The sequence below is a fragment of the Pseudoalteromonas luteoviolacea genome (genome assembly GCF_018100925.1).
Taxonomy (GTDB): Bacteria; Pseudomonadota; Gammaproteobacteria; order Enterobacterales; family Alteromonadaceae; genus Pseudoalteromonas; species Pseudoalteromonas obscura.
In genome coordinates this window covers 692,059-749,729 of record NZ_JAGJEH010000001.1, presented here as the reverse complement: position 1 = coordinate 749,729, position 57,671 = coordinate 692,059, and the positions used below count along the sequence as shown (strand labels likewise).

Here is a 57,671-nt window from a genome sequence, read left to right as displayed (position 1 = left end):
TGCCCATCAGGATGTACTGGCCACATTAAACAAATTTACTGCGCTATGTATCGTAAAACACGTTGAAATACTCGGCATAGATTCTGAATTAGACATACTTGTAAGTGGTGGCGGGGCATATAACGCTTTTTTGATAACGAGCATTAGAAACTTGCTAGTATCGGACATAAATATCACTGTTGTGGATCAAAACGGTATTTGTGCAGAATCTAAAGAGGCTGTGTTATTTGCTATTTTAGCGAATGAAGCTGTTATGAATGGGGATCGGAATACAGACAGTTCCAGCTTAACAATGGGCAAAATATCACTACCTTTGTAGCGCCAACCCATTCAAAACGTCATTTTTTAGTTCAGATAGCTTAGTAGTTAAAGTCTTGAAAAACGGTTGATTACTTTTTGATGACTGCTCTACTGTGTCTTTTCCATGCAGTGGATGCGTAAGTTCTACTTGTGCGTCTACTATATTTTTAACGCCGCCGGTATCACCAATTAAACTAAGCTGTGTCATGTAGCTTCCAGCTTGCCCACTACCTTGCAAGATCAACTCGACAGATCCGCGCATAATATCCATATCATCCAGCTGTAACCTACCACTAAAGTTCACATATCTAGCATCTAAGTGTGTCGCAGTAATAATTAACTTGTTGCCGCTGACCGCGTCACTAGGTAACAAACAATCAAGAACAAGCTCTTCACCTTGCGTATCAAATACGATTTCATCTAGCGCAGACGCCTTACCAATTGGAAACAGGGGATCTGTGTGTGTATAAAGTTCAAATTGAATGGTTCTAGTATTAGGCATTAGTGAGTACTGAAAAATTAAAACAGTTATATTGTGACAATGCTTTATTGCAATAGTATGAACAAAGCCTCGGCGACTTTGTAAAAGTCTAGCCGAGGCAAAAGTGAGCTCGTGATAATTAACGAACAGCCAGCATAATTAGGCCTGGTACCACGAAGAAGGAACCAAGTACATAGCCAAATGCTGCAGTTTTATTCCTAGCACCAACTTCAGCAAGCTTTTCAGCACACTTAATTGGAATTTCACGAAGTAGTGGAAGACCGTAGATAAGGCCTACTGCAAACACATTAAACATGACGTGCACAAGCGCAACTGTTAGAGCAACTTCACCTGCAGGGCCAGTGATAGATGTCGCTGCGAGTAATGCAGTAATCGTTGTGCCGATGTTAGCACCTAGGGTGAAAGGGTAAATTTGGCGTGTAGTGAAAACACCGCTACCTGCTAGAGGGATCATTAAGCTTGTTGTTGTTGATGAAGACTGAACCATAACGGTAACTACTGCACCTGAGCTGATCCCTGCAACCGGACCACGGCCAATTGCACCATGTAACAAGTCTTTTGCTTTACCTACCAACGCTTGCTTAAGAAGCTTTCCTAGTGTTGTTACAGCAAATAAGATTAACGCAATACCAATAACAACCATTGCAATACCTGCGGCCTTGCCGTCAAGGAAACTTACACCATCTTTAACAATACCAACTGCTGGTTTCACTAAAGGCTTAATAAAGTTATAGCTCTTGATTGATAAGTCCGCGTCGCCAACAAAAAGGTGTGCCAAACTTGCAGAAAACTTTTCTAACAAGCCAAACATGATTTCCAATGGTAAGAAAATGGCAACCGCAAATAAGTTAAAGAAGTCATGTACTGTTGAGGCCGCAAATGCACGTTGAAACTCTTCTTTTGAGCGAATATGACCAATTGATACAAGTGTATTTGTGATCGTAGTACCAATGTTCGCACCCATAATCATCGGAATCGCGATTTGCAGTGGCAAACCACCAGCAACTAGACCGACTATTACAGACGTAACAGTAGAAGAAGATTGGACAAGGGCCGTAGCAAGTGCACCTAATAAAAGCGCAACAAATGGGTTAGTAGCAAAAGCGAAAATTTCTTTCGCACCTTCAGAACCGCCGGAAGCAAGTTTAAAACCACCACTGACTGTACCTACTGCAACTAGCACTAAATAAACAAGAAATGCTATCGCACCCCAGGTTAGTAACTTTGATGGTAATGACTTTTGGCTATATTCACTCATTGATTTATCTCATTTTGTCAATGCCATTTTTTATGGCATTTTGATGACGTTTTTGTTTCAGGACGCATTTAAACAAAGAAATATGACAGAAATATTTCAGTCACGGTAATTGTACCTAGAAACGATTACCAATTAATGTCCGTCGTCAAACAATTTGCTATAAATGGAACAGCTCAATTTGCTATATAGCTGTTTTGACGTATTTTTATCAGATTTTGTTGTGTTACAATCATTTACATTAGAAGTTTTGCTAAACAACAATCATTCTCAGCCTCCATATTTGCTACATGATTGAGGGTTAGCATTGTTGAAAAAGGTAAAGAGAATAAGTAATGCGCTGTTTTTTGCTGATAATGCTGTGTTTTTTTTGTACAACCATACAAGCTAGCCCTCTTTCAGATATGAAATCGAGCAGTGTTACTAAACGCACTCAAGTCTTACCGTTAAATCATGAGGCTATGTTTTTTTTCGATTATGAGGATAAATTTCGCAGCGCTTTTGATTTTGAACATCACACTAACAGCTTTCGACCACTCAACGAGATAAACAAAAAGCCCAAGATGGGAATATATTCTAAGTGGGCGTATATAAAACTAAACAATTCGAGTGACCAAAAAAATTGGATGATGTCGTTTGGCTTTCCTCGTCTGGCAAAACTATCCGTTTATAAAAAAACACCATACGGTTGGCAGGATTTATTAAACCTAGATGAATCAGACCCTTTCAGTAAAAGGCCGATCCAAGACCCTCAGATGTATATTCCGCTAGAGCTGGATTTTGGCGAAAACATTTACCTTATTGAATATCAGACTTTTGCCAATGCGCCAGCCAACATAAGAGTCCATACGCCTGAGAACTTTCTTAAAGAATCCCATAAAAGCCTAATCACCAACGCCAGTCTGACCGGTGTAATCGCCGCAATTTTGCTCATCGTATTAGTCAATTTGTTTTTCAATAGAAATAGCACAAACGTATATTACGCAGCTTGGACATTCTTATTCTTTCTAATTGTTGTGGATACAGCGGGCTTCAGCTTCCAATACTTTTGGCCCGAACACAATGCGTTTTCAGGTCAGTTTTCGATTTTCTTAATGGCCACTGTGCCACTCTTTCACCTTTTATTTGTAAGAGGCTTTTTACAACTCAAGCACTACCACCCAACGCTTAATAAAGTCTATTGTGTTTTTATATGCTTATACGCGATGTTAGTGCCAACAGCGCTGATTATTAATAGTGTGTATTTTAATCTCATTCTTAGTACCGTTGTAATACCTGTATTTGTATACACCTGCACCTGGAGTTCGAAACAAAAAGGCCCAGGTATGCGAACCTTCACCTTTAGTTTGATTAATCACTTATTGTTTCTGAACATTTTCACAATAGTTGGTGCCAGCTACGGAAACTTGATCGATGTTTTCGACATTACATCCTTTATCAAAATTGGTTACTTAATCGAAGTTTTATTGTTTACCATTGCCCTTGCGCTTCAGCATAAGTCTTTACAATCTAGACTTCTCAGTCAGTTACAGCATCAGGTTCATGCTTTAAACCAAACCGTTAATACAAAGCATCAAGAAGTGAACGACAAAGAAGTTCAACTTAAAGAAAAAGAAGAAAAGCTGTTCACTGATCTTTCTCACGAGCTTAGGACACCATTAACTGTAATGAAGATTCAAGTTGAGTCCCTGCAATACAATATCGTCGAGAACGTCCAAGATTCTTATAATAAGCTAATGACTAAAATCGATGAGCTAAACACTTTCATTGATCAGCTAATGCTCGTGACAGACGACAAAGATATTGCTTCTTTGTTAAATAAAGTGCCAACCAACGCCAGAGTTTATGTCAACGAAGTTTTTCAAACCTGTCTCAGTGAAGGAGACCCAAAAACTTCTAAGTTTTCAATTACCAATAAATTAAGTGATACAGTATCCATCACTTTGGACAAGCAAACGATACAAAATGCGGTATGTGAAGTCGTTAAAAATGCATTGCGATTTGGTGGTGAAGGGGTAGAAATATCTCTCAATACGCATGTACACAATGATAACTTAATAATTCGAATCGAAGACTCAGGTATGCCGTTGTCATATGAAGCGCATCAACAATTATTTCAACCTTTATTTAGAGAAGAGGTATCTAGAAGTACACTTATGGGTGGTAAAGGAATGGGATTAGCGGTGTGCAAAAAGATAGTCGAATCCCATAATGGAAAGATTGAATCTCATAACAGCCTACTCGGTGGCCTGTGTATTGAAATCTCATTACCGATGGACTCAAGAGCAACGACCGTGTTATCTCAATAGATTAGCCGTAGCGCATTTTACTCTTTGCGCTATAACTTACTATACAGTAGAATCCTTCGTTCAATTTTTTGGGCGTTAAATATGAGCAGTATACAGTTTTGGGAAGCTAAGTCTTTAGCTGATATGTCCCCTCAGGAGTGGGAGTCAATTTGCGACGGGTGTGGAAAGTGTTGTCTTCATTCATTTATTAACAGCGATGAAGAAGAAGAGCATTTTGAAAGCACAGACGTACTCAGAGAGGGAGAAGAGCTGTTATATACAAATGTCATTTGCCAATACAGCGATATTAAAACTGGTGGCTGCACACGCTATAGCGAGCGACAGACATTGGTGCCCACCTGCGTTCAATTAACCAAAGACAATCTTAAAGATATTTTCTTCATGCCCCAATCATGCAGCTATAGAAGGCTTTACGAGGGGAGGGGCCTTGCATCATGGCACCCACTCAGGAATAACGGCTCCAAAAAGCTAATGCATGACCTAGGCGTCAGTATTCAAAATAAAGTGGTAAAAGAGACAGAAGTAGATTTAGAAGAAGATTTCGAAGAGCATATCGTAGAATGGCCTGAGCACGATTGTGATTAAACCGTATAACCTTTTTATTGGTTAGTCGCTAGTTTGTTTATCTAGCACACTGAGCACGCAACCTCGCTGTGTTCAGTGAAAAATACGTATTTCAATCAACCTCTACGTCATTTCTTCCTCGGACCAAATCAATTTTTTCAATTTTATCTCCCTGTTTAACCACCTATTTTTCTCTAAAACATTGAACAAAAAAAGCCAAAAAAAGCAAAGATGCTTCAAACATATTTGTTACTAAATTAAAATAAAAATCAAACATTTATGCTTTTCACCTTTTGGATATAGTCAGTATTAAAAGTATCTTGCTGCAAACCTCATAAACCCATATTACATTGGCTTAGTGTGTTTTTTTCAACCACACCCTATAGGCGTTGTGCGCAATCTCAACAAATTCATGATAATGCAATATTGCCTAATATTATCACCATTAATATATCGGATTAAAAAATGCTCACACAAGTCAACATCCAACTCTGCGAAGTTTCTTACTATATCAGACAAAGTCAAGTTACAAACATCTCAGCCAAGAGAAAACCCCGAAAAAACCATCTACAATCAACACCTTAAAGTTATTTACAAGAATAAATGCTAAAAGCTTCCAACAGTGAACAGACAAGAATGAGTTTTAGCCCCTCCAGTATTAACAGCTTCACCTCTACCCGAGAATAGTCGATTTTAGCAAAGTACACCTAATAAAATTACCTATTAATTAAAGTTACAAGCATAGTATATAAAATAATTAATTTTCTATAGATTAACGCACACTTTATTAAATGTTTAATTATTTCACACTAAAACCAACCAAATTAACATTTGGCGTTGTTTTGGGATACTTTGATGTAATACCATTTCAAAGTTAATTGACCAATCTGGCTATAAACAACTGGGAATAAAGCTTTCTACAGTGCATAAAATCAAGTCAAAAACAATTTAACTTGTATGACTTGAATCGTATGAATTTTTGAAATTAGCTGCGTTACCTAATTTTATACCCATTTTTAATAAGACTTGAATTTGTATTCATGTAATAAAAAGCACATGCCAACTTTGAGTTTATTTATGAATATTGATCCATTAACAACTCCTTTTTATCGAGACACTGTTTTAACTTCTCAGTAGAAACAAATAAATAATAACTAATATAGTACGAGGTCAAATGAAACTACTAAAGTCCGTTTTATTGTTTTTGATTCTCAGTCAGTCGTGGAATTCATCCGCTTCTACGATAACACTGACAAATGCAAAAACTTCTCCCAACTATTTAAGTGGGGATGTCGATAAATTTATCGTGACAGAACCAAACAGTCACGGCATATCATACAATCGCCTTAAAAATTTCAACATCACGCGTCCTTTGTTAATGCTTGATCACAACTCATTACCGGGAATAACGCCAAAAAATCAGCTAAAAACAGTTGTGATACACGCAGACACAATTAGCTTGAACAGTGCGCTTTCTTTTGTGTCTGGCGATATTTCTGCAAATATCATATTCATCGTTAGCTCAGCAAATGGGTCCATTTCATGTACTAGCTGCTCGTTTAACGGATACCCACGGATCACACTTGCTGCGTCCACTAACTCCACCGGTCTATCTTCAAGTATGAGTAGTGTAGGCAATTTGACAAATACATCAGGCGGACAAGTTTCGTTAAATAACTTAAGTGCTCCTGATGCCGTATCCATTGAAACACACGCAAAAACAATTAGCACAGCAGGCAATATTCACTCTGTTTTTAGAGCACAAAAACAGGGTACCAATCACGTTGTCAGCGATTCAGGGTTAATTGGCGTTAATGGAGGTTTTAGCTTTTTTACAGGACCACTCACAGTCAATTACAATAACCATGAAGTTGTAGATGCCGATGAAACTGTCAGCTCAGTAAACTCTTTCAGTGGCAATATTCACGGTGCAGGTATTGCAATTGTCAGTGCTCGACCTGTCACAATTGCAAAAGGCACAAAATTATCAACACAATCTGATTTAATGGCATCGGGACATGTCGGTGATGATTTCTTCGTACCTACAGGCAACATAGATATTGTTACCACTAGTAAAAAGAGTAACCATGGCAAAGTCATTAATGCGGGCACATTATTATCTGATACTGGTGCAAATATTCTCAGTGGTGAGCACTTTGAGAACGCAGGAATGATTGCCAGTCATAATTCAGAAATATCAATTAAAGGCACGTTAAAAAATACTGGTTATATTGAAGTCGCAGGGAACCTAGAGGTAGGCTCAAAAATACTTGATAACCGCCGAGCACTCAATGCAACCAATTTAAAGGTATATGCTGAAGATGCTATTTTCAATCACTTAGGTGGTCGTATATTAGGTAATGTTGTCACTCTTGATACCAGCTATTTCATCAATGGTTCACGTCAAGAAGTCGCACCGAGTATTGCTAAAAAATCCGACCTAACTATTCAAAGTGACCTATCAGACGCCGCAGATTACGGTATTTACAACAGCAACGGATACAGCACGCCATCATCTGCTGTCAGTGAACTTTCAGCACATATCTCTGCTTCTGAATTGTCAATTAATGCGGCTCAAGTCGAGAACATCAACCCATACTATAGAGTTCGTCGCTCAGTCGAGATATGGGATGATAAAGTAGAACTGAACTATGCCAAATCACGACGTGTGAGCATCACAGCGCAAAACTCTATTAATATTTATGCGAGTAAGTATTTGCTAAACAGCAGCTCTATATTAGGTTTGGACAACCCAGGAACCTTTACAATAAATACCCCTGTAATGCAGAACGAGCGATATAGAGTAGACACCAAAGGTTATATTTTTGCTCGCAAAGAACAAAATAGTACTGAAGAAAAACACATTACACATGGGACCGAGTTAGAAACTCACATAGACGCGTTATCTCCTATGGCTATTTTATATAGCTTTGGCAGATTTGATTATTCGCCTTTAACTAGCACGTCATCAACTGTGTTCAATAACTTAATGAGCTTCATGCAGATTCATGGCCGCTCAAATTTCTATAACACCAATTTTGCTTCAATAGCGATTGTGGCTTCTTCAGAAACCAATGCTGGTACCTCTGTAAAATGTATTGTCACAGGTTGCGGCAATGAGAATTACCAAGACAACTACACACAAACTACATTCACCTCTTTCTTAGATGATGTTGACGGGTTGAGCTCAGAAATATTAGTTGAAACCCAAGTTAAAGTGGAAGATTTCTTACAAAAAAGTATCGACGATTATATTGCAGCATACACAAAGAAAGAGCAGGACGCTTTTGTTAACGCTGGAAACTTATTAACCACTAAATTCGGCAAAATGTTCTTCTACAACACTCGTGTAGACAAATATGATCACGGCGACATTTTGGTCATCACTATCTATAAATGCCGCTTGGTATTAGATGGAGAAGATTTCTATGATAAGCGCTGTTTTCCATCTGACCACTCAGCGGGGGTTACAAATATAGCAGCAGAGGCTGCGAAAGATGGTATCGTACCGGGAACAGAACAGACCGACGCACAAATTAAAGAAATGATCGCCATATACCAAGGTAATTTCAATGGTGCGGGTTCGGTACAACAGAGGTTTTATCACAACCCAAGTGAACCTGATTTAAGAACAGTTAATGGGTATTGGGGCAATTCATTTCCAAATAGCCGATACGATATAGCTCAAAATAGCAGCGGTAATATTGAAATTACATTCCGTTACTATAACCGTTTCTTTCACGACTTAGCGCGCACTCAATTTGTGACAGACGTTGTTAGCTATAACCCAAATCAACTCCACTCTAAAACAGTGCTTTACTCTACGTTTAAAAACGCTAAGCCAAAAACACCAGTTATTAGAGACATTGGCTACAACCAAAACACGGGTGCAGTTACTTTCAGCTGGTCGCCAGTATTGGTTCCAAATACTACTTATGAAATTGATTCGTCACTTGGCAGTGCAACCTCCACAGGCCTAAACCGAACTTTCTCAAAACGCAGTGACGGCACAATCCGATATAGAGTACGTGCTTGTACGCAATACAATGGCAATAAGTACTGCGGGAGTTACAGCGCGAACAAGACCAAAACTGTTGATTACGTCGGCGGCGGCAACGGTGGCGGAGGCGGCGGAGGTCCAATTGAGCCACCACCGTGTGAAGGCTGCTCTATTCACACACTACCAATCCAGTCAGCTGCTTCGTCAGGTAGTAATGAACAAGGAGGCAATTTAAAATGAATGCGCCTATGGATACAATGAAGCGTTCTTTATGGCACAGAGCCACTAGCTACGTTTTAACTTTATTTATGATGTTGCAGCTTACTATTCCTAGTGTTGCTGCGGCGATGACAAGTGCATCAAATGGACTCTTTCAGCAGGAATTATCTGCTGAGCAATTGTTTGCTCGCTCTGCGATACAAACATATTTGTATGAGCGCTCGAAGTATATTCCAAAACCACCAGGGAATTACGCAAACCAGACAATAGAAGAATTTCACTCTGTATTGCAGTCAAGCTACTTGCATCGTGTACCTAGTGAAATCGCTATTGATTGGATCCCGATAGCTGGCAATATCACTTTTTTTGTTCCTCAAGAAAGGACAATCTATCCACTAAACAAACTCGTTGGCGATAGCTTTGTTCAGCGCAAACTTATCGGTTCGCAAATCAAGCGCTTGATTGGTCGTACTTATTACAAAACTACGTTTACCAGCGAGCAGGCTCAAATCAGCCAGTTATATGCGAACGCAAAAACTGTTGCCAGTAAGAGTACTTTTAAATACCGGTTTGCCGATACGTTACCCGAGGGTATCGCCGATACGATGAAGGCGGACTTTATCTGGCCAGAACGTCGCTCAATAGGAGGTGAATACGTATTAGTGCCAGTTGTTCACCTACAAAAGGCTACCGTAGAAGACCGTGATACTGACGGTCAACATACTGTAGAGTTTAGAAAATCTAATGCAACTTTCAAATCAGCTCAGATCACCAATGCCGATATTAAATTGCAGCGCGATACTGTATTTACCACTATCAACGACTTGGTCATCGGTTCTAAATCAAGTATCAGCATCGACAATTCCGCGTCTCGTATTTATGCGGGTGTGAGCTTTTTACCTGACGCTTCAGGTAAAGTTCAAGGCGTAGCGACAGGAACCTTATACAACTATGGGCAGATAAACTCTGAACGGAACGTCGACATAGTCGCGGGCAATTATGTGCAAAAGACCTTTGTACATAGATTTAAAACAGTGCATGGTTACTCAGACTATTTAGGCTCTATCGCCTCTATAAATGCTGGTGGCAGTATTTCAATTAAAACATACGGCGACATGGAGTTTGCTGGCGCAACTGCGAATGCCAATGGTGGGAGTATTACACTTTCAGCTGACGGTAATATCATGATCGGTGCAGTCAAACTACAAAACGCAGCGAGCTTTAAAATTAGAGGTGGCCACAAGACAAAAAACGGCACTAACTATATTCAGTCTATGTTGACTGCAAAAGATAATATTAGTCTCTATGCGTCCGGTATTATCGAAATAATTGCTTCTGAGTTGCATGCAGACAAAGGCGTAATCGAAATTCTGTCTGACAACGGTATATACATTCTCAATGAATTTGATGAATACTCTGGCACCATGGACAGGAAGTGGGGTAAAACCACTGAGACTGAACAAGAATTTGAGACAATTGCAATCCGCTCTGTGTTAGACGCAGGCAAGGGCATCGTAATCAGTTCTGAATATGGTGACATCACATTAAAAGCTACCAAAATCACGTCAACTCAAGGCGCTGAAATAGATGCTTACAACGGAAAAGTGCATTTACTTCTGGCGAAACAGCAAGATCATTACTTCTACAACAAAGTGAAAAAAGGTTTCTGGAAAATAAAGACAGAAACTAAGCAAGATACAGTTGATACAGCCATATACAATGACATTATCGGCGGAGTTCGTGTTAATGCCACTGCTGGACTTACCTTAGAATTAGGTCAATACCAGGGCGAGTCGATTACCGATGTCGTAAATGGATTAAGCTCTACCAAGAGCCTCTCTTGGATGGCTGATATATACAACGATCCGAAATACGCTTGTCCTCCCCAGGCTTCGGCGACCACACCAGACGGTTTCTCTGATTATGCCTATGCAGCAATAGAGGCTGACCCTGACTTTAAACAGTGCAACAGCTTGCTTGATGTGGTTTATACGAAACTTGAGAAAGTCCACAAACACGAAAAAACAAGCAACTTAAGTCCGGCAGCAATGGCGATTATTGCAATCGCGGTATCGGTCGCAATGGGTCCTGCTGGCGCAAATTGGATTGGAGCGGAAGGTGCGATTGCACAAGCTGTTGGCCAAGGCACTTTTTCTGCCGCAGCACTTTCAGCGGGCGCAGCAACACTTGCGACTCAAGCTGCGACGAGTATTGCCAACGGTGAAGGGATAGATGGCGCTATCAAATCCATCACCGAAAGTGATAACCTTCGATCTTTGGCTATCTCTATGGTAACTGCGGGTCTTCTGCAAGAACTAGAGGGCATTAAATTCTTTGATAAAATTTTGCCAGACGCTGCTATAGCCAACGCCGATGAATTGATTTCTATAGGTAATCAAGCCGCTCAAGTTGTCGTGTCTTCAGCCGTTAGAGCTGGGGTAGAGACGCTTATAAGTGGAAAATCTCTTGATACGTTAGGCAATGCGTTCGTTAATTCACTCAAACTTCAAGCTATAAATGAAGTTGGTAAGGGGATTGCGCAGAATATTGAGAAAAGTAGTTTCAATGAAGCAATGAAGTATATTGCACATGCTGCTACGGGTTGCCTTTTAGCCTCAGTTCAATCAACTTCAGGTAGTAAATCGCAAGATTGTGCTGCTGGCGCTTCTGGTTCAGTTGCGGCTAAGTTTGTCGCCAGTCAATATGATCCTCAAGTAGATAAGCTCACTAAAGAAGGTGAAGATGTAGCTGCTTGGCTGCAAAAGCATGTCGGCGTAGATGCGGCCGGTATGTCTGAAGAAGAAATCAAGTACTACTATGAAAACAAAACAATCAGCCCATCAGAGCTCTATCATTGGACGCGACTTCGTGAGGCAATATCTGAACTCAATACACTACAAGCCCAGAGTGCAGATATAACTAGACTAATCGCTGGACTGTCTGCATTTGTTGCTAAAGGCACAGCCAATGCGATTAACTCTGCTGCTAACAACGGACAAGCTATTTCTCAAGGTTCTACTTTTAGAACAATGAGCCTTGAGTATAGAAGGGCGGTTGTACTCCTTGGCGCTCTAGAAGAATACGAACTACTGCAAGCTGCATTTTTAGAAACTTATACTGTTGGTGATTTGCTTAAGGATGGCGTTAAACTTCCTTCTGCATTTGATGATATTACGCTGGCCAATACTGAAATTTCAGGCGCTGAGGCTACACTCCTGCATGATATTGCTGTAATGGAAATCCTTTCTACAGGCACACCTGTACAAAAAGCCAAGCTTGTAGAAGAGTATGGCACGGTCGTAGCTACATCTTTTAACAACCTTGATAGTGAGATAATACATTTTAACTGGAAAGAGTTCGGACAGATGGCTGCCGCAGCTGGTGCAGTAAATGCGTTCATCGAAATGAAGTTAACGATTGACGCTTCAAATATGAACGAAGTAAAAGGTATCGATGCTGTTAGAGAGATATTCCAACATCGCTGGAATAGATATGTTGAGTACTTACCTCTCATTGAAGCTTTGGAAGAGTTTGGTGCTGCAGCTTTAATAGCCAAGCTTGGTACTAAAGTCGTAAAAGAAGCCTTAAAGCGCACAAGTAGAGAAGGAATTGTCCGAAGGTTTATACATAGAGAAGAGAAAAACTTTGTTCGAGAGTTAGTTGATGACGCAGAGTACTTGCTTAAGCATGGCGATGGCCAAACGCCGCTTGTCAAGAACAGAACCGCGATCGCTAAAGCTTTTATACCAGGTTCAACGGTCAACACTAAAACCGAAGCATTCTTCAATTTTACTGGTAAAGCTTCAGGGTTAAATAGAATAGTTTTACCAGATGGCAGTAATGGTATTAAGTGGGGCTCAGAGCCTCAAACACTGATTATTACAGATCATAATGCATATATGAAGCTCTTGAAAAAGAACTTCTACAAACAGGACGTCGAACCACTGCACCCTGTTTTAGAAACTGAAATAAGGCGTTATTTACAACACGCTCAAAAGCATGGAATTGCAATACCGTCAGGCAATGCAGCTGCCCCAGCATTGCACGCTGAGGTTAGGGCTGCAAACGCTATATTGCACAAATACCCACATATGGACCCCAAAAACTTTAGAATAGCCACCGTTAAACTAAAGGGTGACGATGCAGGAAAGCCATTTAAAGCCTGCCTAAACTGTACTGGTATTCTTGATAGGTTTAAAATACTTACAGGAGAAACAAAAGCAACAGGGGCACCATAATGTCATATTACGCGCCTATGGTTGTGTTGTCTGAGGCTCTATTGCTTAAAGACGACCGCGTTTATTATAGTGGAGTGCCCTTTTCGGGCATTGCATTATCTACGGAAAAGGGAGTTGTTACTCGCTTTCAATCGTATACCGAAGGGGAAACGAGTGAAGAACACCAATTTCCATATCAACAGTCGCCGTCCATGGGGATACTTGATGATTTATTGGATGAATATTGGGAGAGCTATCGAGTTTTAGAGTTTCAGGGCAAACCCTATACAGGTTATGTTTTTGTACCTGGACCTAATAGTCTAATCAGTGATATTGAGTGTTATGTTGATGGCAAAGCCGAGGAAGGTTGTTGTCAACACTTTAGCGACTCAAATGCATATTCTGATTTAGTTGTTAACAAAGGTAATATGCAACACACTTATTCTTGGAATTCCCCAGATAAGTTAAGTTCATACCGCATATCTACAATGGAGCGCCTAACTAGCATCGAAAAGGCAGGATCAATTAACGTGTATTTTTCTGGACCTGAGAATACCCTAAGTACCATAAATATTTGCGGTCGAGGCTACCAATTATTTGGTCTTAAGGAGCGTACTAGTGGCGAATTGTTTTACCTTGCAGATCTTCCTAGTTTAGAGCAACACATGGGGACTGGACCGCTGAGTATTGAGCTTTTCAATGTTCCTCCGGAAGGTTTAGGGCAAATTTGTAAACAGGTAAGTGAATGGTCAATTGATGAATTTAACATTTCTGATATGACTAGAGATTGCCTTAACACGCTATCACAGCACCAAATGCCAAAGGTAAAAGAGCTTGTAGCATACAATCTAATTGATATTACTGAGGCGGAACTTATCGAATTTAAAGAACAGTATTTTCCTTATGCTAACTTGAAGTGTTAACAACATGAAAAGTTAGGGAGCGTGAAAGTACACATGCTCTTTTCAATTCTTAGGCCTTACCAAATTGGTAGGGCCTATTATTTTGCATTGCTCAAGCTAGAACCTAGAGGCTGCAGGGCTATTTTACTCTTTTTTCGAACACTAATTAGTACCGGTGTTGTGATCATCCCAAGCCAAAATTGACACTTGTTGAATTAATCCATCAAAGAAAAAGCGCGCACCTTTTGCCGCAGAAGGTTCTGGATCTGCGCCAATCAGAATATCTTCATTATGTATCGTTACGGTACCGTTGTAGCTATCAACATGTCCAGATTGTCGATTATCTATCCACAAGTAAACACCGCCATTCCCGTCATAAGCGCCTATTAGAAAGTACGCGTCGGTTAAGTTAAGCTTTGAATTGGCACCCGAGATCCCTGTATTGTTTATATCGTAGCTCTTGTAGCGATAAGCGCCATTAACGTGAACACCGAACCTTATTTTCACTTGGCTCCCTTGTTTGACCAACTCTAGAGCGAAGCCTCCAGATTGTGATTTATTTACAATTGCCATTGTGCCCTCAGGCAGATTATTCAACTTATCAAAGTTGACATTCGCTGTGACTAAAAAACCTTCACCCTGGGCATTATTCCTGTTCCCAAGTGACAAAGCACGAGATGATAAGCCCTGGTTGCTTCTGAAGTCGAGCGAGCACGAAAATCTATCTTCTCCTGCTGAGTCAAACCATAGCGCAGGCGTACCATAACTGCTTGGCGTAGCCGGTATATTGACTAATTCATTTACTGTATTCTTGCCGCCAAGATAATTGTAAGAATAAGACACCTGACTATCCGATTGAGATTGGCAGCCTGCGGCATTCAAGTATGCGATTTGGTTTTTCTCTTCTATCACGTCTCGAGTAAGGTCAACTCGATATTCAGTGGTAATTTGGTCAACTTCGTTTCTAAGCGCAGCCGTCATAGCATCACCAAAGCGCGCCGGAATCGTAAAAATACCGACATCCAATCCTAGTGATTTTGAGTAACGAGTTGCACTCAATAGGTCTTTCATTTGAAAATTAAACTCTGCAATATGAAAATTATTGTCAGCGATTTGTTTTTTAATCTTTTGTTGCAGTGCTTTAATTGAACCTGCACCTCCCCAGTTTCTATCAATGTATAGAACTGAAAAACGCACATGGTTTCGAATAGACGCGTAGCGGTGGTTGTTGTTTAGTTCATTTTGAATTTTTGTCAAATAACCTAGCTTGTTTTGAAATGCTCGAAAGTAAATAGGGCGATGAGAAGCTGCATATTCAGGGTATTTAAGCAGAGTATCTAAAAATTCGGTCGTAAAGTTTTGCTCGTCTTCGGCTGTGATCCTAGTGATCTCAATAAATAAAGACGCCTTAGACCGTTTTAGTGTCGAATTGCTTAAAATTCCTTCCAAACTTGGCTGTGGGCTCTTGCATAAATTGGCTTCAACACCTTCGTGGCTAACGCATATGTTTGGAGAGTTATTTGTATTGTATGCAAGATCAAGCTCAATTAAATTGGCACCATTACTTAATGCTTTATTAATTTTTGAATTTGCCTGCCCCAAATTATAAACCTGGTTCCACGGCCCGTTATAACAGTTATGACAAGACACGGCGACCTTGTTTCCAAGTGGCGTAGTTGCTAGATCTGGTATTGCAGCAAAGCTGGACGCCACAGCTCGAAAGCCAAATACTAGAGAAAATACAAAAAGTAAAAAAAGCGGGATATTGATGAAGCGCAATTTAAAATCAGTTTGGTTTATTACCATTATTTTACATCTTATTTTTTGTTTAAAAAATGATTTTAATACATCACAAAATTTATACCAATAGACAACAACCAAAAACCCAAGATAATTTCATTATAAAAAAATTTACAATAGAGAATAACAGCTTGGTATATAACCAAACCGTAATTCATGTTTTTAGTAAATTCGTTGTTTAACGCATTCTTCGTGTAGAGATTAACCCTACAGACTTGGAGATCCATCTATTAAACCGAGCAGTTGCTACCTCACCGGTACACGTATCTTCTATGGTCACTCTATCAAGGTGCCAACCATGCTTGTCTCCAGAACCATCGCTTTTTATTGTCAGCGCAGTATTAGCCAATGAGCCATTGTTTCTGAGAAAGACATAAAAATCATTTACCGCGCCTTGTTCAAAATCATCTCTTCCAGAAACATCTAAACGAGCCCAATTAGAGCTTGCGCCTCCGCCCCAGTTTATTTGCATGTGTATTCTTGAGTCTGTACCAGCTCTATAAATATCTGAAGTATAGACATTTACGATATATTCAGCTTCTCTTCCCTGACAGAAAGACGCTCTTTCGTATGCTTTCCCGTCGTCACCATTACCGAATTTCAATACGTATTCTTGGATGTAAGCCTCTTCGTCTATAACTCCGTTTCTTAACATACTTTCTTCAAATGAAGATATGCTATCCGAGATTTTAGTGCCCTGGAAAAGCTCTTCCTGCTCTTTAGCAAAAGAACTAGTAGTTGAAAATAATCCAGCAAGTATAATTGATGTAACAATGTGTTTTACCATTTTAAATTTCCTTATTATTTAATAATCAAAACCAACCACCTAATAGTGATTAAAAATACATTAAAGAAATATGACAAGCAAAACAACCAGTGAAAACACATAAAAAATCAAAACAATTTCAATTTAGTTAATAAACAAACGATGAAAAATACAAAGAGACAGAGCAAGCCTATGATTTAGTGGTCCAATTTAATACAAAGATAAAAATTAAGTTAGATTTATTCCAATAGGCAGAAATATATATTTTTAAATAAAATATTTTTTTAGAAAAACCTTAATTTAAATCAATCAAAACCGTCTTCAATAGTACTCATGTGCAACTTCAACTTATACAAAAAAAGCCCATAATGGCCTAATGTAAAGGGCGCACATTATGCTCTAGAGCATATTAGCAGATGATGTCATTCGGGATGGAGAATCAACAACATTTCGTATTTTGAAACGAACGTTAAATGCCACTTAATTAAAATCTATAATTATTATCCAAAAAGGAGGAGATTACACGTTCAAAAGCTTAGTGAAGCATTAAAGAACGACCTTGTGATTATAATTAAGAAAGTAAAATCACCTTTAATTTTAAGTCTTTTATCAGACACGCTATTTTCTATTCAGCTATGGGTGAGTATTTTATGGAAAACTGGCGACAAATAATACCCGATGAACAACAATAGAAAGTGTATTCATATCAAACGCAATGCGGTTAATCAAAGTTCTTAAAAAAAGTGCTAACAAGTTAAACTTTTGCAGCATAAGATAAGCCGATACTGGGCTTCTAAAGATGAGATAGTCACTTATTACAATAGGGGTTAATTCACTGCTTGTTCTAATATGAAAACCTAGCATTTTCACTGACAGTGCCAGAAAGTAGTAAATACAAAAAGACCTGAATTCAATGAGCTAGAATTCAGGTCTTAAAACTCGCTTACAGAAGCTAGATTGCTTTAATCAGCGACTTTAGTTAGAAGGCTTAAGTTACTTGCTCTCATCTTCTGGTAATGTAACGTTCAATTCCAATACAGCTAGATCGTCTTCATTTTGCTCAAACTGAACGTTCACTGCATCTGAGTCTACTTTAACGTACTTACTGATCACCTCTAAAATATCCTGCTTTAGCTGTGGCAGGTAATCAGGGGTGCCACGCTTAGAGCGTTCGTGTGCAACAATTATTTGCAAACGCTCTTTGGCTAGCGAAGCGCTGTTCTTTTTTTCTGAACGGAAATAATCTAATAGAGACAAATTAACCTCCGAATATTCTTTTCAGTAAACCTTTCTTTTCGACATTAAGGAATCTAAAGTCGATAATTTCACCTAGCAGCCTTTCAATTGCATCGCTATATGCTTGGCCCGCATCAGATTCACTGTCTAAAATGACTGGTTGTCCTGAGTTAGAAGCATTTAACACTGATTTAGACTCAGGAATTACACCAAGCAAGTCAATCGCCAGTATTTCTTGCACATCTTCCACTGACAACATTTCACCAGTAGACACTCGCTCAGGATTATAACGAGTCAACAAAAGGTGTTCTTTTACTGGCTGTTCACCTTGCTCTGCGCGCTTTGACTTACTTTGCAATATGCCAAGTATCCTGTCTGAATCTCTCACAGATGACACTTCAGGGTTCGTTGTGACGATCGCTTCATCTGCGAAATATAAGGCCATCATTGCACCAGCTTCAATACCAGCAGGGGAGTCACAAATGATAAAGTCAAATTCTTCTTTTAGTTCTTCTAGGACTTTTTCAACCCCTTCACGAGTCAAAGCATCCTTATCGCGAGTCTGAGATGCAGGAAGAATGAAAAGCTTTTCTACTCGCTTATCTTTGATAAGCGCTTGGTTTAGGTTTGCTTCGCCGTTGATTACATTTACAAAATCATAAACAACGCGTCGCTCACAACCCATTATTAAATCGAGGTTACGTAGGCCAATATCAAAATCGATGATGGCTGTTTTATAGCCTTTCAGTGCTAGCCCCGTACCAATTGCTGCACTCGATGTAGTTTTACCTACGCCACCTTTACCGGAAGTTACGACAATAATTTTTGCCATTAGATTTATCCTTTGACCAATGCTGTTAATTCTAAAGATTCGTTTGTTTGGGTTATCTGACATGGATTACCCCAAAATTCTCCTTGCAGAGAATCGCTTATCCAGTAACTGCCATTTACAGATACTAGTTCAGCTTCTAATTTTTGACAGTAAATACTCGCCGAATCATTGCCTTGCGCTCCAGCAATAGCGCGTCCGCGCAATGTTCCATAGATATGAATATTTCCATCAGCAATAACTTCAGCGCCGTGACTCACTGCGCCGATGATGATTAAGTCTCGATCTTTTGCATATATTTGTTGACCAGACCTAACTGTTCCATTGACAACTTGCGCTGGCACATAGACATGCTTTTCAACGACTTCTGTTTTTGCGTTAGATGCAACAGTCGGCGCAACATCTTTGGTGTAGTTTAGAACTGACATACCAATAGACTTAGCCGTTTCGTTCTGTTCCTCGCTGCCGTTGCAAATTCCAACTGGATTAAGTGACAACTCACTTAAAATAGACTTTAAATCTGAGAGTACCAAAGGTTCACTTTGAACTTCTGCAAGATTAATGACAATAGGCGCACCTTTGAAAAACTTAGGCGCTTGAGAAATTTTTTCACTTAACTGTGCTTTAACAACACTTAAGTCAGCGTTTAAAAGTTGTAACACCGACAAAGTGAAAAGGTTCCCCTTAAGTTCAAAAGATTGTGTAGACATAAGCGCTCAAATATAACTGCGTACTCTTTATTAAATCTTATTTTGACCCCGTACTGTGTACGTTTGAGAGCAGCAAAACTTTCCAATTATTGTATATGTCATGGTATAGTGCTGCTCTAAGATAAGCAAGAATTTATAGGGTTATAATGCTAAGTGCAGTATACAAAAGTAGTAAAAAAGCCGACACCTACCTTTTTATTGAAAAAAGAGACGATTTCAGCAAAGTTCCAGAGCCTTTAATGAACACTTTTGGCACCCCATTATTTGTAATGTTAGTTGATCTTGCTAAAAGAGAAAAACTTGGTGTTGCAGATTTGAGCCTTGTTAAGGAACAATTAACTGAACAAGGGTTTTACTTACAAATTCCACCACCTGAAGAAAACCTTCTAGACGAATTTAAAAAACGAAATGGAGCAAAGAGTGACTAAGACATTCAAAGTAATACTTACATCTCTGTGTTTTTCGGCTTCTGTGAATGCAACTACAGAAGCTGATTTTGATAAATACGTACAAAAACTAAAATCGGAAGCCATCGCAAAAGGTTATGAACAATCTTTAGTAGAATCAGCGTTTGCAACAGCAAAATTCAAAAAGAAAGTAATCAAAGCAGACAAAACTCAACCAGAAATTGTCGAGACGCTTGAAACATATTTGCCAAAACGCGTTCCTGATTGGAAAATCAAACGTGCAAGAAAACTGTATAAAGAAAACAAAGAACTTCTAGATCAAATTGAAAGAGATTTTGGCGTACAAGGGCGTTTTATTATCGCTCTTTGGGGCCTTGAAAGTAGTTTCGGACGAGTTCAAGGCGGTTATCCAGTTATAAGTTCACTTGTTACCCTCGCATTTGACGGCAGACGAGAAGCATTATACAAACGCCAACTTTGGGCCGCACTGGACATTTTGCGCGATGGTCACATTGGCTTAGATAAGTTTAAAGGTTCATGGGCAGGTGCAATGGGTCAAACCCAATTTATGCCGACCTCGTTCAACTCTTACGCTGTTGACTACAACAAAGATGGCCGCAAGGACATTTGGACAACTAAAGAAGATGCCTTTGCCTCTATTGCAAATTACCTAAAAAGTGTTGGATGGAATAATAATTTGACTTGGGGCCGTCAAGTCAAGTTACCTGAAGGGTTTTCTGAAAACTATGTGCTACAACGTGGCACCCGAAATCACAGCCAATGGCTTGAGTTTTTCAAGAACTCTGAACGCTCTTTATCCGATTGGCAATCACTCGGCATCAGACGCACAGATGGTACCGACTTACCCAACGTAAATATTAGCGCTGCGCTTGTAATGCCTGATGATATAAATGGCAGAATGTACTTAGCTTATGATAATTACAAGGCATTGATGAATTGGAACAGAAGCTACTACTTCGTAACAAGCGTTGGATACCTCTCCGATAGAATTGGCTATCCAAAGATTTAAATTTATTCGAAAAAAAGCAGCTTTAAAGGCTGCTTTTTAGTTGGGCTGATATAGCGACATTAATAATAAGAAAGCGCCTCTGTTTTTCCCCAAAACACCCTGTATGAAAAAATTGTGTAGCCGATAATTGCTGGAACCACAAGCACCACACCATACAACATGAATGTCAAAGCAGAAGCATCCGCTAACGATTCATAAATTGTCAATTGATTTGGAACCACGTAGGGGTAAAAACTATATAACAGGCCAAAAAAGCACAGCAGAAATATGAAAGTTGTGATCGCGAATGGCTTCCAACTGCCACCTATCCATTGTTGCATTTTGTAGTTTGCCAGCAACCTATCTTGATAGATAAATAGCGCAATACAAGCAAAAGGCACTGGCAATTGTAACGTCGATAGCTCATCGCCAAACCATTTATCTGCAACAAAGTCATTGATAAGGGGATTTATAATTGAAACAGCTACCACCCCTAATAATGCAACCAAATTGAATTTTCTACACCATCCAACCGCTTTTGCTTGCAAACTATCTGTAGTTTTCATTACGAGCCATGCGGAGCCAATTAAACCATATGCCGAGACAACCCCAATGCCACTAAGTATTGCAAACGCATAGCTTTCGAGGCTTGAATCAAAAGACATCACGTATAACCCAAGCATAAACCCTTGCGAAAATGCTGTTATGACACTCCCTAGCTTAAAACTAATGTCCCATGCATCCTGATACTTTGTTTTTGCTTTTGCCCTAAAGTCAAAAGCAACGCCTCTCAAGATCAAACCTAGCAACATAAGCGCAACCGGTAGATACAGCGCTTGCAAAATAACTGAGTGAGCCAACGGGAAGGCAATTAATACCAAGCCTACAGCTAAAACTAACCATGTTTCATTTGCATCCCAAAAAGGGCCGATTGATGCAATCATGGTGTCTGCTTGTTCTTTGTTATCAGGCGGTAGCAAAATACCAACTCCGAGGTCGTAACCGTCGAGTATTGCATACACCAAAATCGCCAATGCCATTAAGGCACCATAAAACTGCGCCAAAAACTCCGTACTAAGCATGTTGTTCTCCTCGCATTGGTGGATTAAGCTCGTATTCCTCGACCTCAACGGCTTTATCGGCGGTATAAAATAAGGTCTTGATGTAGGCTGCGAGTAACAGTGCATAAATACAAATGTAACCAATCAGGGTGTATAACACATGCTCTGAGGGAACTTGTGTCACCAATTCATCTATTTTTACTAAACCTTGAACCATGTAGGGCTGTCGACCGATCTCGGTAACATACCACCCAGCGAGTGTGGCAACCCAACCAGAAAACGTCATTACAACCAATGCTTTTAGTTGCCAGCGAGGCAGATCTCCTGTTTTAAACAAGGTAAATCTTGCGACAACCGAAATCAGGATCATAAGCAAACCCAACCCAACCATAACTCTAAAACCATAAAAAACGGGTTTAACAGGCGGGTGCGCGCCTTTAAACTCATTCAAGCCTTTAATTTCACCATCTAGTTCATGAGTGAGTATCAAACTTGCTAGATTCGGAATTGCAAGCTCAAAGTGATTTGAACGGGTCTCTTCATCGGGAATAGCAAATAATAGGAGTGGTGCTCCTTTTTCGGTCTCCCAAACACCTTCCATCGCGGCAACTTTTTGTGGTTGGTGCTCAAATGTGTTTAATCCGTGAAGATCCCCTACAAATGCCTGCAACGGAGTTAAAATGACAGCGACCGTAAGCGCAACTTTTAAGGTTAACTTTGGCGCATGTTTGTGGTCGTCCTTCAGTAGACGATAAGCGCTTATTCCAGCCACCAAAAACGACGCTGTGATCCCGGATGCAAGTAACATATGGGACAAACGGTAACCAAAAGACGGATTAAAAATGATGGCAAACCAATCTTTTGGATAAAAAACACCATCAATAATTTCGTAACCAACTGGTGTTTGCATCCAGCTGTTTAAAGAGAGAATCCAAAATGCAGATATTGAAGTGCCAATAGCAACTACAATGGTGGAAAACGTGTGAACAGCAGGGCTGACACGCTTCATACCAAATAACATAACTCCCAGAAATGTCGCTTCCATAAAGAAAGCAGTCAGAACTTCATATCCCAACAAGGGGCCAGCAATATTGCCTATTCGTTCCATAAAACCTGGCCAGTTAGTGCCAAATTGGAACGACATGGTGATACCACTTACCACACCAAGTGCAAAGGTTAGCGCGAATATTTTCACCCAAAACCGATAAGCCCGGAGCCAAACGGGCTGGTTTGTTTGAACATATCTGACTTTAAAAAAAACCAAAAACCAAGCAAGCGCTATGGATATGGTCGGGAAAAGTATATGGAAGCTTATATTTGTCGCGAACTGAATTCGCGACAGCAATAAGGTATCAAGCATGACACACCTCTGTTATTTACGACTTTTTCAATAACTTGTCCTTGAGGTCGATCACCTTACTTACCGATGAACCAAGTTTCATCAATGATTGCAATTGTTCAGGTGTCAACCTCTGCAATTCCGCCGACCATTTCGTTACTGTTTCTAACAGGTCATGGATGGATTGCATTTGCTCCTGAGCGTACTTTTCCTCTGGCGTATTAGCGGTATCAAGTATTTGGTCGCGTAATAACGTCAGAGTAGGGTCTATTTCTCGCTTACGTCGTTCTTCGAACACTTTGTTAGCAAGGTCCCATATTGTACCGTTCGGCGCATAATATTCTTTTCTATCGCCGGGGATATGTTGAACTTTTACTAGCTGCCATGATTGCAACTCTTTGATCCCCATACTGACATTGCCTCGGGAAATCTTTAAGGCTTCTGCGATTTGATTCGCAGTTAGCGGGTGCTCATTGATAACGAGTAACCCCACCATTTGCCCAATGGTTCTGTTAAATCCCCAACGACTGCCCATTTCACCGCAATGGAGCACGAAGTTTTCGATTTTTGGTGATAAATTCATAATTCTAAACGTTCAGTAATTATTGAAAGTTAAATATACAGAGGTAATTGACTCAGATCAACTGAAGTTTCACTTTTTTCTGAAACTTCACAAATAGTTTATACAATAAACTTGGATAATCGAGTTAGTACCTAAAGCCAGACTGTAATCTAGTCGCTTTTCACGTATTTGTATATTGCCTGATGAAAATCTTTTAAAAGTTTCGATAAATAATGAAACTTCGGCACTTGATTTGCGCATTTAGTAGCCACATTGTTATAGCCTCCAAATGGTTACCCTTTGACATTGCTCTACGACGGCGATGAATGCACCATGCGACTTGAAAATAAAAAGGCTTGATCATATGAAAAAGCCTTTGGTAGTTGAGATGTAAAGGTAGGTTTAAGACTGATGTTTTCCAACTTCCCAGTTGTTTTGTTTTAATAAAGTCTCGCCAGCGTCAATTGCTCCTGACTCTAATGTAGTACCCATAGAGTCGTTCCAACGATTAAGGTAGCCAAATAGAGATATCACACCGAGTAGCTCAACAATTTCGCCATCATCCCAGTATTTTCTCAGTTCTGTTTGAATAGGTTCATCAACGGCATTAGGTACACTCGAAGCAGCCAACGCAAATTCAAATGCAGCCTTTTCACCATCTGTAAATACGTCTGACTCTCTAAACTGCCAAATTTGAGCCAATCTAGAGTCCGTACCACCATATCGCTGTGCAGCTAAAATTGTATGCGCTTCACAATAGCGGCAACCGGTATTTGCACTTGTAATATAACCAACTAGCCTTTTAAGCTCAGATGTCACGCGCCCATGGTTTTCCATGACTGCTTTATTTAAGTTTATGAATGCGCGTGCAATTGCAGGTCGAATTTGCATCGTGAGTACACTATTAGGGCAAAAGCCTAGTGTTTCATTAAAGAATTTCGCAAGTTCAGTTACTTCCTGATCGTGGTCTTGAGATAAAGGGGTAACTAAAGGCATAATCAGCTCCTGTTAAATTTATCATTTGTTGCATATGCAACATAAAATACTCCTGGAGAAACTAGTTGTCTAGTGATATTTCATATAAAAATGCATTAAAAAACAGATTAGAAAGCTTCGCGCAAGGCGACAATAGACAAATACTGTCTCTAGAAAACCATATTCCGTTTCAAGTTGCTGTCGTCAGTAACCTACTTTCTATATCCAGAGATCCGATAATTCGTAGTCTGACTGATTTGGATACGAGGGAACTGCGCATACTGGTTAATATCGGATCATATGGTCCAATTACTGCGTCAGACATCGCATACCAAACGAGGCTGGATCCTTATTCAACAACAAGGGCTATCGCAGCGCTAATTAAAAAGGGGCTCGCTCAATATGTACAGGGGCAAGAGCAAACCCGCAGTAAACCAGTCGAACTATCAGAAGAAGGTCGGTGTATATACGCAAAGGTCACAGCTCACCTACAAAATCGAGAAGAAAAATTACTCGAAACATTAACGCCAGATGAGCAAAGTACGCTGAGGCAGCTGCTACAGAAGTTAGAAATTAATGCAGAAGCAGTACTCGCTAAAGAGGTGCAACATTGTGAATCTGTCGGTGACTCAGTCACACGTGATCACAAAGAAATTGTAAGGTGGCACAGTCGCACAACCAAAAAAGATACGTAACAACATAAATCTGTTTCGGTAACATACTTTTTGCACATTTGATGAACAAGCTAGTTATTACATCATCAAGGGGCGAAAATATGAAATATAAAAACCGAATAGGCCTGGGTGCGTTAATCTTTTTAAGCGTATCCAGTTTTCAAATACAAGCAAAACCCAGCCATGAACCGCATAGACCGAAAAAAGGGCATGCAAAGCAGTTGGTTCAAATCCAAACAGCGGTTGATATTCAATTGCAGGAGATCGTAGCTGGACAAAACCTGAGCTCGACGATCCCCGAACTATCCGCGTTGCCGCATATATCAGAGCCAATACCGCAACTCGGTATGAAGCTTTTCTTCAGCAAAGCGCTCGGTGCAGAGAAGACTGTGGCATGCGCTAGTTGTCACCACCCGAGACTGGGCGGAGCTGATGGACTATCTTTACCGATTGGTACCAACGCCGTCAATCCAGATATCATCGGCCCACTTAGATTAACCTCTGATACAATTAATATTCCGAGAAACTCGCCGACTATTTTCAATGTTGGACTCGCTAATTCGAGTTTATTTTGGGATGGGCGAGTGCAACGTATAACCACTACAGATACCTCTGGAACCGAGATCTCAGGAATAACAACACCAGACTCCGGTTTTGGTATTATTGATGAGCGGGTAGGCAATGACCTTGTCGGAGCTTTATCACGCTTCCCAGTGACCTCTAGAGAGGAAATGCGCGGTCAGGCTTTTCCAAATGCGCTCGATAACCAGTCTGTTAGAGAACACCTCGCCCAACGCATAGGTAACTATGGCGAGCTAGCTAATGAACTCGATAAGAATGAATGGCTCAAGGAGTTTAGACAGGCATTTAATAGCAATGACGCTTCACAGTCCTTAATTACATTCGATAGTATTGCGTTTGCACTTGGACAATATCAAGCATCTGTAAACCTAGTAAACTCTCCATGGCATGATTATTTGCGTGGAAACCAAAATGCGATGACCCAAGCACAAAAGCGCGGCGCAGCGCTATTTTTTACGCAAATCAGTGATGGAGGTGCGGGGTGCGTAAATTGCCATGGTGGCACCCGATTTAGTAATGATGGGTTTTTCAACCTTGCATTTCCTCAGTTTGGTATTGGTTTAAACGAACACAATTCAGATGAAGGGCGGTTCTTAATTGATTCTGAGCAGAGGAATATGTTTGCGTTTAGAGTACCTAGCTTGCTAAACGTCGAGCTAACAGCCCCGTATGGACATTCAGGCGCTTACGAAACACTCGAAGAAGTTGTTGCACACTACGTTGACCCACAAAGTGCAATTAGTGGTTTTTTTGAAAAGGGCGGAGCTTGTGGCCTGCGACAATTCACTCAAGATCAACATTGCCAGTCACTCAACAATAATGCGCTGGAAAATAGCCAAACCGCACTAAATCTATTGCAATTATCTCCATTTGTCGCGCCACCGTTGAATACAAACCAACAAGCAGATCTCGTCGCATTTTTAAAATCACTCACCGACAAATGTGCCAAAGACTCACGCTGTATTAGAAGATTCGAGCCAAGCCCTAGAACACCCGATCCAGATAATCTAAGGCTCAAGGTCCAAAATATAATATTAGGACGTACGTAACAAAAGGTGGCTTAGCCACCTTCTAACTACTTGGTAATTTTATATTTTAAGGTTACGTTGTGGTAGGGCAAAAAGCCTCTCAAGCCAATATGCCAAGTTCCCATTTGCGCATTTTGTATTTGACATGACTCGTTACTTCCCCATAAATATGGACGGCAATCAAACTTATAAAACTTAGGTTTTTTACCATGTCTTAAATACAGGTCTGCCTCTCCGTTACCCTCAATGCTGACTTCCAAATTACTATATCCTTCAGGTACTTCAACAACAGTTCGCTGCCACCAAAACCAGCCATAAATATTGTCGATTTTACCTTCAATCACCGGGTACGGGTCCTGTGTATTTACCTCGATTACAATCGGGTCATGATCAGATGAACGATAAGCATGGTCCGCGTATAGCGATTGCTGATGTTTGTCTGACTTGTATTCTACGTTATAGTCTAATGCAACAGGTTCGTCTGCATTAATGTGCCAATCTGAGATAGCGACAACCTTTGCTGTCATAGAATCACTGGCAAATGCATGGTCTAGGCTGCCTAAGCGCCCTTTAAATACGTAAGAGTAGCTATTCACATCCCCGTTTATAATATCCCTTAGATTTGAGTAGCCATTTGCACTCATCTGCCTGATTGGGTCTTCCAAATTGTAAGCATTAAAATCCCCCAATATCACAGTGTCATCGTCTTGAACGGTAGTTGGAGTACCAGCTAACCAAGAATGTAACTCGTTCACAGCATTTACGCGAGCTTGATTCCAACAGCCTTGCCCATCGTTCTGATCCTGATCTAGACCTTCTGCTCGACTGCAGCTACCTTTAGAGCGCAGGTGAGCAACTACCACGTTAAATACATCGGTGGTAGATAAGTCCTCAAAGCTCTGCATCACTGGTGGGCGATTACCGTAATCAAATGGGACAGCATCTGTGAAAGCGGGCACACCTACTTCTTTTACTTTATTGCTGCGATAGATTATCCCTGACATTATTGCATCAGTACCTACAGAATCAGTAGCAAAGTTAACGTAACTATAGGTATTTTGTGGGTCTGCTTCGCCTAGTGAGCTGGCCAACTCAGCGATCGCGCTGTTTTCACTAAAGCCATCGTTTTCAACTTCTAACAGCCCGATGACATCTGCATCTAACGTCACCAATGCAGCCACAAGTTTGGCTTTTTGGCGTTGTAATTCTTCTAGTGAGTCTGCACCACGTGATGTCGGGAAGCCGCCGCCTAGCCCATCACCATTAAAAAAGTTCAGCACATTCATGCTCGCAATTCTTAAGTTACCTTTTTGTGTGACTTGAGGAGAATCGTTACGAGGGTTTTCTTGGATGAAGTTTGGCGCTGTGATCGGATGAATTCGATATTGAGAGAAACCATATCCGATCACACCTTCAACGCCGCTCACCTTATCACCCAATCTAATCGTATTGTATGCATCAAGCTCAGGTGTCGGGTAAGGTATTATTTCCGGGTTTTGCGCTGTCGAGCCATCATCCAAAGTAATTTCTTTGCTCACATTCAGGCGCTCGATAGCATTAGCCGCTTCCCCAGGCAATGCCACTTGAGTACCTTGATACAAACGCTCAGAGCCCAGCTTTAATTCCCCGTAGCGCTTTAAGCCGTATGTGTCATTTACAAACAGATCGTTGGTTATGTTCACAAGCATACCTTCATACGCTTCCAAACCAGACTCTACCGGCAAACTAATGTCTACACTTACCACCGAATCTGTACCACAAGATATTGCGCTACTCACATTTGAAATTTGAGTTTGCCCATATGACTCCCTGACGCTACCGGATAATTTAATCACTTGCCCTTCTACAATTGACGCGTCTTGATATGAAACAAATATACCTTCAGAAGTCAGTGGGTTGTTATCCTGCTCAAAATCTTCTTCTTGAATGAAAAACCCTTTTAATTTCCCATCTTCAACAAAAGACGCTGTTACTACCCCTTGAATTTCAACTTGTTGACCCACTAACGGACTTTCAAAAGATTCGCCTTGAACTGCGTGAATTAAAACATTGTTTTCATTACAAACGAGTGCTGGTGGCTCAGTTGGATCTGTGGCGTTATGAAGGCCAATATTTGAAAAGTCGTCTTTTGCTAGCGCTTCCCACTCTGTAGATGGTAAAAAAACATCATCTACAACCGAATCCCCAGTTACAACAGTGCTAATGCGTACCAGTGACTTATCTTTTGTGGAAACGCCTTGATCAGTCCACGCTGAACCCGGATCGAAACCTACTTGTCCAATACTGTCCACAGCACCATTGCTATTTGACAACACAATGGCATCATCGCCGTTATACCAACTGCCGTCTTTTTGTTGTTGTGCCTTGAGTCTAAGCTCTTCTGCCGCTCTGGCGTGTACTACAACATGTGTAGCTTTTGGCAACAATGTGCCTTCAAGCGCAATGCTGGTTCCCGCTGTAGATTTACCGTTAAAATAAAACTCGAGGCGATAGCTACTCAAATCGACTTCAGATTCGCCGCTGTTATAGAGTTCGATTGCTTTGTTATAGCTGCTTCCTTCGACATATTCAGAAATCATGATCTCAGCATAAGCGGGTGTCATTAAACACGCGACTGCCGAAGCTAGTAGAGATTTTTTGAACATAGTTATTTCCATTTACTTTGGTTTTTAATGAATTATTTAGTAATAAGGGATGTAACTCTATATGAAAAATATTTCAATTGTAATATTTTTGTATCTTTTTTATTTATATTAAATTTATTTTTGAGCATAAAAATGTGTTGGATTTTCACAGCTCTAACCTTTTAGTTTCAGTCTAATAAATTTAAATCAACCGCAAGACCCCATTACAGGTCCATCAAATAAAGTGTCTCACTCTTATGACCGTGGGTACAGAAACAATATTCAAGCGCGTTTCAAATGAACAAAATAATTATTGATATCTTATAACAATATGAACTCCTTTTTACGTGGTGTTTTTTTGACCACCAACGCAAAACTGAGTTACTGTCTAAAAGTCAATTAAATTGACTAACTCTGAAATAGCACGATTGCCTTGAGAGGCTCAGCGTATTTAATTACAACGCTGAGAAGGCCGTGATAACAAAGGCTCTTTCAGTAACAATTAGTTACTCTCAGCTAATTAGATCACAACATGTAAAGAAATTTTTAAAAAGGAAGATTTAATGGAAACGAAAAATCTGATGAAACTCGCCGTACTATCGCTACCAATATTGCTCACGGCGCCAGTAAATGCGCACAAGGAACAGGGCATTATTCAAACAAATACTCAGCAAGAATTAGCTGCTAGCATCACTCTCAACCTTGACTGTCTAGCTCACCCAGAAGCGCTGCAAAGAGCCGTCTCCTTCAATTACCTCGCGCAAACAGTGAAATTCGTGATTTCAGGAGAATGCGCAGGCCCAATTCAAGTTAAGAATAATCGCTTCGAAATTATAAATGACGCTGGTAGAACAGGCTCTATACGAGTTAAGTATGTTCAGGAGCACGCACAACAGAGTGCGGTATTGGTTCACTCAGGTTCGGTTGTACTTTCGAACATTCATATAGATGTACCTAATAATATACCAGCGGTTGAACTTAAAGCCAACAGTGTCGGACAACTGAAACACGTTACCACTAATGCTAAATCAGAAAGCGAAGACTCATTCCAACAATTTTTGGTCACTGACAATAGCACAGCGTATTTTGAAGGTTTCTCAGGAAATTCCGTTGGAGTTTATGGCAGCTCTTACGCAGAGTTTACAAAAGCAACTGACCAAATCAAACTTAGTGTTTTCGACACCTCTTCAGCAAAGTCGAACGACAAAAACCACTTTAGCTCAGTTCAGGTCGCGGGGAATGGATATTTCTTAGCTGACAATCAAAGTAACATCAATTTACTTATGGTTTGGAGCAAAGGAGCTGCAGAAATCAACAACAAAAGTCGAGTAGGGGAGATCATGATGGGCGGGCAAACCCACTTTGCTGCTTACAAAGAGTCGACTATTGCTGGGCCTTACGGGATATGGGGGAATGTTGTATTTGAACTAGAGCATTCAACTGCATATAACTGGAAGGCTGTAGATAAGCCTTATTCAATTATCATTGGGAACAATGCCAATGTGAACGGCAAGTTCTACCCAGGGTGGAGCTGGACAGGTCAAGCAAAATAATGATGCCTTGCCTAGAAAGAGAAGGCTAACTTCTCTTTCTTATGATAAACCAGACGCCATAACATTTAACTAATATAATCTATATAGACACAAAGTTTCGCAGTGTCGTTGCCAAATAGCGGAGAAGAGCAAACAACCGCATTGTGTTCTTGATCTAGCCAATTTTTACCTTTCATCAATGCAATATCGCCATCACACAATGTGTTTACATTACACTCTTTTGGCTTTTTAACTGCTGGAGTGAATTGGCCTTTTTCAAGAGGGTAGTATTCGACGAAGCCGTGCTCCAACCACCTTTCTCCACTCCCACCTAACGTGGAGAGCATTCTCACAATACCGTTTTGAGAATGAAAAGCCGGGCTCATAGCATAAGTGCAGGGGAGGATCCTCAAACCAATTTCTTTTGGTTCAAGTAAAGCATCAAACATGCAGAGCATTAATTCAATATGTTCAACCAATAAATCACCGTGCGCTGTACCTACAAACACGTTTTTAACTTGCTCTGACAGTTCTTCATTAATTGCACCTTGATACTGGAAAGCGTGATCTGGCGCTTTTTTAACATAATGAACCGCTGCACGGCTTTTAGCCCAAGTAGCGGGTGTGCAATAACAGGCGAGTGCTGTGTTAGGATCATAAATCTCTGAAAGGACGCTAGCGGACTCATCAATAAGATATTTAGTGCTTTGTGTTTGAGCACAAACTTCAGAATTAACGCTCATAAACCTACATTGTTATGTGATAATATATCAACATTATCACTTTCGACGACCGAATTGAAGGGGTTACAGTAATTTATTGAGAATACGAATTAATATCAATCAAAATATATCTACTTAAAAGAGCTCGAAGGCGGGGCTACCGCCACATCAAACTCAAAAGCCTAAGCTAAAACCATGGACCATCAGTCAATCTTAAAGTTATCCATGGTTCTTTGTAAGGTATCACTGTTCAACTTCATGTCTTCAAAAAGTTTTTTCAAGGCTATTGATGTCTCTAATTCGTCTGTTGCAGCATCGAGCACAGCTGACGTGTTAGTTGATATGTCCTGTGCAACGGTAGATTGCTGTTGAGCCGCTGTCGCAACGGATGTTGTCAGCTGCTCAACGTGATTACTATGTTCGCTCACTTGCATGGAGACCAGCCGAGTTTCTTCTATTTCACTCATGATTTCGCTGGCAAGTTGAGTGTTATCTTTTATTGCATTAACAACACTCTGGCTAATTTCATTTAAGTTACTCAATAGTGATGAAATCTGCTCTGACGATTCTTTACTATTGTTTGCAAGGCCACGCACTTCATCTGCGACAACTGCGAAACCGCGGCCATGCTCACCAGCCCTAGCAGCTTCAATGGCAGCATTTAAGGCGAGTAAATTTGTTTGGTCAGCAACACTGCGAATAGAGTCCAATATCGTGTTTATTTCCGCCACTTGCTTTTCCATATTTGCGGCCATTTCATTGACCGTATCCATGTGATCAGACAGGGTATTCATTGCATCCAAATTTCTTTGATTGTCTTCTAACAGCTTTTGAGATTCGTTGTTAAGCTGATCGCTTGCAGCCAAAGTGTCGGAGGCTGAACGAGCAATTTCTTCGCTGGTTGCCGCCATTTCTTCAATTGCCGTCGCAATGCTCGACGCCATAGTTTGGGTTCGCTGCGCCTCTTCATTGACATGACTTGCCGCCTTATCCATTTCGCCCCCCAACTCTGTACCAACTTTTATAGATTTGGATAAACCGACAAGTAAATCTTTAAAAGCATATACGGTATTGTGAATGGATTCGGAAATTTGCCCCAATTCGTCGCTGGTTTTCAGTCGTACATCTAAAGTCAAATCACCTTCTTTGGCGACTTTTTCCAAAATACCTGTTAAATGATGCAATTCATGCTTCAAAGATGATACTAAATGCATGTTGATCACTGCGATTATGCTCATGGCCAGAATGAAAGCTATTCCAATAAACATACTCTGGCTAAGCAAATCGCTTTTCACCTTGGAACTGTGATTTAACGTTTTAACCCACTGACCATCGAGAATTTTTTTAACCGCAACGATTTGATTGGTCGCCTTAGGAAACCATTCATTGCTTGATAAAAGCGTATTGAAATCAGGGTTGTCTTCTATTAATAAGTAATTTATTACTTTATCCAGCTCCCTGGCCGTTGTATCAGACATCGCTTGATTGTATTGCGCAAGCTGCTCTCCCTCTAGTATCGCTTCGAGCTGCTCTTTTAGCACACCGAGTTGCGTTTGATAGTAAGTGAGCTCGCCTCTGAGCTTTGAGCTTACTTGCTTTTTGGCCAAGACCCCATTTATCTTCCCTCTGATCTGACCTTTGCGCTCTTTGCTTTTTGCCAATAAAAACGCAATTGATAGCTTTGAAGCTAAATCTCGATTGCTGATATAAGCTTGCATTCGGATAGCTGTGTCAATCGCGACTTGATTCAGGTGGCTGTAATATTTAAAAGCACTTTTACTGTTTAAGTTGTCCACTTCACGCCTGACAGCGGATTTCCCTTGGAGCTCCCTAAATAAGAACGGAAGCCATTTTTGTACTTTTTCGTCTTCCTTGAACTGCCCCGAGTATAAGTCTCTGACTACTTTCACAGCATTATCTGCCTTTATCCTCTGCGCTGATACGAGTTGTCTTTTATCTGCACTCGGATTTCCTAAGTAACCAGCTGACAATCCTCGCTCTACTGCATGATGGTGTGCGACTTTCTCTATAGCATCTAAGAGCTTTATATATTCTATGTCCTGCAGTGTCGAGTTGTAGTCTTGCCAGTATTGCGATGCAATTTTGAAAAGTAGGATAAAGATGAAAATAACAAGTGCGAGAGAGCTAATTATCGTCAGTTGCAAAATGGATAAGCGTTTTAGCAAATTCATTCAATTTCTCCGAGGCGTATACCTATTGCCAATCTTAAGCGGATGGCTACTAATCTTTCCTTAAGTTAAAAGATAGTCAAAATAACCAGTTCGTCATAAGTTTCTTCACGTAAATAGTCACTTGTAGAGAAATCTCTACTAGTAAGTTTGTGTACTTTTATCGTTAGTACCAATTATTTAAGCAGCTGTAACAGAGTGTAATAGTAACCATTCTCAAGCGCACTAGGCTTCTATCATCAGCACTAACCATGCAAAATCGCAGTTTGGGATTAATGAAACCTATTAGGGCTGAATAAAGATAGCCACAATGTATTGTGGCAACACCTTATACGGATATGGAGTTTAAATATGAAAACTTTAGCAAGCATTCTGCTCGGCGCGTTAACGACCGTGTCATTTTCGACACTTAGCGCACCAGAGTCTTATGGCATTTTGTTTTTGGATAGAAGCGGTTCTATGATGACATTGCGACCCGACAAACAATCTCGATGTGCCTACTCAAAACAGCAAGCCATTAGTAAAGCGACTAAGTTCTTTTTAGATAGCTCGATAAACGGCCAGAAGTTGAATGTCAAAACCTTTAGTAGTGGTGGCCAAATCCAATCCATTACCAATGGATTTGTTGACTTCACAGGTGCGTTTATGGCGCTACAACAGCTTGATGGAGAGGGATGTCGCGGTGCCACAGCACTTGCCGAAGCCATGTGTGATGGTGCTGATGAATTACGTACTAACTTTTCGGTAGAAGCCAGCAGAGGCGCATTGCTGCGCGTGTATGGCTCTAGTGATGGTGACGAAAACGCGAGTCCTGTGACACATTGCGGAGGCGCTAATTGGCAAGCGAATGTGACCGCTAAGTACTTAATGGAACTGCCACAAGTGCAATTTAACGCAACCATATACACAGGCACCGTACAGAGCATAGCAATGTCAGATAAACTAAATGCAGCAATTGCAAACGACCTCCCTGCTTATGCTATGTCGCCTAATACCTATACTAAAAATGTACCCACTTTTGATTTTCTCAAGCAGCTTGCAGCACAAACTGGCGGGACAGTGGAAGAAGTCAGTGATAGTGATGGCGGCGACCCTGGAGAATGGTAAACAGCTGCATTTTTGATTTCTCAATAACGCTTTTCTCAATTTATTGAATGGAGAAGCGTTATTAGTTGCGATCAGATAGCTTTAAATATTCAAAAACTTAAACACAGTGCCAGCAAGAACGGGGTAATCTAAGTTCCTATTAGGTGTCTTAGAAAATGAAGACCTCATTCATTTGACGACAGTAAGATGCTGAGAGAGGCTTAATTGGGCCTGTCTTCGTCAGTCTGGCTTTTACGTTTTTTGAGCTTCTCTTTATAACGATCCCCGTATAAGAAACACAAACAAATTAACAATAAAACAAGAATTAGAAATACACTTCCGCTATACGAAATAACCATAGCCTCGACCCATTTCATTACACAACTTTAAGTATAGTAAGCTTAGGAAGAGGACCCAGCTCTTCCTAATAATTTAGCCGCTTGAATCTGAGGTTATCGACCTTAGACAAATAGGGCCGGACGATCGGAGAACTTGGAGAGATTTGGAAATACTTGCGCAAGTTCAGTCTCTGATAACCCTAACCAAGCGCCCAACGAAGCGGCATATTGATCTACAGCCATCGTCGGTATCAACCGGCCACTACCCGCATCCAATTCATGACCGAATTCAGCTTGTGGAACGTCACCGAATATCGTTCCACCATTTATCGCTCCGCCCATAATAAAGTGATGTGCACCCCACCCGTGATCGGTACCATCACCATTAATAGCCAAAGTTCTTCCGAAGTCCGATGCGGTGAACAAGGTGACATTGTTGCTCAACCCCATACTTTCCATCGACGTGTTGAAAGCAGCTAACGCCGCATCCAAAGCACTTTGTAATTTTGGTAAACTTTGAGCTTGGTCGGAGTGCGTATCAAAACCACCCATTGTCACCACAAAGATTTGTCTTTTTGTACTTAACTGTTCTCTTACCGCCAACGTACGTGCAACAGACTCCAACTGCCTGCCTAACCTTGATTTTGGAAACTCACCTACGTTCACAGACTGTCCCGAAATCGCTTGATTAAACATCTGATTGGCATCAAATGATTGGCTAATTTTCGCAGAAAGATCTTGCTGTAAATAGTTAGTCGTCTGATGCCCGCTTGCGCTAAAATGTGCTTGTACTTGCTCATTGTCTTCAAAAAAATCAAGTGCATCTATGGTTGCTGCACGACCATCATTCACGTGGTAAGGAGTTGTATTTGTGCCAGTTACAAGTAGCTCTGCACTGGATGTTGTGATTGCTGAAAATGTGTTCGTTTGCACGGTTCCTTGATTAATTAAGGCATCATTCAATCGACCAGCCCAACCAAACTGCGCCCCCTCAGCTTTACCTGACATCCAAGTACTTTGCTGATCATTGTGGGAAAATAGCCTTGACGGCAGTTTCGCCGTTTCTTGGCGAATACTCGTCGCTGTAACATTTTCCAATAAAGGCCCGACGTTACCTACAATTGACAGCTTGCCTTGCTGATATAGACTAGCGATGTTTGGCATTTCTGGCGGTAACGCAAATTGGCGATCGGCAAATCGAGAAGGTGTATTAATTGGCAATATGCTTCCCAGATCGCGCTTAGTCGCATATCGGTTGAGTAAAGGCGCTCTTATTTGTGCCCATTTTTTATAGCTATCGCCATCAAAGGGAATGATTGTATCGTGATTATCCATTCCGCCGTACAAAAAGACGCATACAAGCGCTTTATACTCTCCACTATCGTTAACTTGGGTATTAGCTAGCACTTTTCCCATATTCAAAATAGAAGAAGCAACAACTCCTGCACTGGCTGATTTTATAAAATTACGTCTATTCATTGCCCATTCTCCTATTTTTGTACCAAGTAATCAGGTGATGACATCACCATTAAAATGCCAAGTTGTACACGAGGCAAAAGGCCATCATCCTCATCGGCTTCAACGGTAGCTAAAACATCTGATATATTTTTTCGGCTTCGCTCACTGAGCTGTTGTGCGCTCAATATCACGTCCAAATAATCAACCAATGCACTCGGTTCATCTGCAATGGCGAGTAAGGGTTCGTAGTCTGGTTTAAAGCTTTCCAGCGCCTGTGCAATATCAGCTTCAATTCCCAACTCCTCTAACTCATTTTTAAGCTCCTCGAGATCCGCGTCCTGTTGCTGCCCGGTAATAAAGAAGGTCATAAAATTTACATACCCAGGAATTGAACTTGCATTAGTAATTTGTAGCTCTGGAGCCACGAGACCTTGTGCTGCGCTCACACTGCCGGGAGATTTGTAACCTGGACGAAAATAATTGAATACACTGGGTGCTCGGTAGGGGTGTTGGCCAAGCGCTGAACTGGCACCAGTTTCCCACAAGAGGCTCACAAACTGAGGGTTTACATTTTCTACATTAAATGCGCGAGCCCACTGAGTAAAACGCAAAATTGGCTCACGTATTTTCCCCCCAATTTGTGCCGACAGTGTTCGGGCTTCTTGATCAAACAAAATAGCAGCCACAGTTGCTGTCAGATCACCTCGCTGCTGAGTACCTACCTGTTGACCATCAGGTAACACAAACTGACCAGATTCAAATGCGGTTACAACACGCCCAACATAATCTGGACTTGGATTAGATGTTACTAATCTTTGTATGAGTTGCTTTGTCACAAATGGCGCTAAGTTTGGATGTGCGAAAATATGATCTAGAGCTTGGGTAATTGACGCTCTTGCATCTGTGCCTTCTGGGATAGTAAGCTCTAAGAACGATTTTGCTTTTTCTGAATGTGATTCGGAAAATACTGCCATGGGCATACTAAATCTTTTGCCGAGTGGGGCATCTGGATCTTCTTCGTCCAAATTCAGGCCGGTGAATACTCTTGCCAATCCTGTAATATCAGTATTGTTATATAACTCAACTTTTTCTCCGCTATCGTTTACCTTCTCTGTGCCATCATTGTTTAATGCAACAACGCCTAACGTAAACAACTGCAATAACTCTCTCGCATAATTTTCGTCCGGCATCCTGCCAGTTTGCGCATCGCCTTTTTCACTGCCCATATAAGTTAAATAATGACCCATGGCAGGAGAGTAGGTGACTTGTTCCAGAATCGTTCTGTAATTACCAAATGCATTTGTGATAAGAATATCTTGGTAAAACGCCACAGCTTCTGGTACATCAGTCAGTACTTCACCCCCTCCATTTGAAACCACTAAGATCTCTGAAAGCGCAAACGCAATACGTTGTCTGAGCTGATCTTCTCCACTAATCGCGTTTCTCCAAAATGAAAAGCTAGTTTGTTCAATGTAGAACAAGCTAAAATCATCCTCTGGATCGGCTGGAGCTGCCGCTTCTACTCCTGGTAAAACCAAACTCGCTGGCAAAGCCAATTGATTGACAAACCACTCCGATGCACTGGTGCTCTCTAACTCATTTAATTGACTTGGCTGAACACCAAAGGTAGCTTGCTGAATAAAGCGTGACACTTCAATTTTAGAAGAAAACGTAGTGTCATCGCCTGAAGGTTCTTGATTGTTTTCATCCTCATTTGCTGAGTTTTCACCGTTGGAAGAATTTTCATCTTCATCGCTATTGTTGCCGTTGCTCGCATTGCTATCACCGCCGTTATTCGATTCACTCCCATTATTGACAGGATTGTTATTATCTTGCGCACTGCTGGTGGGTTGATTGGTTGTATTAACTTGGCTTTGAGATGTGTTATTTTGCTCGCTGCCGCCGCTTCCACAGCCAGACAGCAAGCCAACAAATAAAGCTAATACAATACTTTGTATATATTTTTTTATGTGCATAATTTAGCCTTAAACATAGATCAGACACTATTAGTTTAGAGCTAAATGACGCTTTTATGTTTTACACCTTGCATACATTCGTCATACAAAATTGTATGAATCACAATATTTAGTTTGAAATTGGCACTTCGATATTGAACACAGCACCTTTTTGATCTGACAATAAACATAACTTGGCGTCATGCACATCACAAATTGCTTTAACAATACTCAACCCGAGACCATTACCGGGTTTTGACCTACTTACATCCGCGCGATAAAAGCGCTCAAATATATGAGGCTGATCTTGCAAGCTTATACCGGGGCCGTCATCGCCGACTTGCAACAACGCGCTACCTGTATGACTTTGCAATCTAATCCAAACATTTGCAGACGGATGACTATACTCCAAAGCGTTTTCAAACAGGTTGCAAATTAATTGACTTAATAAATCACTATCGCCAAAGCAATACACATCATCAACTGTCGACAACTCAAGCACTCGTCCGCTGTCTTCGAAAACAGGTTGATAGCTAAGCGTGAGGTCAGTTATTAGTTCCGAGAGATTAACCTGAATAAAGTTGCTCTTATGCTTTCCGGATTCAATACTATTGAGCCGCACTAGATTGTTGAATGTAGATATCACAGCATTCAGATCTTCACTCGCACGAGTAATATGCGCATCAATTGCAGTGTTGTCTCCCAAATCTTGCCGCATAGATTGTAGGCGGTTTGCGACTCTCGACAATGGCGTTTTTAAATCATGAGCAATACCGACAGACATGGTCTTTGCTCTGCCATGCAAAAAAGCTATTTGGTCTAACATTTCATTGGTTGCGTGTATTATGTCTCTGTGAAGCTCCATTTTATTATCGAGATTAAGGCGAGCTGTATCAGGGGATTGCCCAATCTCAGATAACCTTTCAACAATTTGTCTTGTGGCCTGCTTGCTATTTCCACCAGCAACTATTGAGAATATAAAATGACTCACTGCGGCAATGCTTGCCAAGATAAGCCCAAAACGAACTAAAATTGTGGACGTAAACTCATGTTCATAACTTATGGGTTGAGCAATGCTTAAGTGCTGTTGTTCGTCTAATTGAACGGTTAGCGTCAATAGCTTGAAACTTTTATTCGAGTCAAAATCCAGTGTCTGCCATTTTGCATCAGGTGAAATAGGTAACGTCAGTTCAGTACCAAGTGCCAATTCGTTATCAATAAACAAAGCAAAAATTGCATCGTGCTCATTTAGCCTCTCAAGACTTTCTTTGCGGTCCCACATAGTATGGGGTTCCAAATCAAGTTCTTCCAAAATGCTATCAAGCCCTTCTTCCTCATATCGTGACTTAACTTCATCTAAGTATTCTGTTAATTCTATTTTCTGGTTAGCATCTATTGCAGATAACACAATCAATGAAGTGATAGTGATTGCACTGACAACGAATATTGTCACGACAGCGCTCGTTTTAACTGCATTGAAAACAAGTGAGGAGTCTTTAATATATTTAATCATTAGAAATAATGTAACCGCAGCCGCGAACCGTCTTGATCAGTTCGATGTTAAAAGGTTTGTCGACCTTATTTCTCAACCTACTTACGTGAGTTTGGACCAAACTGGTTTTAGGGTCAAAATTGAAGCCCCAAACCTTTTCAAGAAGCATAGTTTTTGTAACCAATTGTCCTGGGCTCTGCATTAGAAATTCCAGAATCTGATATTCCTTTGTATTTAAGTCAATGACTTGGCCATCTCTGGTGACTTTTCGACTCGTTCGTTCGACAACAAGGTCACCCAAACGAAGAGACATCGTAGATTGTGAAATCGGTTTTCGCCTAGTGAGCGCCTTGAGCCTCGCGTGCAGTTCCGAAAACTCAAATGGTTTAACTAAATAGTCGTCTGCACCTGCATCTAGACCCGCAACCCTATCTGCGGTATCACCCAAAGCCGTTAACATAATAATGGGCGTCGTCACGTTGCTTGCTCTTAGGACCTTAACAGCGTCTAGACCATCCATATTAGGAAGCAGGCGATCAAATATAATTACATCAAACTCTGAAGAAGAAGCTGCTATCATCCCTTCACTGCCTGATGTTACGTGCAGAACAGATTCGCCATTCTGTAGCAATCCCTTTTTTATAAAAGAGGCAGTATCCATATCATCTTCAACGATGAGTACATTCATAAATTGGTTCTATTGTTTACTTTTGTTAAGTTTACCTCAATCGTTGCTAAAACGAAGATACAATTTTGTATGACTCAACATGCACATTGATGCAGATAGTTCTTCACTTGAAACACATAATGTACTTTGCAGTGAAATACTCAAAATAACTCCTCACATAGAAATTAGTACACCTAAAATATTTCTTTAGAACCATAGAAAGTGGTGAAGCTAACAACGATTAACGATTTTAATTTGGTAAGCGAAACAAATCGCGTTTAATACGCATCAGGAAAGTATTGTCTGTATTAATCTTTATTGGCTAAACCGAACCGCAAAGCCTAGACCCTGCAAAAATAGACATATCTCTTAACAGAAATGTTAATTTATCGCTTAAACCTATTAAATAAACGCATTAAAATTGTACAAACTTAGTAATTAATGGCATCGTGTAAAGAAACTTTATCAATGTCCGACTCTAAAATTGGAACGTTCTAAGAGTAAACCTACAATGACCCTTAAAATATCAGCTAAAAATTTGGCAGTTTTGTCATTTACTTCCGCTTGTCTAATTGGCTGTAGTGAGAAGCCAAATGAAGAAGTGTTCAATACGACAACACAGGACACACCAGAAACCAAATATGTTTCTGATGTCGTCAGTTACGTGAATCCCTTAATAGGCACAAAGGGGCCATTTAATCATCGTCAAGCAGGTAATGTCACTCCGGGTGCTGTAATGCCGTTTGGTATGTTTAATTTTGGTCCTGAACACGCATATACAGAAGACTTAATGGCTGAATCTGAGGGAATTTCAAAAAAGATTCTTGAAGAGAAGAAACGGGTACCGGTATCCCCTGGCGGTTACAACTATCAAGCAAGCCGAGTAAAAGGCTTTTCGTTTACTCGTCTATCTGGAACAGGTTGTCTTGGCGCATCAGGTGATATACCCGTTATGCCTTTTACGAAAGATATTACATTTTCACCTGCTACAGATCCGATAAACGGATATTACAGCGCAGCCTTTAGCCACGATGATGAGACTGCAATTCCAGGTTATTATCAAGTTGGGTTAGACAACGGGGTAAACGTAGAGCTTACATCGACCACACGCACAGGTATTGCAAATTTCACGTTTAAGCACTCAGATAACGCAAAACTCTTGTTCCGAACGTCCTATTCTCAACTAGGTAGTGGAGACGCATTTGCAAAAGTAGATCCAAAAAGCGGCGAAATTACTGGTTATGTGACTTCGGGTAACTTCTGTGGGTACTTAGGTGAGCACAATCGACGAGATTACTACACACTGCATTTCGTCGCTAAACTTGATAAACCAATTTCAGGTTCTGGCGCTTGGAAAGATGCAAAGCTGTCCGATGGTGCAACTTCATCAAAAGGCGCAATGGGTTATGGTGATAACGGCTGGCCGGACATTGGTAAAGGCTCCGGTGTTTGGGTCGACCTTGACATCAACGACGGAGAAACGGTCCAAATGCGCGTTGGTATATCTTATGTCAGTCTAGAAAATGCTAGAGAGAACTTAGCTAAAGAGCAAGGTGATACAAGCTTTGCTGCGCTTCAAAAGCAATCACAGCAAGCCTGGGAAGCCGAGCTATCCAAAATAAAAGTAGCTTCCGATGACAACAGCAAATTACGTATTTTCTATACCGCCTTGTATCATAGTTTGTTCCACCCTAATGTTTTCTCTGACGTAAACGGAGAATACACGGGCTTTGACCAAAAAGTACATACAATATCATCAACGCAAACAGCTCAATACGCTAACTTTTCTGGCTGGGATGTATATCGTTCTCAACTGCAATTGGTAACCTTATTAGATCAACAGCGAGGAAGTGATATCGCACAGTCGCTTTTTAACCAAGCAAATCAATTTAATGGGGTATGGGATCGCTGGACGCACAATGCAGGTCCAACTGGCGTGATGAGTGGTGACCCGTCAACAATCGCAATCTCTAATTTCGTTGCTTTTGGTGCAGACAATTTTGATGTATCGGGTGCTTATGCTTCACTGCGTAAGGCTGCAACTCAACCAACAGAATTTGATTTGACTGATATCGGGTGCCCGGTTTTTTGTAGAGGTCAAAAACCATCATTAGATGAATGGCAAAGCATTGGTTATATATCCGAACAATCCAACAGTTGGGAAGGCGCCTCAGAAACACTTGAGCAAGCATCAAGTTATTTTTCTTTAGCACAGTTGGCTAACCGCTTAGGAGAGCAAGATGATGCTTCACGCTTTGTCGATGAAGCTGGATATTGGAGAAATATCTATAATCCTTTGGCGACGGAATCATTAGGGTACATTCAAGGTCGCAACCAAGATGGAACATGGAAACAAGAGTTTGACGCTTTTTCTGGTCATTTATTTGTAGAGGGTAGCCCCGCTCAATATCTTTGGATGGTTCCCCATGACGGTGCGGGTCTTTCAACCATCCTTGGTGGAGATAATGTCATGAGTGAGAGGCTTGATAGTCACTTCCGAAAAGCAGATGGTACTTGGGTGCTCTATCGTGATTCAGCGCAATTTGCAGATGTCTCAAATCAACCCTCAATTCTATCTCCATGGATGTATCTACATACTGGAAATGCCTACAAAACACAGCAGACTGTGCGTGAAACCATGGCGCAACTTTGGCTAGATACACCTGACGGCATACCGGGGCAAGACGATCTTGGCCAAATGTCATCTTGGTATGTTTTTGCGAGCCTTGGGATCTACCCCAAATATCCTGGACGCGCAGATTTAGTGTTATCAAGTCCTCAATTTACTCAAGCTAAAATCGGGAACTTAACTATAAATGCACCAAGTGCTTCTCGTAAAAATATTTATATTAACTCATTAAAAGTAAACGGTAATGACACCTTGAAAAGCTGGATTGACGAAACATATATAAACGAACCTGTTACTTTAGACTTTAGTTTAAGCGACACGCCAAACCACGAATTTGGGAAAGCCGTTGAGCACAGGCCACCAAGTTACTCCCCAACAAACCTTAAAGAAAAGTCTATTCTTTAAACGTTTGTATTATAAAAGAAACAAAACAAGCATTGTCTTAACCTCTGACAACAATTTGGCACGACCTAATTCGTGCCAAATTGTTAACCCTAGTAGCTCTATATAGTTTTCTCTGTTTTTGCTCAAACGCCGCTTCAAATTAATCTTTGTATTAAGTAACCAAACTGTATTTAAAATACGCTGATAGTTGTGACTTAGGACGAATTTATTTTTAAGTACAGATAGCTAGCATAACTAAACAGGTTCAAGATAACCTTATGTATTTTCGCATCCACGCATCTATGCGATGCTCATAATTGTGTATCTAACAAATTAACGTTGATAACAGGAGGTTGCTAAAGGGACGCCAATAAATATAAATTTACAACTCCTTCTCGATGTCTGCGATTAAACTGCTCTATAACAAAAGTGGAAGAACAGCATCCTACTCATAAAAAAATACTATATACTTTATTACTGCTATAGTTAGTCATATCACAGACCATTTGGCGGCAAGGAAGACAATGGATAGCAAAGTTCCCCACTTAGTTACCAATGACTGTCTACAGATTCAATTTATCAGTGCCGCTATGCAAACGTTGCTTGGCGAAGACAATATAATAGGTAAGAACCTAAATCAGGTCTTTAATCTAGAGCTTATTAGCGGTGACTTTTCTCTTGGCCACTATAATAATATTCCCCTGAGCATAAAGAGATTTCCTTGCGAGACTGGGTATTGCTTCTTGATTCAGGAACATGACTCAAATAAAGAAGAAATGAGTTTTTTGATCGATGCCGTTACTAGTTCAAACATAGGCGTATGGCGCTACAACCTTGCGTCGCGATCTCTTTATCTATCAGACATTGCCAAAAAACTATTGGGGATTGCAGCACCAACCCCATTGAGTTGGCGGAAACTTCTCTCACTTGTTCATAAAGATGACCAAGCACTGTTCCCACTTTTCTTTGAAAATCATGTCCAGTTTGGGGTGCCACTGCAATTTGAGTTTAGGCTAAAGTCTTCAGGGCAAAAATCTTGGTTTGCTTTGAGAGGAAGTTGTACCAATAAGCCCGATGGAAAATGGATCAATGGTACATTGCAAGATTGCACAGCAGAAAAAACCACTGTGATAGCTCTGAACGATGCGGATGAGAGTAAACAATTAGCAATTGAAGCTGGCAAAATTGGAACATGGCGGGCAACGAAGTCGGGAGGTCAATGGCATTGGAAGTGGGACATGCTAGCCAACACAATTTTCAAGCTTGAACCCGAAGATATTGGGGATCTAAACAAGTGGGTTGAACTTCTTCACCCAGAAGACAAACCAAGAGTCAAAGAAGCCTTGGACGAAAGTTTAAAAACTGGCATAGAGTTCAAACAGCATTATCGAAGCATATTAAAAAACGGCGAAGTCATATACGTATTTGCCCAAGGTAGAGTCGGCAAAAATTATAAAGGGGAGCACTGTAGGATAGATGGTGTCTGTGTTGACCAAACAGAAATACACAATACTCAGCAGGCGCTAAAAAAACTAAATTCGGAGCTTGAAACACGTGTTAATGACAGGACCGCGGAACTTCATAACACCCTCCAAAAAGCCGAACGTGCGAATAAAATAAAATCTGAATTTTTATCTATGATCAGCCACGAACTCAGAACACCACTCAATGGTATAATCGGTGCATTGGATCTACTTTCTCACTATTCGCTAAGCTGCGAACCGAAAGACTTAGTGTATACAGCTTCAAAATCCGCCGACCACTTAATCACTATCTTAAATGACTTGTTAGACTTAAATAAAATAGAAGCGGGCAAGTTAGAACTAGAAACCGCTGTATTTGATTTGCCCACTGTCATTTCAGATGTAGTAAGTACATTTACAGCATCGGCAATAGACAAGGGCATTAAATTAAGGGTTTACGAAAATCAAACTGAAGTTCAGCCGATAAAAGGAGATATAAATAGGTTTCGACAAATTCTTCTTAACATACTGGGTAATGCGATCAAATTTACCAACAGTGACAGTGTACGCTCGAAAGAGATCACTGTTACGTCGGGATTTAAGCGTCTAAACATATATCAAAGTGAAATTACGGTGTCTATTTCAGATACCGGCGTCGGTATGAGCAAAGACACCATAAATAAACTGTTTACCCCATTTACACAAGCCGAAAAGTCAACCACAAGGAAGTTTGGAGGGACTGGTCTAGGACTCTCAATTTGCGGAAAATTGATAGATTTAATGGGGGGGCAAATCACAGTAACCAGTGAGCTAAGTAAAGGCAGTCAATTTACAGTCAAAGCGCCTTTTTGGGTCGAACTGAACGACAAGGAAACCCTTTTAAAAAGTGCACTCAACTGCTTCACCCTAGGGCAACTATCTATTGACAACCAACATGTGATTCAACTGCTGCAATCCACATATACAGTTACAATTATCCCGCTAGAGTGCCAAGACATCATGTTTGATCAAAATATAGGAATAAATTTAGTTTTGACTGATGATTTTAAATCACTGTTAACACATATTGGTATTCTTAACTCACTTGATAACTTAATGGTTTATACCGATTTAGAACAAGTCGCAAATTTTGAACTCACCTTCCCACATCTGGCTGTATTTTCAAATCAACCGCTTACCTACGCGCAACTTGTAAAACAAATCAGAACTCAGCAGCAAGATAACCTTGCGCTGGATGAACTAGAGTTTGCTATCGAGTCAAGCTATTCAGAACAAGAACAGCGTCCTATCCAGATGAAAGACGATGAAGGCTTTGGGCATCATGATATCTTACTGGTGGAAGATAACCCGTTCAATCAAAAATTGATTCAAACTCAGTTGGCAAAATTGGGGCTTTTTTGTGATATCGCGAATAACGGCGCTGAGGGCTTTAGTTACTGGCATAGCCATACTTACAAACTGATCCTAACCGACTGCCATATGCCTGAAGTAGACGGCTATGAAATGACAAAACAGATCCGTACAGAAGAGGCTAAACGAGAGAAACCCCCAATCCCTATCATTGCTGTGACGGGAGCCGCAATGCAAGGCGAGAGGGATTTATGTACTTCAATTGGCATGAATGACTTTTTGTGCAAGCCAGTTAGACTCACCGACATCAGATCAATCTTGGAGCGTTGGTATGAACACACAGCTTGATCAATTAAAAACGCTAAACCACAACACCATTATTGAACTAGTAGGTGACGAGCCTGCTAAAATTCACAAGTTTCACATTGAATTTCTCAAACAATCATCAGCCATTTTAAGAACTATTATCCAATCGTTTAACTCCGACGATTTTTCTGAGATCAAAAATCAAGCACATTTTCTAAAAACGTCTGCAAAAGCTGTCGGGGCAGAGCGCAGTGCTTATTTTCTTGAAACAATTGAAAGTTACAGCCTTGAGGGAAACAAAGCTGCAATTAAACAAGTCATCATAAAGCTCAATGGCGAGTTTAACGCGATAAAAAAGGAACTTACCTATGACCAGCATTAATCGCATTGCAAAACGCCATCCGGCAGTACTTGTGCTAACTCATCGAGAAGACGACGTTCAAGGTATTACAGAACTCATTGCAGAGCAAACCGAGGATTTTCGGTGTTTGGTTGTAAGAAAAACTGCATTAGATGACATTGAGCAGCTAGCACCTAAAGTCATTCTTTTTGCTTTGTCAGATGTAAAAAAGAGTATTTGCTTATATAACCTACTGATAAAAGAGAATAGATTAGTAAAAAATCACTACAGCGTCCTTTTGTGTAGTAACAGAGAGTCTGGTTTAGCATTTAAGTGCTGTTTGAAGAATTTATTTGATAGCTACTTTGTATACCAGCCTCTATATGAAAAGTTCCGACTACAACTCATCGTCTATGAGGGACTAAAACAGTTTACCAATACTGACTCTTATATCGAGTCGTTAGACAAAATAGTCAAAGATCAAAATGACGAACTTAATTCGTTGATCGAATTGGGCTTAAGCTACAAGGCTTCAGTGGTTGAAGAAATTAGTAAGAGCAAAGAAGAGGTGAACTCCATTAACCAAGATATCTTGTCTCAAATGCCTGATAATATAGACAAACAACTCCTTTCGGAAATTAATAATTCGCACATTCAGCCACTACTTAACGCATTAGAAACATCACTCTCAACCAAACTCCTAGATCTAGTGAATGGATTAAAACAGTCTCAAGATTTGAACAGCCTTTTAATGAAGCAACTTCAACAACCTATCCATACAAAATGCGAGGATAACTCTGTTGTCTCATCGAGCGACAATGCATTTTTGGAAACGCCGACTAATCAACAGCACTCGATATTATTGGTTGAAGACAACCATATATACAGAGAGATGATTAGCGATGTATTAAGCACAGTGGGTTATGAAATTGAGCAAGTCGATGACGGACTCGCGGCCATAAAAAAAATAAAACGTACTCAGTATGACCTAATCGTAATGGACCTCTTTTTGCCAAATTTAGACGGCTTAAATACAACAAAGCATATTCGCAACGTCGGTAAAAATATCAAGACACCTGTAATTGCATTAACAGGAAATAAAAACAAGCAGCTAGTGAAGAAATGGGCCGAGCATGGTCTCGATGGGTATATTCTAAAACCATCTACAAAAAAAGAGATCTTAGCGGTCGTCAATAAAGCAATTGGCCCTTAAGGGCCGATAAAACACAACTCTTAACACATCGAAAAACTGCCAGTCCTTACCATAAGCCATTGTTTAAAATGGATAAATAAAATTCAACTGAAAATCAACCGCACGTCAACATCACGTAATCACTTTGAACGCCGCGACAGATACTATACAGACCTCCACAAATGTGAAAACACAAAACACAATTTCGAGGTAACCATGACACAAAATTTCTGTTGTAAAATAGCCTTGGCTGCAATTTCTTTAGCCCTGTTTAGTAGCTGTGCTATCAATCAAAGTTCTATGTCGGACGGGTATTCATTTATCTACTCAGCTAAAGAAGGGGACAACCGATCTTTGTTCCTCAGTGATAAATATGGCAGAGATCGGCTTAAAGTGATTGATTTAACGAACAACGACGGATACCCATCTATTTCACCGCATGGAAAAACCATCGCATTTTACGGCAAATACGATAACAACAGAACATGGTCGATTCATAAAGTGGATCTAGACGGAAGCAATGTAATAAGGCTTACTAACAAGCGTTTTGTCTGGGACAGTGCGCCATCATGGTCACCAGATGGAAGTAGCATCATCTTTTCCCGAGAGTATAAAAGTGCAAGTAATCAGTGGCAAGAAGAAGTGTGGTTAATGGATGAAAATGGAAATAATCAGCGCCAGATCCACGCTTTAAAAGGAAGGGCTGCTAGTTTTTTACCTGATGGCAAAATCATATTCCAATCAAACTCCAAGCATAGCCAACTATTCATTGCTGACATACATGGTAACAATCAGGTTCAACTTACAGATACAAATTCAAGTAATCGCTCTCCTGCTGTTTCACCTAATGGTAAATATATTGCGTTTTTGGCTAATAGGGACGGTAACCAAGAGGTTTATGTGATGAGCATAGATGGTTCGGATCAACGACGCCTTACATTCAATAATATAGAAGATTGGGATCCTGCATGGTCAGCAGATAGTAATTACATTTATTTTATATCACAAAACAAAAGCGACTTTTACGATGTATTCTCGATACATCGTGACGGCTCCTCGCTAATCAAAATGGTCAATAGTGGATCACAAGTTAACTCTGTAATTAACCTCGATACAACGCAGTTATCGAAGCTAAAGGAAAAACAATAGGATACGCCAAAATGCAAAGACAGTACCATAACTAAATTAGCGTTATCCCAGCTAGGGTTTCAAGATTATACAATCCCATCAGTCAATGTTATCTGATAGATATAATTTGTAACCCTGAACAGCACACGACAGTAATGCGTAAGAGCAAAGATCAAGGAAGGATTAAAAAACATTAAAAAAATGTACAATTTTCAATCTAAATTAAGCATATTTAGCAATAAGAGTTAACCTTTATATAACACAAATATATAAATAGTCGGTAAAACAGCTAACCATAGCCGTGAAGTTAATAGCTTTTAGTTAAAAACACCAAATAACATTAGACCCCTAAGCTGACAGAAAAAATAAATAAGCATTTAAAACATGGAATTACAATTAGCTAAGCTCTTTACTTTTAGCACTCACTCGGCATAAATTAATTTTACTATCTGGATACTTGTAATATGTTACCCAATGATGCTATTAATGTTAAATAGCTTTTGCAGGAACATTCTGTAAGGGTTATTTTAAGTTAAAACTAGCTAAAATAAGGAAATAAGTAATGAAACTTGCACTAAAAAAACAAAAACTTAAGCAATTAAACAATGACAAAACTCTAGACAACAATGCTACACCTAACATCGTTGGTGCAGGTAGCACTTATAGATGTCGTCCGGCAGTATCTGAAACTGGTAACGGATTCTGGGCTTGCATGTGCTAATAGCTCATGAAAGTGAATAGAAGAGGTGTACAAGCACCTCTTTATCTAACCCTGTTTCAAGTTAAAAAAGAAACGGCGCTACTTCAATTTTCGTGCTCTTTCTAAGCCCCATCAGTTATAGACATACCAATATATACATCATTCTAATTTAAAATTGTAGTAAAGCCAGAACCTTGAAAAAGTATGCACGCGATTTAGAATGACCCAACCTTTAAACATCAAGAGGTTCAGTGAGTATTTCAGTCGACATGTTTAAAGTTCTTCTATTTTTAAATTTGAACAAAACGTGCGATACCTATAAACACACAATCACCCAACGAATCACAATTCATCTTCATAAATTCTATAAACACTTTTAATCTAAGGCATATACGAATATAACACCATAAAGCGAATAGACCTGATAGAACGCAATACATATGTATTTAAAAACTGGTGGATTCAAGGTGTAGTCACTAGCAACTGAAAAACGAGTTACTGCTCTAAAGGCCTTTGTTATCAACGCCATGTTCATCGAACGAATATTACTCTAAACAACTCACTTTAAACTTTAAAAAAGTTTGTCATATAGGAGAAACTAACCAGCTCTCGACACGTACGCCTGATCATAGCAATGAAAAACTCAAAATAGCTCATTATCCCAAACATCTTAATAATAAGATAAAGTTTATATATTCACAATATTATATTGTTATTGGTACAACGATACACAACCAAGTTCAAACACTAAATTGACAAAATAGAACAACAATAAAACCCCAAACAACTAATATTAAATGCATTTTAAAAGAAAGTAATCACCCGTAAAAACTGATCACAAATCAATCAACATGATATTAATTTCATAAATCGCAAGATAAACCATTGCAATTATAAATAATCATGTTAGATTCAAAATTAGAATAAATAAAAATGTTTTATTAAAGGAAGAACGTTATGAAACTAAAAATAATGAAGAAAAAAATCAAAAACCTATCGGAAACAAAAAACATGCTTAATAAAGCAATGACACCTAATGTTGGCGGTGGTCGTGGTGCATGTTCAGGTGGTCCAGCTTGTATTATTGATGACCAGCCATCTGAAACAGTTACAAGTGGTGGTGTACCAGTTACTTTTTAAAGTACGAATATTTTAAATATGCCTGTTCTTTTCAGGCTTTGGGAGGCGCTTTTGCGCCTTCTTGCTTTCCCTTAGTTTTCTCCAAATAAAATCGTATCTTAGCTTTATCGAATAACACCTCTCAATATAATCAGCACCAGTTTCCAAGGTAAATTATCGCCCGTCATTGATAATATTCATTGTAACTATAATGTTGCATTAGTAGCATTTGCTCTATACCCTAGTTTTACACATAGGCAGTATGTGATGTGGACCTTTATCAACGAATTAACTAAGGAAAAGGTAATGAAATTAATAAAGTGTCTGTTTTTGGTGTCTGTAACCATCAGTTCAATTAGTATATTTTCAGCCCCTTTTGAGGCACACAGCCATAACGAAAAACACTATTCGGACGATGAAGTGATGGCAGCCCAAGTAGCAAATGGCGCCCCTGAATCTAGGTTTTTAGGGTTCAATATCGAAGAAATAAATGGTGAACCTCATTTGTCAGCAACTGTAGCGGCCCCAAAAGCTCTTCAGTACTTGTACTTTGACATTGAAGCTTCACCGGTAGGGCTTCTCGCTTACAACGAAACATTCCCAAGAACACACAGCCAGACAACGTTAAAAGCAACCATCCCACTATTCGAAGCTCTTGAGAAAGTTCAGCGCTCGGATTTCATTGAAATCTCTTTAATTTCCATGGACTCAACACCAGGCTACCGCCTAAACTCGCTCAGATACAATAGACAAGCACTATTAGAGCTACTTGAAAGCGGAGCTGATACCCAAGATTACAGTCTTGTAGTTCAGCAACCAATCGATAAAAAAGGGAATGAATATGGGATTTTAGATGGCGTAATAAAATACTGTATGAACCACGACAGTGTTCGCTGCGACTATAGTTACCTTAACCACCCTAACTTTGACAAAGATGGTCCGTTGCAATTTGCACTGCCTTTTAAAGGCGAGTTTACACTTAACGCATACATCAATGAACTTAAGTTTCGCGAGGACCTAACCAGTATCAATAAGGTACTTCCAACAGACTTTGAAGTATGGCTTGATAATGACCTATTTGGGTTAGGTAAAGATCGCTCTAATGCAAAAGCATTCCTGTCAAATTTCTTTACTCTTACACACAATAAAAACGCATTCACAAACCAATATCAAACTAAAGTTCAGTGGAACATTCCCTGGCAACATGCGACTTTTCAGCAAGGTGCATCATATAAACGGGCAACTCACGCGATCTGGTCCATGAATTTTGCGGTCCAAACAAATCGATATGGGAGCTTTCAAGATGCAGCTCGTCAGGGGGTCTCTCGTTCCGAATATTTAAATGCAAATATCATTGAAAACATTAACTTTAGTGCATTTCAGGGCACTGCTAACAGCTTGCTTAAGTTGTCTCCCATGTCTGTAGAATATTAAACTTCGTATTCATATAAACCAAATGACAATGGCATTTCTCCCCCATTGTCATTTCAATTATTTGCCTGAGCTTCTAGGAGTGTCGCACTTGTTTGGGGCAACATCACAAAAAGCATACTTCAACCCATGAAAATAAATAAGCCCGCATTTGGCTAAAAAATTACCATTTTGTAAGTTTCGAGAAAGTTTCCTGAATTATTGTTTGCCTTGTAGAGACAACTTTTAAAAACATCGCCAAGTTAAAACTTTTAAGGACCATATATGAAACTTTCTAAATATTTGCTAGCACTAACAATGTCTGTGAGTTACCAAGTTCAATCAAAAGAAGACAGCGAACTAAAAATTGGCCTAGGTGGAGCGTTTGTTACACAAGATGAAGGGTATAAAGATGTAGGCAGCGAAACTCAGTTCGTTCCTGCCATTGCTATTGAATACGGTGACTTCAGACTACTCGGGCCTTTTGCTTCATATACATTTTATCGTAACGAATCGTTTGAGCTATCGGCAATTGGCATGATGAGACTAGATGGTTACGAGCAAGATGATAATGATTTATTTAAGGGCATGGAAGATAGGGACATGAGCTTCGATTTAGGTCTTGAGGCAGAGTTTGACACCGAGTTTGGTGAGTTTGCAATTAAATACACTCAGGATGCCAGCAGCACTCATAAAGGATACGAGGCGACATTAACCTATGGCGCACCTTTTAGGTTCAAAAAGGGTCAAATCAAGCCCTACATTGCAGCCAATTTCGCAAGTAAGGACCTGACAGATTACTACTATGGCGTAAAACAATCAGAAGCTACTGCACAACGCTCATTTTACGAAGTTGACAGCGCCACCAACCTAGAAGTCGGGATCAGTAGTGATTGGTTTTTTGGACAAAATCACATGATTAAAGCTGATGTTAGTTACATGTCATTCGACACAACAATCAAGGACTCTCCACTTGTTGATAAATCTGGCACATTCCAACTGCTGTTGGGGTATGTATATGTATTCTAAGTTTATCTTTTCGAAGTTTCATGGAGTCTTATTCAGCACGCTTTTTATTGTAACGGGGTGTAGTCAAGCCCCACAGGCGGCTCATGATAATGAATCGAGTTCTTATGAACAGTCGACAGTCGTCGCAATACAAGTGCCATCACCAAACAAAATATTTTATGGCAAAGTGCAAAGTAATAGGGGGTACGATATGGCGCTATTCAATAGTGGTCGTGTCGAACGTATTGCAGTAAAGGAAGGTCAACTTGTCAACCAAGGAGATCTCATTGTACGACTATACTCACCCAAATTAAGTACTCAAGTTCTCGAGAAAAAGGCAACCTTAAGTGCTGCACTGGCCGCGTCAGATGAAGCAATAAGTGAGTACAAAAGAATTACTGACTTGCGAGCAAAGGGTTTAGCATCAGAAGCACAACTTGAATACGCGCAAAAAACAGCACAAGTGGCACACGAAAAAGTTAGACAAATGAAGGCACAGTTAACGGAGGCTAATAACCTATTAGACGATATATCCGTTTATGCAGCTCACGATGGCATTGTAGCTGCCCTGTACGCTAGAGAAGGACAGTTCGTATCATCGTCGGTACCTATTGTTCGGGTAGAAGAAACTGGAATATTTAAAATTGAGTTTTTAATACCTGAGCGAGATGCAGTGACACTTTTAGCCGACGTAGAAGTACCGATCCACATAAGTGCACTAAATAAAAGTATAACTGCCACAGTTGCTGAAAAAGCAATCCCGAGTGTCCATGGACCGTCTTTGTTTAAAATTACAGTTCATATTGAAGAGACTACGCCCGAGCTATTAGGTCTAACCGCCCAATTAAGAATCAATACGACACCCGATGTCATCTACAGCGTTCATTCTAGCGCTGTTCGGTTCGACCCAAATGGCAATAGCTATATGCTAGATAAATCCCATACTTTATATAAAGTGCAAGTTCTAGGCAGTAGAGGCGACAATTTATTGGTATCTGCCCAAGTTAGCTTGGACGAGATCGAATTCGACACTACACCAGAGACAAAAATAAATCGAAACCTGATGGCTGTAGTGGAGGTGGAAAGTGAGTGATAGCGCTAAACACTATTGGTTTCAAAACCCACGCCTCATCATAGGTATAGTCTTTATTCTTGCACTGGTTGGTTTTGCAGGTTGGTTCAGTGCAAGCGAGCAAGAGGACCCTCAATTTCCTTACCGCAATGGTTTTGTCACACTCACAGCGCCTAATATGACCATTGCTCAGCTTAGAGATGCCGCAGTTGTTCCATTGGAGCGTACCTTGAGCAATATTGATGAAGTGAGTACCTATCAGTCCCGTATAAAAAATGGTAACGCAGTTATTAACATAGAACTTCACGAACATATTTACGATACCGATACGGTGTGGGAACGAATAAAAGACGATATAACAAATAAACAAAATGATATGCCAGGCATTTCTGCCAATATTGTGGACAGAGCACAGGATACGCAGGGCATCGTAATCGCTATCACACAACCAAGTGATATATTGGCGAAGAGGGCTTTGGCCATCGAGCTTAGAACCGAGTTGGAGCAACTTTCAACTATTCGCAGTGTAAATCTCGTTGGCGATCCCCATGAACAACTAGTAATTGATTACACTCTAAATGCTATGCAGGAGTTTGGCGTAACGCCAGAACAAATTGCCCACAGGCTTTCAATTACGTCTGGGCGTGGAGCGAGCTTCCAAACCGGTGGTGTAACAACCAACACCAACCCATTGGGAAGAATTCAATCAATTGATGATATCAAGAACAGTCAAGTGACCCTTGATAACGCCAACCCTGTTTCTCTATCTACCATTGCTGACATTTATTATCGTCCAAACCCGATAGCACCAGAGCAGTTTATGGTCAATGGGCAGCGAGTAGTCGGTTTAGCAATTTCGCTTCCTGCCAATACAGTTAGAGTTACAGAAGTAGGAGATGCAATCAGGCAAGTCGTAGAAAAATTTAATCAGAAATTTACCAATAGCCCTGCTAAAATCGTTTTGTTTCAGCCTAAATGGACAAAAAAACGAAAGTCTGACTTACTCAATTCTTTGGCAACTGGATGCATTGCTGTAGCTGTAATATTAATTTTACTGATGTCTGTCAGAACAGCTATTGTTGTGGTAGTCACAATTCCTGCAATCGCATTATCTGCCCTTGGCTTTTTTACTGCTGCGGGTGGCGTTTTACATCAAATGACAATAGCCGGTTTGGTAATATCTTTGGGTCTCATGGTGGACAACAGCATCGTTATGGCAGAAAAGATCTTACAGTTAATGGATCAAGGGAAAAGCCGCTTTGATGCCAGCAAAGAAGCTGTAAAGGGCCTTTACAAACCTTTAGCAACAGCCACAATAACAACAATTGCGGCATTTCTCCCGATGTTGCTGGCAAAAGGCAGCGTCGCAGACTTTATATCTACCATCCCAATCCTCGTTATTTTGTGCATCAGCTTAAGTTATCTTATTGCGCTGTCATTTGTGCCAGTCATGGCCAATTATCTATTTCAAAGTCGCCCTAAGACAGTTCAAAAGCAAAGTAAATTTTCCGTTGTCGGAAGTCGCATTGCTCAATTTTCCTTAGCAAACCCCAAAACCATCATTATTATCATGCTATGCCTATTGGGGTTGATCCCTTTGTTGCCATCTACAGTCGGCGAGTTTTTTCCAAAAACCAATCGAAACCAAGGCTATGTTGATATTCAACTGCCCCTTGGAAGTGATATTACCAAGACAACGAGCGTTGCAAAACAAATGAGCGGATATATTCAAGCACTCGATTTTGTAACTCAAACGATGACGTTTAGCGGCTCATCTGGCCCGCGCTTTTATTACAACCTTGTTCAGCAACCAGGTGAAAGCCACATCGCTAGGGTCGTTTTTGAGGTCAAAGAAGGGATCAATGTTAAAGAAGTGGTAGAGCAGCTCAACGCATTGTTGCCCCAAGTTTTCAACGGCGCTTTGGTACTTGCCAGAGAATTTGGCCAAGGGCCACCAATCGAAAGCCCCATCGAGATAAGGCTTATAAGTAGTCAAACAGAAACAAACCTCAAAGCTGCTGAAGAAGTTTTTATATTGTTAAGCAAGCAAAGTAACACTGCACATGTCCGAAGAGACTATAGCTATGGGGTGGCACAACTGAACATGTTGATTGATCAACAATCATTGAAACAGGCAGGCCTAAATGAAAGTGTATTAGCCGACTATCTTGCATGGCAAGGGACAGGACTGCACATTAGCGATTTAACTTTTAAAACAGAGCCCATCACATTGCTGTTGCAAGATACCAGCTCGGACCAAA

41 protein-coding genes (2 of these 41 only partly in view) are annotated in these 57,671 nt (G+C 40.4%); 23 read left to right on the top strand and 18 right to left on the bottom strand.

Features of this window, described 5'->3' with window-relative positions; genetic code table 11:
* Positions 1–319, top strand: the final stretch of a protein-coding gene (locus J8M00_RS02845) for an anhydro-N-acetylmuramic acid kinase (RefSeq protein ID WP_211008848.1). It extends 866 nt beyond the left edge of the window; 319 of the gene's 1,185 nt are visible here — the last part of the coding sequence; its start codon lies off the left edge, out of view; it ends in the stop codon at positions 317–319.
* Here the strand turns inward: J8M00_RS02845 and J8M00_RS02840 are convergent.
* On the bottom strand, positions 308–802 hold the full coding sequence (locus J8M00_RS02840) for a hypothetical protein (protein WP_211008847.1): 495 nt from the start codon (positions 800–802) through the stop codon (positions 308–310). The genes J8M00_RS02845 and J8M00_RS02840 overlap by 12 nt on opposite strands.
* 118 nt (positions 803–920) lie before the next feature.
* Positions 921–2,060 carry a Na/Pi symporter gene (locus J8M00_RS02835; RefSeq protein ID WP_211008846.1) on the bottom strand — a complete coding sequence of 380 codons (1,140 nt, stop codon included), beginning with the start codon at positions 2,058–2,060 and terminating at the stop codon, positions 921–923.
* A 332-nt stretch (positions 2,061–2,392) separates the two neighbouring features.
* On the opposite strand from J8M00_RS02835, the gene J8M00_RS02830 reads away from it, so the two are divergent.
* The 5 genes from J8M00_RS02830 to J8M00_RS02810 all read left to right on the top strand — a co-directional run bounded on the left by J8M00_RS02830 (position 2,393) and on the right by J8M00_RS02810 (position 14,289).
* Positions 2,393–4,366, top strand: coding sequence for a sensor histidine kinase (locus tag J8M00_RS02830; protein ID WP_211008845.1), 1,974 nt, complete (start codon positions 2,393–2,395; stop codon positions 4,364–4,366).
* A gap of 81 nt (positions 4,367–4,447) precedes the next feature.
* Positions 4,448–4,951, top strand: a complete 504-nt coding sequence (locus J8M00_RS02825; RefSeq protein ID WP_211008844.1) for a YcgN family cysteine cluster protein — start codon at positions 4,448–4,450, stop codon at positions 4,949–4,951.
* Positions 4,952–6,104: 1,153 nt separating this feature from the next.
* Positions 6,105–9,170 (top strand): hypothetical protein, encoded by a 3,066-nt coding sequence (locus J8M00_RS02820; protein ID WP_211008843.1) that lies wholly within the window; start codon positions 6,105–6,107, stop codon positions 9,168–9,170.
* Positions 9,167–13,387, top strand: a complete 4,221-nt coding sequence (locus tag J8M00_RS02815; protein ID WP_211008842.1) for a DUF637 domain-containing protein — start codon at positions 9,167–9,169, stop codon at positions 13,385–13,387. Before J8M00_RS02820 ends, J8M00_RS02815 begins: the two co-directional genes overlap by 4 nt.
* A complete protein-coding gene (locus J8M00_RS02810) occupies positions 13,387–14,289 on the top strand; it encodes a hypothetical protein (protein ID WP_211008841.1) in 903 nt (300 codons plus the stop codon). Before J8M00_RS02815 ends, J8M00_RS02810 begins: the two co-directional genes overlap by 1 nt.
* A 141-nt stretch (positions 14,290–14,430) precedes the next feature.
* On the opposite strand, the gene J8M00_RS02805 is transcribed toward J8M00_RS02810, so the two are convergent.
* From J8M00_RS02805 to minC, 5 genes are all read right to left on the bottom strand, one after another.
* On the bottom strand, positions 14,431–16,074 hold the full coding sequence (locus J8M00_RS02805) for a hypothetical protein (protein WP_211008840.1): 1,644 nt from the start codon (positions 16,072–16,074) through the stop codon (positions 14,431–14,433).
* Positions 16,075–16,246: 172 nt separating this feature from the next.
* On the bottom strand, positions 16,247–16,723 hold the full coding sequence (locus J8M00_RS02800) for a PLAT/LH2 domain-containing protein (RefSeq protein WP_211008839.1): 477 nt from the start codon (positions 16,721–16,723) through the stop codon (positions 16,247–16,249).
* 1,104 nt (positions 16,724–17,827) lie between these two features.
* Positions 17,828–18,091, bottom strand: a complete 264-nt coding sequence (minE, locus tag J8M00_RS02795; protein WP_023399188.1) for a cell division topological specificity factor MinE — start codon at positions 18,089–18,091, stop codon at positions 17,828–17,830.
* 1 nt (position 18,092) lies between these two features.
* Positions 18,093–18,902 (bottom strand): septum site-determining protein MinD, encoded by an 810-nt coding sequence (minD, locus tag J8M00_RS02790; protein WP_023399187.1) that lies wholly within the window; start codon positions 18,900–18,902, stop codon positions 18,093–18,095.
* A 5-nt stretch (positions 18,903–18,907) separates the two neighbouring features.
* Entirely contained in the window at positions 18,908–19,609 is a 702-nt protein-coding gene (minC, locus tag J8M00_RS02785) for a septum site-determining protein MinC (RefSeq protein WP_211008838.1), read from the bottom strand.
* A 146-nt stretch (positions 19,610–19,755) separates the two neighbouring features.
* Between minC and J8M00_RS02780 the strand changes: the two genes are divergently transcribed.
* A complete protein-coding gene (locus J8M00_RS02780; RefSeq protein ID WP_211008837.1) occupies positions 19,756–20,037 on the top strand; it encodes a YcgL domain-containing protein in 282 nt (93 codons plus the stop codon).
* Positions 20,018–21,046, top strand: coding sequence for a lytic murein transglycosylase (locus J8M00_RS02775; protein WP_211008836.1), 1,029 nt, complete (start codon positions 20,018–20,020; stop codon positions 21,044–21,046). The genes J8M00_RS02780 and J8M00_RS02775 overlap by 20 nt, the downstream gene beginning before the upstream one ends.
* Positions 21,047–21,105: 59 nt before the next feature.
* Here the strand turns inward: J8M00_RS02775 and J8M00_RS02770 are convergent, their stop codons facing one another.
* From J8M00_RS02770 to J8M00_RS02755, 4 genes are all read right to left on the bottom strand, one after another.
* A complete protein-coding gene (locus tag J8M00_RS02770) occupies positions 21,106–22,107 on the bottom strand; it encodes a cytochrome d ubiquinol oxidase subunit II (protein WP_211008835.1) in 1,002 nt (333 codons plus the stop codon).
* Positions 22,100–23,446 carry a cytochrome ubiquinol oxidase subunit I gene (locus J8M00_RS02765; protein ID WP_211008834.1) on the bottom strand — a complete coding sequence of 449 codons (1,347 nt, stop codon included), beginning with the start codon at positions 23,444–23,446 and terminating at the stop codon, positions 22,100–22,102. The genes J8M00_RS02770 and J8M00_RS02765 overlap by 8 nt, the downstream gene beginning before the upstream one ends.
* Positions 23,447–23,462: 16 nt before the next feature.
* Positions 23,463–24,008, bottom strand: a complete 546-nt coding sequence (locus J8M00_RS02760; protein ID WP_023399180.1) for a GbsR/MarR family transcriptional regulator — start codon at positions 24,006–24,008, stop codon at positions 23,463–23,465.
* 381 nt (positions 24,009–24,389) lie between these two features.
* Positions 24,390–24,983, bottom strand: a complete 594-nt coding sequence (locus tag J8M00_RS02755; RefSeq protein ID WP_023399179.1) for a carboxymuconolactone decarboxylase family protein — start codon at positions 24,981–24,983, stop codon at positions 24,390–24,392.
* Between the two features lie 65 nt (positions 24,984–25,048).
* On the opposite strand from J8M00_RS02755, the gene J8M00_RS02750 reads away from it, so the two are divergent.
* Both J8M00_RS02750 and J8M00_RS02745 read left to right on the top strand, forming a co-directional pair.
* The gene (locus J8M00_RS02750) at positions 25,049–25,657 is read left to right on the top strand and encodes a MarR family winged helix-turn-helix transcriptional regulator (RefSeq protein ID WP_211008833.1); all 609 of its coding nucleotides are present in this window, start codon (positions 25,049–25,051) and stop codon (positions 25,655–25,657) included.
* Positions 25,658–25,737: 80 nt separating this feature from the next.
* Positions 25,738–27,267 carry a cytochrome-c peroxidase gene (locus tag J8M00_RS02745; RefSeq protein WP_211008832.1) on the top strand — a complete coding sequence of 510 codons (1,530 nt, stop codon included), beginning with the start codon at positions 25,738–25,740 and terminating at the stop codon, positions 27,265–27,267.
* 26 nt (positions 27,268–27,293) lie between these two features.
* Here J8M00_RS02745 and J8M00_RS02740 read toward each other — a convergent pair whose 3' ends face one another.
* A complete protein-coding gene (locus tag J8M00_RS02740) occupies positions 27,294–29,891 on the bottom strand; it encodes an ExeM/NucH family extracellular endonuclease (protein ID WP_211008831.1) in 2,598 nt (865 codons plus the stop codon).
* A gap of 542 nt (positions 29,892–30,433) precedes the next feature.
* On the opposite strand from J8M00_RS02740, the gene J8M00_RS02735 reads away from it, so the two are divergent.
* On the top strand, positions 30,434–31,423 hold the full coding sequence (locus J8M00_RS02735; RefSeq protein ID WP_211008830.1) for a hypothetical protein: 990 nt from the start codon (positions 30,434–30,436) through the stop codon (positions 31,421–31,423).
* A 65-nt stretch (positions 31,424–31,488) separates the two neighbouring features.
* Here J8M00_RS02735 and J8M00_RS02730 read toward each other — a convergent pair whose 3' ends face one another.
* On the bottom strand, positions 31,489–32,145 hold the full coding sequence (locus J8M00_RS02730; protein WP_211008829.1) for a DUF1826 domain-containing protein: 657 nt from the start codon (positions 32,143–32,145) through the stop codon (positions 31,489–31,491).
* Between the two features lie 182 nt (positions 32,146–32,327).
* On the bottom strand, positions 32,328–34,316 hold the full coding sequence (locus tag J8M00_RS02725) for a methyl-accepting chemotaxis protein (protein WP_211008828.1): 1,989 nt from the start codon (positions 34,314–34,316) through the stop codon (positions 32,328–32,330).
* A gap of 348 nt (positions 34,317–34,664) precedes the next feature.
* Here J8M00_RS02725 and J8M00_RS02720 point away from each other — a divergent pair, with 348 nt between their 5' ends.
* The gene (locus J8M00_RS02720) at positions 34,665–35,420 is read left to right on the top strand and encodes a VWA domain-containing protein (protein WP_211008827.1); all 756 of its coding nucleotides are present in this window, start codon (positions 34,665–34,667) and stop codon (positions 35,418–35,420) included.
* Positions 35,421–35,860: 440 nt separating this feature from the next.
* On the opposite strand, the gene J8M00_RS02715 is transcribed toward J8M00_RS02720, so the two are convergent.
* The 4 genes from J8M00_RS02715 to J8M00_RS02700 all read right to left on the bottom strand — a co-directional run bounded on the left by J8M00_RS02715 (position 35,861) and on the right by J8M00_RS02700 (position 41,330).
* Entirely contained in the window at positions 35,861–37,216 is a 1,356-nt protein-coding gene (locus J8M00_RS02715) for a DUF1501 domain-containing protein (protein ID WP_211008826.1), read from the bottom strand.
* A gap of 11 nt (positions 37,217–37,227) precedes the next feature.
* Entirely contained in the window at positions 37,228–39,171 is a 1,944-nt protein-coding gene (locus J8M00_RS02710; RefSeq protein WP_211008825.1) for a DUF1800 domain-containing protein, read from the bottom strand.
* A gap of 109 nt (positions 39,172–39,280) precedes the next feature.
* On the bottom strand, positions 39,281–40,603 hold the full coding sequence (locus tag J8M00_RS28595; RefSeq protein ID WP_211008824.1) for a sensor histidine kinase: 1,323 nt from the start codon (positions 40,601–40,603) through the stop codon (positions 39,281–39,283).
* A gap of 52 nt (positions 40,604–40,655) precedes the next feature.
* Positions 40,656–41,330, bottom strand: coding sequence for a response regulator transcription factor (locus J8M00_RS02700; protein WP_211008823.1), 675 nt, complete (start codon positions 41,328–41,330; stop codon positions 40,656–40,658).
* A gap of 490 nt (positions 41,331–41,820) precedes the next feature.
* Between J8M00_RS02700 and J8M00_RS02695 the strand changes: the two genes are divergently transcribed.
* The 11 genes from J8M00_RS02695 to J8M00_RS02645 all read left to right on the top strand — a co-directional run.
* A complete protein-coding gene (locus J8M00_RS02695; RefSeq protein ID WP_211008822.1) occupies positions 41,821–44,343 on the top strand; it encodes a GH92 family glycosyl hydrolase in 2,523 nt (840 codons plus the stop codon).
* A 503-nt stretch (positions 44,344–44,846) separates the two neighbouring features.
* Positions 44,847–47,483 carry an ATP-binding protein gene (locus tag J8M00_RS02690; protein WP_211008821.1) on the top strand — a complete coding sequence of 879 codons (2,637 nt, stop codon included), beginning with the start codon at positions 44,847–44,849 and terminating at the stop codon, positions 47,481–47,483.
* Positions 47,467–47,823, top strand: coding sequence for an Hpt domain-containing protein (locus J8M00_RS02685; protein ID WP_211008820.1), 357 nt, complete (start codon positions 47,467–47,469; stop codon positions 47,821–47,823). The genes J8M00_RS02690 and J8M00_RS02685 overlap by 17 nt, the downstream gene beginning before the upstream one ends.
* Entirely contained in the window at positions 47,810–48,994 is a 1,185-nt protein-coding gene (locus J8M00_RS02680) for a response regulator (protein ID WP_211008819.1), read from the top strand. The genes J8M00_RS02685 and J8M00_RS02680 overlap by 14 nt, the downstream gene beginning before the upstream one ends.
* Before the next feature lie 195 nt (positions 48,995–49,189).
* Positions 49,190–50,122 carry a TolB family protein gene (locus J8M00_RS02675; RefSeq protein ID WP_211008818.1) on the top strand — a complete coding sequence of 311 codons (933 nt, stop codon included), beginning with the start codon at positions 49,190–49,192 and terminating at the stop codon, positions 50,120–50,122.
* Positions 50,123–50,663: 541 nt separating this feature from the next.
* On the top strand, positions 50,664–50,822 hold the full coding sequence (locus tag J8M00_RS02670; protein ID WP_211008817.1) for a hypothetical protein: 159 nt from the start codon (positions 50,664–50,666) through the stop codon (positions 50,820–50,822).
* 936 nt (positions 50,823–51,758) lie between these two features.
* Positions 51,759–51,941 carry a hypothetical protein gene (locus J8M00_RS02665; RefSeq protein WP_023399160.1) on the top strand — a complete coding sequence of 61 codons (183 nt, stop codon included), beginning with the start codon at positions 51,759–51,761 and terminating at the stop codon, positions 51,939–51,941.
* 285 nt (positions 51,942–52,226) lie between these two features.
* On the top strand, positions 52,227–53,354 hold the full coding sequence (locus J8M00_RS02660; RefSeq protein WP_211008816.1) for a hypothetical protein: 1,128 nt from the start codon (positions 52,227–52,229) through the stop codon (positions 53,352–53,354).
* Positions 53,355–53,615: 261 nt separating this feature from the next.
* Positions 53,616–54,359, top strand: a complete 744-nt coding sequence (locus J8M00_RS02655) for a MipA/OmpV family protein (RefSeq protein ID WP_211008815.1) — start codon at positions 53,616–53,618, stop codon at positions 54,357–54,359.
* Positions 54,349–55,431 carry an efflux RND transporter periplasmic adaptor subunit gene (locus tag J8M00_RS02650; RefSeq protein ID WP_211008814.1) on the top strand — a complete coding sequence of 361 codons (1,083 nt, stop codon included), beginning with the start codon at positions 54,349–54,351 and terminating at the stop codon, positions 55,429–55,431. Before J8M00_RS02655 ends, J8M00_RS02650 begins: the two co-directional genes overlap by 11 nt.
* Positions 55,424–57,671, top strand: the 5' portion of a protein-coding gene (locus J8M00_RS02645; RefSeq protein WP_211008813.1) for an efflux RND transporter permease subunit. The gene runs 779 nt beyond the window's last position; only the first 2,248 of its 3,027 coding nucleotides appear in the window; the start codon lies at positions 55,424–55,426; the stop codon falls past the right edge of the window. Before J8M00_RS02650 ends, J8M00_RS02645 begins: the two co-directional genes overlap by 8 nt.

Excerpts from the sequence above, each read along its gene's own strand:
- J8M00_RS02810 (WP_211008841.1), top strand. The coding sequence starts at position 13,387 with ATGTCATATTACGCGCCTATGGTTGTGTTGTCTGAGGCTCTATTGCTT.
- J8M00_RS02685 (WP_211008820.1), top strand. The coding sequence starts at position 47,467 with ATGAACACACAGCTTGATCAATTAAAAACGCTAAACCACAACACCATT.
- J8M00_RS02820 (WP_211008843.1), top strand. The coding sequence starts at position 6,105 with ATGAAACTACTAAAGTCCGTTTTATTGTTTTTGATTCTCAGTCAGTCG.
- J8M00_RS02650 (WP_211008814.1), top strand. The coding sequence starts at position 54,349 with ATGTATTCTAAGTTTATCTTTTCGAAGTTTCATGGAGTCTTATTCAGC.
- J8M00_RS02660 (WP_211008816.1), top strand. The coding sequence starts at position 52,227 with ATGAAATTAATAAAGTGTCTGTTTTTGGTGTCTGTAACCATCAGTTCA.
- J8M00_RS02655 (WP_211008815.1), top strand. The coding sequence starts at position 53,616 with ATGAAACTTTCTAAATATTTGCTAGCACTAACAATGTCTGTGAGTTAC.
- J8M00_RS02765 (WP_211008834.1), bottom strand. The coding sequence starts at position 23,446 with ATGCTTGATACCTTATTGCTGTCGCGAATTCAGTTCGCGACAAATATA.
- J8M00_RS02835 (WP_211008846.1), bottom strand. The coding sequence starts at position 2,060 with ATGAGTGAATATAGCCAAAAGTCATTACCATCAAAGTTACTAACCTGG.
- J8M00_RS02710 (WP_211008825.1), bottom strand. The coding sequence starts at position 39,171 with ATGCACATAAAAAAATATATACAAAGTATTGTATTAGCTTTATTTGTT.
- J8M00_RS02730 (WP_211008829.1), bottom strand. The coding sequence starts at position 32,145 with ATGAGCGTTAATTCTGAAGTTTGTGCTCAAACACAAAGCACTAAATAT.
- J8M00_RS02830 (WP_211008845.1), top strand. The coding sequence starts at position 2,393 with ATGCGCTGTTTTTTGCTGATAATGCTGTGTTTTTTTTGTACAACCATA.
- J8M00_RS02735 (WP_211008830.1), top strand. The coding sequence starts at position 30,434 with ATGGAAACGAAAAATCTGATGAAACTCGCCGTACTATCGCTACCAATA.
- J8M00_RS02805 (WP_211008840.1), bottom strand. The coding sequence starts at position 16,074 with ATGGTAATAAACCAAACTGATTTTAAATTGCGCTTCATCAATATCCCG.
- J8M00_RS02700 (WP_211008823.1), bottom strand. The coding sequence starts at position 41,330 with ATGAATGTACTCATCGTTGAAGATGATATGGATACTGCCTCTTTTATA.
- J8M00_RS02780 (WP_211008837.1), top strand. The coding sequence starts at position 19,756 with ATGCTAAGTGCAGTATACAAAAGTAGTAAAAAAGCCGACACCTACCTT.
- J8M00_RS02770 (WP_211008835.1), bottom strand. The coding sequence starts at position 22,107 with ATGCTTAGTACGGAGTTTTTGGCGCAGTTTTATGGTGCCTTAATGGCA.
- J8M00_RS02665 (WP_023399160.1), top strand. The coding sequence starts at position 51,759 with ATGAAACTAAAAATAATGAAGAAAAAAATCAAAAACCTATCGGAAACA.
- J8M00_RS02670 (WP_211008817.1), top strand. The coding sequence starts at position 50,664 with ATGAAACTTGCACTAAAAAAACAAAAACTTAAGCAATTAAACAATGAC.
- J8M00_RS02740 (WP_211008831.1), bottom strand. The coding sequence starts at position 29,891 with ATGTTCAAAAAATCTCTACTAGCTTCGGCAGTCGCGTGTTTAATGACA.
- J8M00_RS02840 (WP_211008847.1), bottom strand. The coding sequence starts at position 802 with ATGCCTAATACTAGAACCATTCAATTTGAACTTTATACACACACAGAT.
- minD (WP_023399187.1), bottom strand. The coding sequence starts at position 18,902 with ATGGCAAAAATTATTGTCGTAACTTCCGGTAAAGGTGGCGTAGGTAAA.
- J8M00_RS02755 (WP_023399179.1), bottom strand. The coding sequence starts at position 24,983 with ATGCCTTTAGTTACCCCTTTATCTCAAGACCACGATCAGGAAGTAACT.
- J8M00_RS02715 (WP_211008826.1), bottom strand. The coding sequence starts at position 37,216 with ATGAATAGACGTAATTTTATAAAATCAGCCAGTGCAGGAGTTGTTGCT.
- J8M00_RS02680 (WP_211008819.1), top strand. The coding sequence starts at position 47,810 with ATGACCAGCATTAATCGCATTGCAAAACGCCATCCGGCAGTACTTGTG.
- J8M00_RS02815 (WP_211008842.1), top strand. The coding sequence starts at position 9,167 with ATGAATGCGCCTATGGATACAATGAAGCGTTCTTTATGGCACAGAGCC.
- J8M00_RS02745 (WP_211008832.1), top strand. The coding sequence starts at position 25,738 with ATGAAATATAAAAACCGAATAGGCCTGGGTGCGTTAATCTTTTTAAGC.
- J8M00_RS02695 (WP_211008822.1), top strand. The coding sequence starts at position 41,821 with ATGACCCTTAAAATATCAGCTAAAAATTTGGCAGTTTTGTCATTTACT.
- J8M00_RS02760 (WP_023399180.1), bottom strand. The coding sequence starts at position 24,008 with ATGAATTTATCACCAAAAATCGAAAACTTCGTGCTCCATTGCGGTGAA.
- J8M00_RS02800 (WP_211008839.1), bottom strand. The coding sequence starts at position 16,723 with ATGTTAAGAAACGGAGTTATAGACGAAGAGGCTTACATCCAAGAATAC.
- minC (WP_211008838.1), bottom strand. The coding sequence starts at position 19,609 with ATGTCTACACAATCTTTTGAACTTAAGGGGAACCTTTTCACTTTGTCG.
- J8M00_RS02825 (WP_211008844.1), top strand. The coding sequence starts at position 4,448 with ATGAGCAGTATACAGTTTTGGGAAGCTAAGTCTTTAGCTGATATGTCC.
- J8M00_RS02725 (WP_211008828.1), bottom strand. The coding sequence starts at position 34,316 with ATGAATTTGCTAAAACGCTTATCCATTTTGCAACTGACGATAATTAGC.
- J8M00_RS02775 (WP_211008836.1), top strand. The coding sequence starts at position 20,018 with ATGGAGCAAAGAGTGACTAAGACATTCAAAGTAATACTTACATCTCTG.
- J8M00_RS02690 (WP_211008821.1), top strand. The coding sequence starts at position 44,847 with ATGGATAGCAAAGTTCCCCACTTAGTTACCAATGACTGTCTACAGATT.
- J8M00_RS02675 (WP_211008818.1), top strand. The coding sequence starts at position 49,190 with ATGACACAAAATTTCTGTTGTAAAATAGCCTTGGCTGCAATTTCTTTA.
- J8M00_RS02720 (WP_211008827.1), top strand. The coding sequence starts at position 34,665 with ATGAAAACTTTAGCAAGCATTCTGCTCGGCGCGTTAACGACCGTGTCA.